The sequence below is a fragment of the Saccharothrix sp. DSM 118769 genome, assembly GCF_052936295.1.
Genome location: NZ_CP193627.1, coordinates 5,717,052 through 5,774,092 on the forward strand (window position 1 = coordinate 5,717,052; position 57,041 = coordinate 5,774,092).

Genomic DNA, 57,041 nt, shown 5'->3' on the forward strand with positions numbered 1-57,041 from the left:
GCCGCACAGCAGGGGCGCGCCGCTGCGCGGCCCCTCCAGCCACTCCACCGCGTCGAACTGCTCGGCCCCGAGCGGCCTGCGCTTGTCCGCGAAGTACTCCGCGGTGTCGCGCTGGTCGGCGCCCATGATGGACACCGCGAACCGCCCGGCGCCGTCGATCGCCCGGTGCATCACCGCCGAGCGGGCCACGCAGCACAGCACCAGCGGCGGGTCCAGCGACACGGACGTGAAGGCGTTGGCCGTCATGCCGTGCACGTGCTCGCCCCCGACCGCCAGCACGGTGACCCCGGTCGCGAACAGGGACATGGCCTCCCGCAGCGAGGTCTGCTCCATCGTGGACGCGGACTGCCGCACGGTCATCCCCCCAGCCCGGCGCGCGCGAGCACCGGTGCCCCGGCGTAGGGCGCGAGCGCCCGGCGCAGGTCCTCGGGCACCCGGGCGGGCACGGTGTCGGTGTTCGGGCCGCGCATGCACGCGATCCGCTGGCGCCCCTTGGCGACCAGGACCTCCTGGCCGTCGGTGATTTTGACGTAGTCGAAGCTGAACTGGACCTGCGTCTGGGTCAGCTCCTCCAGCCGCATCCGCACCGACAGCTCGTCGAAGGCGGTGATCTCGGCGAAGAACTCGCACTCGACCTTGAGGGTGAACAGCTTGAGGTCGTCGCGGACCTCGTCCAGCACGGACGGGGCCTTCTCCTTGAGGAACATCTCCCGGCAGCGGCCCTGCCAGCGCAGGTAGTTCACGTAGTACACGTTGCCGACGAGGTTGGTCTCCTCGAACCCGACGGTGTGGCGGATCTCGTAGTAGCTGGTCACGTCAGTCCTCCTTGCCCACGAGCACCGCGAACACCACCGGCTCGGGCCGGCCGTCCACGGTGGTCACCCAGGTGGCGACCCGCGCGTCGCCGGTCGACAGCACCGCCCAGCCGTCCGGGTGGACCCGGTCGACGGTCAGCGCCTGCGTGGTGGACCCGGTCTTGCGCAGGCACTCCAGCGCGCCCCACACCCGCGTCCCGGCCACGTCCGGGGACTCGCCCGCCTCGGCGGCGAGCAGGTCCCGCACGGCGAGCGGGTCGCCGCCCAGCAGCCCGGCCCAGTCGTCCGCGCCGCGCGGCACGACGGTCTCGACGTCCACGGCGAGCGCACCGCCGGCCGCCGCCGCCGCGAACGTCAGGCCCGCGCCGTGCGAGGCGGACACCGCGGCGCCGTCGACCTCGGGCCTGCCGTCGGGCCGGTAGCGGACCTCCACCGGCCGGTCCAGCGCCCGGCTCAGCGCCAGCGCCGTCTGCGCCCGCCGCCCGGGCACCGCGTCGGTCGGGTCGGGCTCGACGACGACCGCGCGGCTGCCGCCCAGGACGCGCTCCAGGGAGCGCTCCAGGTAGGACCCGAGCATGGTCGGCGTCCACGGTCCCGCGCCGTCGCGCTTGCGCACGGCCCGCAGCACCAGGCCCTCCCAGCGCTCGACGAGCCGCCCCTCCGGGTCGCGCACGTCGAGGTCGTAGGTGTAGCTGTCGCCGTCCTGCGCGCGCTCGCGGGCGTCCAGGACGACGTACTCGGCGAGCTGGTCCCCGGGCGCGGCCAGGTACAGCCGTTCCACGCTCTCCGGCAGCAGCGTCGCGTCCGGCACGCAGCACTGGATGGCGTGCATCATCACGTCCCGCGTGCCGGGGTCGGCGAGCAGCCGGTCCTGCGGCAGGAACGGGGCGAACCAGGAGGCGGTGGGCGCGGTGGCGACCTCGGCCACCGCGTGCCGGGCCGAGGCCCGCCGGTAGCCCTGGAGGCGCTGGAACCGCTTGCCCTGGAACAGCACCGAGCCGTACAGCTCGGTGACCGGGTCGACCGGCACGAGCGGCAGCGCGGCGGCCCCGTCGACCGGCTCGCCGGGGACCTCCGGTCGCGGGAACCGCAGCCGGGCCCGGAAGTGGTCGGCGGAGAACCCGGTGTCCTCGGACCGGATGACCACGTCCACGGTCCCCGCGCCGCGGGCCAGCGCCGCCAGCCGCACGGTCAGCGTGCCGCCGGGCCGCACCACCACCGGCCGCAGGAACCGCACGTCCTCCAGCACCGGCGGCGCGTCGTGCCCGGTCAGCGCGGCGGCGACCTGGGTCATCGCCTCCATGCCGATGACCGCCGGGAACAGCAGGTCGCCCTCCAGCAGGTGGTCGCCCAGGTAGGGGTCGCTGGTGTCGGACAGCTCGGCCTCGGTGACCAGCTCCACGCCCGGGTAGTGCACCACCACGCGGTCCACGAACCGGGTCAGCGGCAGCTCGGCGCGCTCCTGCTCCAGCGTGGGCAGCCCGGCGGCGCGGCCGGAGACGACGAGCACGGGACCGACCTCCGGGTCGGCCAGCACCTCGCGCAGCACGGCGATGCCCGCGTCGGTGGAGATGGGCGTGATGCCGTCGCGCACCAGGGCCTCGACGACGCCCAGCCGCTCCCCCATGCCCGCGCCGGACCAGACCGACCACTCCAGCGCCAGCACGCGCGCCGCCGGGTGCTCCCGCCCGAACCGGACGGTCAGCTCGGTCATCCAGTCGTTGGCCGTGGCGTAGTGCGCCTCGCCGCGCAGGCCGGCGCGGCCGATGATGCTGCCGAAGGTGATCAGCAGCTTGACGCGGTCGGCGTTCACGGCGGACAGCACCGCCTCCAGACCGGTGGTCTTCGGGGCGAGGGTGGCGCGGAAGTCCTCCTCGGACAGGCCGGTCAGCGCGCGGGGCTCGTTGCGGCCCGCGCCGTGCAGCACGGCGGTGACCTCGCCCAGCTCCTCGCGGAACCGCTCGACGGCGGCGGCGACCTGCTCGGCGGAGGTGACGTCGGCGCGCTCGTAGCGGTGCGCGATGCCGGCGGCGGTCATCCGGGCCAGGTTGGCGGCCAGCTCGGCGTCCTGCTCCGGGTCGGCGCGGCCGACCAGGGCCAGGGACGCGCCCGAGTCGCCGGCGATGGCGATGGCGCACTCTGCGGTGATGCCCTTGCCGCCGCCGGTGACCAGCAGGACGTCGCCGGGCTCCAGCGGTGTGCCGCTCGTGCCGGCGGCGGTCGTGCCGGTGCCCGTCGTGCCGGTGCCGGTCGTGCCGGCGGCGGGCACGGCGGTGTGGGGCACGGCGGTGAGCACCGGCACGGTCCGCGTGCCGTCGGCGTCGTAGCGGACCTGGGAGAAGCCGGTCGTCGCGGCCACCTCGGCGACGACCCGGGCCACCGCGTCGGCGTCGCCGGCGGGCCCGGGGGCCAGGTCGACCACCGTCACCGGGAGGTGCGGGGCCTCCAGGTGCAGCGTGCGGGCCAGGCCGGACGCGCCCAGCTCGTGCTGCACGACCGCCAGCCGCCGACCGGAGGCCAGCGCGTCGCGCGCCGCCGTCAGGAACAGGCCCACGTGCGCGTCACCGCCTTCCGGCGGCAGGAGCAGCAGCACGCCGTCGCCGGGCAGCGCGGTCGCCAGCGGCCCGGCCAGCGGGTGCCCCTCGGGCGCGTGCACCGACCAGTCGCCCGGCGCGGCGGGCGCGACGGGGGCGAGCGGGCGTTCGACGTGCCGGACCAGGAACGGGCGCACCCACGGCGCCACGCCGGGCACCTCGCCGGCGGCCTGCTCGTCGTCGTGCGCGGTGGCGGCCAGCTCGTCGATCAGCTCGGCCAGCTCGCCCAGCCGCACGGTGGCGAAGTTCGGCGTGGCCTCCAGCGCCGGGCGGCCCATGCCGCGGGTGACCTCGTTGACGAGCTGGCCGACCGTGATGGAGCTGAGGTGCAGGTCGTCCAGCGGGTGGGTGGACGCGGTGACGGCGTCGAGCGGCAGCTCCACGCGCTCCGCGGCGAGCCGCCGCAGCAGGTCCAGGGTGGACTCGCCACCGCCCGCCGGGGACCCGGACGTCCCGGCGGGCACGGCGGTGCCCCCCGTCTCGGCCGGCTCGGTCGGCAGCAGGGCGGCGTCCAGGGCGGGCGCGGTCTCGCAGGGGCTGGCCAGGAACGTCATCGCGCCGTCCAGCGGCAGGTCGCGGACGACCCGGTCGCCGAACAGGGCGTCGGTGCGAACCGGCACGCCCAGCGCGTGGGCCGCGGCGACGACGGTCAGCAACGGTGTCAGGGAGGCGCTGTCGGTGTCCACGGCCAGCACGGGCTTGCCGGGGGCGATCTGCTCCAGCAGACCGGTCAGGACGCGCCCGGGACCGACCTCGACGACCAGGTCGGCGGTGGCGGCGGCCTGGGCGGCGGCCTCGTGGAACCGGACCGGCAGGGTGATCTGGTCGCGCAGCAGCGCGCGCAGGTCGGTGTCGGCCGCCAGCACCCCGCCGGTGACCGAGGAGTACACGGGGCGGATCAGCCGGCCCAGGTCGAAGTCGAGCAGCCGCTCGGCCATCGCCTCGGCCGCCGGGGCGACCAGCGGCGAGTGGAAGGCGTGCGAGACGGCCACGCGGGTGGCGTGCACGCCGGCGGCGCGGGCCACCGCGCACACCCGGTCCACGGCCTCGGCCGGGCCGGACAGCACGGTCTGCGCGGGACCGTTGTAGCCCGCGACCACGACGTCCTCGCCGGCGGCCAGCTCCAGGGCGCGCTCCGGCCCGGTGGCGAGGCCCGCCATCGCACCACCGCCGCGGCTCGCGTTCGCCATGACGTGCCCGCGCTCGACGGCCAGCCGCAGCACGCGGCCCGCGTCGAGCGCGCCGCCCCAGTGCAGGGCGGTCAGCTCGCCGAGGCTGTGGCCCACGGCCGTGTCGGCCTCCACGCCCAGCTCCCGCAGCACCCGCAGCGCGGCCAGCGAGCCGGCGACGATGCGCGGCTGCGCGACCTCGGTGGCGACCTGGTCGCCGCCGGTGGGCAGGCCCGCGTCGCGGAAGACCTCCTCGGCGGCGGCGAAGCGGCGCCGGACCGCGCCGACCGCGCCGCGCCCGGACCCCTGGCCGGGGAACAGGAACGCCACCCGGGGCGCCTCCGGCCGGTCGTCGAGGAACACGCCGTCGACGGCGTCGAGAACGGTCGCGCCCCGGTCGGCGGCGTCGATCAGCCTGCCGACGCCGCGCTCGGCCTCCTCGGGCGCGCGGGCCACGACGGCGGCCCGCAGCGGCGCGCCGGTCAGCCGCGCGGCCAGCGCCGCCGCCAGGTCGCCCAGCTCGGCGAACGCCAGCTTCGGCAGCAGCGCGGCGACCTCCGCCAGCCGGGCCTTGAGCGTCGCGCGGTCGCCGGCGTCGAACAGCAGCACCTCGGCGTCCTGGCGGCCCGCGACCACCTCGGTGGTGCGCTCGTCGAGCCGGTCGCGGCGGGGCGCGTCGGGCGCGGCCTCCAGCGCGATGTGGGTGTTGATGCCGCCGAAGCCCATCGCGGACACGCCGGCGCGCACCGGGCGGTCCGCCGGCCACAGCTCGGCCTCGCGCGGCACGTACAGCACGGCGTCGTCGGCGGTCAGCTTCGGGTGCGGGTCGTACTGCCCGGTGCCCGGCGGGATGACCTGGTGGTGCACCGCCAGCGCGGCCTTGATCAGCCCGGCGACGCCGGCCGCCGCCTTGGTGTGCCCGAAGTTGCCCTTGACGCTGCTCAGCGCGGCCGGGCGGGCGGCGGGGTCGGCGGCGCGGCGGGCGGAGGACAGCGCCTCGATCTCGGTCTCGTCGCCCAGCGCGGTGCCGGTGCCGTGGCCCTCGAAGTAGGAGACGGTCTCCACGCCGTACCCGGCGCGGCCGTAGGCCCGGTGCAGCGCCAGGCGGTGCCCCTCCGCCTCGGGGCGGGTGATGCCGCCCTTGCCGTCGGAGGACAGGCCCCACCCGGCGATGGTCGCGTACACGCGCAGGCCCCTGGCCAGCGCGTCGTCCTCGCGCAGCAGCACCAGCGCGCCCGCGCCCTCGCCGGGCCAGAACCCGTTGGAGTCCTTGTCGTAGACCTTCATCTCGCGCCGGGCCAGCGCGCCGGTCTTGGCGAAGCCGATGACCTCGAAGGGGTCGATCGACAGGTCGACGCCGCCCGCGATCGCCACGTCCAGGTCGCCCTCGACGAGGGACTTCGCGGCGGTGGCGACCGACAGCAGCGACGAGGAGCACGCGCCGTCCACGGTGTAGCCGCCGCCGTGCAGGTCGAAGTGGTTGCAGATGCGGCCGGCGATGGTGTTGGCCAGGCCGCCCGCCAGCGAGTCCTCGTCGATCGGCGGGAACGGGGCCTTGTACTGGACCTCCAGGTCGCGCAGGAAATCCGCCGTCTCGTCCTCGGGCCAGCCCTTCGCGGTCAGCGCGGCGGCGACCGTGCGCCGGACGTAGGGCCAGCGCAGGCGCATGATGTTGGCGCGGGAGAACTCGCCGGTCAGGCTGTTGCCGAACAGGACGCCGGTGGTGCGCCTCGGCAGCCCCTCGCCGTCCGGGAAGCCCGCGTCGGCCAGCGCGTGCGCGGCGACGTCCAGGGCCAGCCAGTGCGTCGTGTCCGTGGCGCGGAACGTGCTGCCCGCCACCCGGTAGCGCACCCGGTCGAACTCGAAGTCGCGCAGCACCGCCGCCATCGCGGAGTAGAAGCGGTCCGGCGCCTCGGGGTCCGGGGAGTAGTAGTCGGCCCGGTTCATCCGTTCGTCGGGCAGCCTGCGGAAGGCCCGTCGCCCGGCCAGGACGTTCTCCCAGAGCTCCCCGGTGGAACCGGCATCGGGGTAGCGCAACCCGATCCCGACGATTGCGATCCGCTCACTGCTCATGCTTTCACCGTCTCCGTGACCATCGGGTTCCAGTCTGAGGAATGCCGTTGTGCGGAAATGCGTCGAACGCACGAACGGCGGTTCCGGGAATGCGCGCCAACCGATGGTGCCGGACGCGAGGACGGCGTTGCTTCTCCGGATGTGCCCTCTGACCTGCGCTTTTAGAATAACAGCGTGATTTGTTTTTCCGAGTGGCCGCTCACCGGACCCGGCCGCCACCGTGCGGTTGTCCGAAGCGCGCGTGCCGGGTGCGCAATTCCGGAGAAGCATTCCGGCCGCCCGGCCGGGATGCTGTGCGGACCCGACGAGAGGACACCCGTGCCCATCCCCACCGAACCCATCGGCAGCGTGCCCCGCCCCGCCGAGCTGATCCGCGGCCACCGGGAGCACGCGGAGGGGCGCATCGACGACGCCGCGCTCCGGGAGCTGGTCGACGCGGCGCTGGAGGACACGGTGCGCCGCATGGAGGCCACCGGGTCCCCGGTCGTCACCGACGGCGAGCAGGACAAGCCGAGCTTCGTCACCTACCCGCTGGCGGGCCTGCCGAACCTGTCGCCCGACGGCGCGGTGATCCCGTTCGCCGACGGCCACACCCGGCAGCTGCCGGTGCTCACCCGCGGGCCGTTCCGGTACGCCGCGCACGCCGTCGACCAGCTGCGCGCCACCCTGCGGCTGACGGACCTGCCGGTGAAGCAGGCCGTCATCGCCCCGTCGGCGCTGAGCCTGCTCTACCCGGCGGGCGGTCTCGACGGCTACCCGCGCGAGCGGTTCCTCGCCGACCTGGTGGACGAGACGGCGGCCGACGTCGCGGCCTGCCTGGCGGCGGGCGCCGACTCGGTGCAGATGGACTTCACCGAGGGCAGGCTGTCGCTCAAGCTCGACCCGTCCGGCGGGCTGCTGCGGGACTTCACCGCCCTGCACGCCGCCGTGCTGGAGCGGTTCTCCGCCGGGGAGCGCGCCCGGATCGGCGTGCACACCTGCCCCGGCGGCGACCAGGACTCCACGCACAGCGCGGACGTCGACTGCGCCGAGCTGCTGCCGACGCTGTTCGCGGTGCCGGCGGGCCGGTTCTACGTGCAGCTCGCCGGCGAGCCCGACCGGCGGCGGGTGCTGGCCGTGATCCGCGACCACCTGCCCGCCGACGCCGTGGTGTTCGTCGGTGTCGTCGACCCGATCGACCCGCGCGTGGAGACGCCCGAGGAGGTGCGCGACCGCGTGCTGGAGGCGGCCGAGTTCATCCCGCCGGGCCGGCTCGGCACGTGCGACGACTGCGGGTTCGCGCCGTTCGCGGACGACACGTCCACCTCGCGCGACACCGCGTTCGCCAAGATCACCGCCCGGGTGGAGGGCACGCGGCTGGCCGCCGCCGCGCTCGGCGCCTGACCGGCGCGGACGCGCCCCGACCGCACCCGCCGCCGCCGCGCGGACGGCGGCGGCGGGGGTCAGGGCATGCGGAGCTTGCGCAGGAAGGCGGGGAGCAGCCACGGGCGCCGCCCCCACACCACCAGCGACCCGCTCAACGCCGCCCGCGCCCGGCTCCTCCGCCGGAACAGCACCAGGTCGAGCTCGGCCGGCCGGAACCGGAGGTGCACGTCGACGTCCGCGCCCGGCTCCTCCACCCTGGCCACGCCGTCCTCCAGCACCATCACCAGCGGGACGGTGTGGTCGGAGTGGAACCGCACCGCGATCCGCCTCGGGCGCACGGGGCGGCCGTCCAGCAGGCGGCCGTAGCCGTGCCGGGTGAGGTCGACCAGGAACAGGTCGACGAACAGCGCGGCGTGCTCGTCGGGCACGCGCCACGGCCGCCCGGTCGCGCGGGCGACGTCGTGGCCGTGCACCAGCAGCTCGTTCGCCAGGTGCGCGAACACGCCGGCCAGCGACAGCCGGGAACCGCCGAGCCAGCCGTGCACGCGCTCGGGGTCGGCGTCGGCGGTGGTGTCCAGCAGCTCCGCGACCGAGGCGCGCAGCAGCTCCGCCAGCCGGGCCGGGTCGCGCTCGGTGAAGCTCGCCAGCTGCACTGGGTTGACCTCGGTGGCGAGCGTGTCGAGCGTGGCGCCCGCCATGCGCGGGCGGACCTCGGGGATGGGGAAGCTCTTCGCGCCGTCGGCGACGACCGCGGTGTTGTTCCAGGCGATGCCGGTCACGTGCGCCGCCGTCTCGGCGACCGTCCAGTGCTCGGTGGCCCGGGCGCCCGGGTCGGGTGCGGACGCGACCAGGTCGGCGAACCGCTCGCCGGCCTCGCGGACGGCGGCACGGGCCGTCGCCCACCGCTCGGGCGTGACGCGGCTCGCCGCCGGCGTGCCGGGTCCGGGTGAGTTCCCCATCGGTCCGCCTCCCCGCCCGGGTCCCGGGCTCCGACTCTCCGACGTGGGCCAGCGTGCCGGTCCCGCGCCGGCCCGCGCACCTCCCCCGTTGCCCTCCGCGTCAGAGCACCCGCGCCGGCGCACCCGCGTCAGAGCACCCGCGTCGGAGCACCCGCGTCGGAGCACCCGCGTCGGCGGTCGACGCCCACGAGCACGGGAGGAGTAGTGGCTCCGCCGCCCGTCCCCCGACGATCGAACCGGGTGGCGCTCCGCCACCGCGAGCACCTCAGGACACACAGGGGGCGATCTTGACGACGTTCACCGGTCGCCTGCTCCGGCTGCCCGGCCTCGTGCTGCGCGGGTCGTGGGTGGGCGCGGTCGTGCTCGGTCACGCCCTGGCCGTCGGCGCGTCGGCGGTCACCGCCCGCCTGCGGCGCGGCGCGGGCGGCCCGGGCCTGCGCGACGGCGAGCGCTGGGTGCGGACGCTGACCCGGCTCGGCCCCTCCTACACCAAGATCGGCCAGCTGCTGAGCACGCGGCGCGACCTGCTGCCCGAGTCCGTCACCACGCCGCTGGCCCGCCTCACCGACTCGGCCTCCCCGCCGCGCCGACGCCGCGTCGAGCGGGCCGTGCGGCGCGCCTACCGGGACCGGCCGTGGCCGTTCCGGGAGTTCGACTGGGAGCCGGTGGCCTGCGGCAGCATCGCCACCGTCCACGAGGCGGTCACCCTGGACGGCCGGCGCGTCGCGGTCAAGGTGCGCCGCCCCGGCATCGCGGGCGTCATGCGCCGGGACTTCGCGCTGGCCGCCGCCGCGATGACGGCGCTGGGCGCGCTGCCCCGGCTGCGCCGGATGCCGTTCAAGCTCATGCACGCCCAGGTGGGCGGCGCGGTCCTGCGGCAGCTGGACTTCCGGGCCGAGGCCGACGCGCTCGCCGCGCTGCGCGCCAACCTGGCCGGGTTCGACAACGTCCGCATCCCGGAGCCGCTGCCCGAGCTGTGCACCGACGAGACCGTCGTCATGGAGTACCTCCCCGACCTGACCCGCTTCGAGCCCGGCGAGCTGGACGCCGACACGCGCCGCGCCGTCGTGCGCGCGGTGCTGGCCGCCATCTACGAGATGCTGTTCGTCGACGGCGTGGTGCACTGCGACCTGCACCCCGGCAACCTGTACTTCGACCGCCGCGCGCACCTCGTGGTGCTGGACGCGGGTTTCGTGATCCGCCTGCCCGACGCGGTGCGCCGGTCGTTCGCGGACTTCTTCATCAACATGGCGCTCGGCGACGGCTGGATGTGCGGGCAGATCGTCATCGACAGCGCCGCGCACGTCGCCGCGGACAGCGACCTGGAGGGCTTCCGCACCGGGCTGCGGGAGCTGGTCGCGGAGACGTCCGGCGCGCGGTCCGGCGAGTTCGACCTCGCGCGCTTCGCCGGGCGGCTGTTCGACCTCCAGCGCCGGTTCGGCCTGTTCCCCGCACCCGAGTTCGCCTTCCCCCTGCTGTCGCTGCTGGTCATCGAGGGGATGGTCAAGGGGTTCGACTCCGACGTCGACTTCCAGGCGGAGGCGGTACCGGTCCTGCGCCGCCGCAACACCCCACGCGCTGCCGAAACCACTGCTGAAAGGTGAGTCGAGCATGGACGCAACCACCCACGTCCGGGTGCCGCTGATTGCCGAGGACCAGGCCGAGGGCCGCCTCGCCGAGCTGTACGAGGAGATCAAGCAGGCGACCAACCTGCCGTTCGTGCCGGACATGTTCCGCCTCACGTCCACCCGGCCGGACCTGCTGGAGGCCGTCGTGGCCGGGTACAAGGGCATGTACCTCGGCGGCGTGCTGCCCCGGCAGACGCGGGAGCTGATCTCCGCCTGGACCTCGAAGGTGAACGAGTGCCCGTACTGCGTCGGCACGCACAACTTCTTCTACCGCGCGTTCGGCGGGCCGGAGGAGATCGCGCAGGCCGTCGAGTCCGCCACGACCGCCGACGACCTGCCGGTGGACGACCGCACGAAGGTGCTGCTGCGCCTGCTGACCAAGCTCAGCCGCGAGGCGTACAAGGTCACCGACGAGGACTGGCAGGGCGCCCTGGCGGCGGGCTGGACGGCGGAGGAGCTGCTGGAGGCGTTCTTCACCTCCTCGATGTTCAACTTCATCACCCGCATGGTCGACGGCCTCGGCCTGGGCCTGTCGGTGGCGGCGAGCAGGGTGTCCCAGCAGGAAGTGCCCCAGCAGGAAGTGCCCCAGGAGGCCAAGCAGCAGGAGGCCGGGCAGCAGGGCGGCGTGCCCGCCGGGGGCGAGCGGTGAGCCCGTCGCGCGCGGTCCTGATCACCGGGGTCAACTCCTCGGGCGGCCGGTCCTCCGGGACGGGCCGCGCCACGGCGCTGCGCCTGCACCGCGCCGGCCGGCCGGTCTACGCCACCGGGCGCGCCCTCGACGGGCTCAAGGACCTCGCCGAGGAGGGCATCACCACGCTGCGGGTCGACGTCACCGACGAGGAGTCGATGGTCGCCGCGGTCGAGCGGGTCACCGAGGAGCACGGCTCGGTCGGCGTGCTGGTGAACAACGCCGCGTACAGCCTCAACGGCACCATCGGCGAGACCCCGCTGGAGCAGGTGCGGCGGCAGTTCGAGACGAACTTCTTCGGCCTGTCCCGCATGACGCAGCTCGTGCTGCCGGGGATGCGCGAGCAGCGGTCCGGGCGCGTCGTCATGATGTCGTCGATCTTCGGCCTGTTCGCCACCCCCGGCCGGGGCTACTACCAGGCGACGAAGCACGCCCTGGAGGCCATCAGCGACTCGCTGAGGCTGGAGGTGGCGCCGTGGGGCATCAAGGTGGTCGTCATCGAGCCGTCGCCGATCCTGGGCTCCTTCGTGCCCACCACGGTCGGTGACCTGGACCTGGCCACCGACAGCGACCTGTACGCCGACTTCTGGCGGCGGTTCGTCGAGTGGCACGGCGCCTACCGCGAGGTGGAGAACCCCAAGGGCCGGGGCCGGACCTCGATCCGCTCGGGCAAGGTCGCCGAGGTGGTCGAGAAGGCCATCACGGCCCCGAACCCGCGCATCCGCTACCGGATCGGCATCCCGGTGCGGCTGCTGGGCCCGCAGCGGGCGATCTTCGGCGACCGGGCCTGGGAGGCGTTCGTCACCAGGTTCTTCCCGCAGCCGTAACCGCGCGCACGACGGGAGCGGCTCCGGACCACGTCGGTCCGGAGCCGCTCCCGTCGTGCGGGTCAGCCGTCGAGGAGCTGGTCCGCCATCCGCTCGCCGATCATGACGGAGGTCAGGTTGGTGTTGGCGCGCACCGTGTTCGGCATGATCGAGGAGTCGCAGACGTGCAGCGCGTCCAGGCCGTGCACCGCGCCGCGCGGGTCGACCACCGCGTCCGGGTCGGACGCCGGGCCCATGCGCACCGTGCCGGTCGGGTGGTAAGCGCTCTCCAAGCTCGTCTTCACGTACTGGCGGACCATGTCGTCCTTGTCGATCATGGCGTCGCGCAGCACCACGAAACCCTGCCCCAGCTTGAGGATGTCCGGGTGGTGGGCCAGCTGCCACGCGGTGCGCACGCCGTCCACCAGGACGTCCATCTCGCGCTCGTCGTCGAGGAAGTTGAGCGCGATGGAGGGCTGGGCGGACGGGTCGGCCGACGGCAGCGTGATCCGGCCCCGCGAGCCGGGCCGCTGCGACACCACCATCACGCCGAGGATCTCGTCGGTGCCCGAGAGCATCTGGAGCTCCGGGAAGGGACCCAGGTCGAAGTGGTTGACCATGTAGTACTGGAGGTCGTTGAACTCCCCGGTGACCGGCGAGGTGGTGCGCAGGATCTCCTGGAGGAACGCCTCGGTGCGGTCGACGACGCCGGGCCGCGGCACCAGGAACGCGCCGGTGCGCTGGTGGTCCACCAGGTTCGCGCCGACGCCGGGCAGGTCGGCGCGCACGTCGACGCCGAGCCGGCGCAGGTCCTCGGCCGGGCCGACGCCCGAGCGCAGCAGGATCGCGGGCGAGGCGACCGCGCCCGCGGCCAGCACCACCCGGCGGCCCGCCACCAGCTCGTACGCGCCGCCGTCGGTGGCCGCCAGCACGCCGACCGCCCGCGAGCCCTCGAACACCACGCGGTCGACCACCGTGCCGGGCCGGATCTCCAGGTTGGCCCGGTCGCGCACCAGGGCCAGGTAGGTCGTCGCGGTGGTGGCGCGGTGCACGGCGTCGTGGCGGGTCGACGGGATCGACCCGATGCCGGTGGCCTCGGGGTGGTTGTGGTCCTTGACCTCCGGGAAACCCGCGCGCAGGCAGGACTCCACGAACGCGGTCTGCCCCGGCGACAGCTCCTCCGGCCGCCAGCGGCGGACCGGCATCGGCCCGCCGCCGCCGTGGAACTCGCCCTCGCCGAAGTCGACGTCGCGCTCCAGCTTCCGGAAGTACGGCAGCACGTCGGCGTAGGACCAGCCGGGGTTCCCGGCGGCGGCCCACTCGTCGTAGTCGGCGGGCACGCCGCGCAGCCCGACCGTCGCCCCCACCGCGGACGACCCGCCGGTGATCCGGCCGCGCGGGTAGCGGATGCGCCTGCCGTCGTGCACCTCCGCGCGGAAGGTCCAGTCCTGGCCGGTGAACGACATGGTCCGGCCGTAGCGGACCTCCTCCGGCAGCTCCTCGCGCGCGACGTGGTCCGGACCGCCCTCCAGCAGCAGCACGCGCCGCGCGGGGTCCTCGCTCAACCGGACCGCGAGGGCCGCGCCGGCCGATCCGGCACCGACGATGATGTCGTCAAAGTGAGCCGTCATGAGAGTCCTCGGGGTGTGTCGGCACTTCGGGCGCAGGGTCCCACCTCGGGCGCAGGGTCTGCGGCCCCCGTCCGGCCGAGGGTCGCACCGGCGGCGGCCGTGCTGCTACTCGCCGGTTGCCCGTCGTGATCACGCCACCGGGAATGCGCGCGACGGGCTTTTCCCGGTGCCCGCGCACCGCTTCGCACGCTGGGAGTAGGCAGCGGGCGCGCGCCGGTCCGACGATTTCGTCAAGTCCGTGGCGCCGCGCCCACGCGCGGCGGGACGAAGGGAGCGAAAATGGCCGGCCCTTGGCGGGCGCTCAGGCGACGCGTGCTCACTCCCGGCGTGTCGAACACGAAACTCGAAGTACGCGGTTTCCACGAGAAGGACGCGGCGGCGCGCGAACTCCTGGAAACCGTCGGCCGCTCTTTCCTGGAGGGGTACGGGTACGCCGCCGAGGCGCGCACGCCCGGCGAACCCGAGCAGCGGCTGGAACAGGTGCCGCGCCGGTTCCGCGGTTTCGCCTACGAGGGCGCCGCGATGGGCTTCGCGGTGCGCGACGGCCTGCCGTTCGGCCGGGGCGGGCTCACCGCGCGGTTCCTGGCCGGGCGCGCCGCCCGGCACTCCTACATGGCCCACGTCGGCATCGGCTGGGCGATGGCCCGCCTGCCCCGGTTCCGCTGGTCGCGGCTGGAGCTGGGCGACCCGCTGCTGCGCTGGCTCGCGCTGGACGGCTACGGCTTCCACCAGGCGTACTTCCGCACCGAGCGGTACGTGCGGGGCCAGTACCGCGAACCGGACTTCCCGTGGCCCGGCGGCGGGCAGTCCTGGTACGCCGACCACGCGATCGACCAGGGCATCGGCCGGGCGGCGTGGTTCGTGGGCGGCGCGGACCACCGCGTCGTGGCGGACCTCATCGACTCCTTCGCCGAGGAGCGCCGCGCCGACCTCTACAGCGGCGCGGGGCTGGCCGCGACCTACGCGGGCGCCGCCGACGAAGCCGGGTTGCGGGCGTTCCGCGACCGCGCGGGCGACCACCTGCCGCACGTGGCGCAGGGCAGCGCGTTCGCCGCCACCGCGCGGCTGGAGGCGGACCTGGCCGACGAGCACACCGCCGCGGCGACGGCGGTGTTCTGCGGCATGACGCCGGAGGAGGCGCGGGCGCTGTGCGACCGCACGCGCCCGGCGACCGCCGCCGAGGTGCCCGGCGAACCCGGCGTGCCCTCCTACGAGGTGTGGCGCAGGCGGATCACCGCGGCGTTCGTCACCGGGGCCGAGGTGTCGCCGTGACGACCGCCGCGGACCCCGGCGCGCGGGCGCTGCCCGGCCCGCCGCGCAGCGCCACGCCGGGCCTGCTGGCCGGCATGGCGCGCGACCGCCTCGCCGTCATGACCTCGGTGTCGCGCCGGTACGGCGACGCGGTCCGGCTGCGGCTGGGCCCCAAGTCGCTGCACTTCTTCAACCACCCCGACCACGCCAAGCACGTGCTGGCCGACAACGCCGCCAACTACGTCAAGGGCATCGGCCTGGTGCACGCCCGCCGCGCGCTCGGCGACGGGCTGCTCACCAGCGAGGGCGAGGTGTGGAAGGCGCAGCGCAGGACGATCCAGCCGGTGTTCCAGGCCAAGCGGGTCAACGGCAAGGCGGAGGTGATCGCGCAGGAGGCGGCCGGGCTGGTGGAGCGGCTGCGGCGGCGGGCGGGCGGCGGTCCGGTCGACATCAGCGCCGAGATGACCGGCCTGACCCTGGGCGTGCTCGGGCGCACCCTGCTCGACGCCGACCTGGGCGCGTTCGAGTCGATCGGCGAGTCGTTCGAGGCCGTCCAGGACCAGGCGATGTTCGAGATGATGTCGCTGGGCGCGGTGCCCACGTGGCTGCCGCTGCCCCGGCAGCGGCGGTTCCGCAGGGCGCGGGCCGACCTGGACCGCATCGTCGCCCGGCTGACCGCCGAACGCGCCGCGAACCCGACCGCCGAGGGCGACGACGTCCTGTCCCGGCTCGCCGGGGCCGTCCGCCGGGACCCCGACGAGCGGGCGGCGCGGCTGCGGGTGCGCGACGAGGTGGTGACCCTGCTGCTGGCCGGGCACGAGACCACCGCCAGCACGCTGAGCTGGACGTTCCACCTGCTCGACCGGCACCCCGCCGTGTGGGAGCGGGTGCACGACGAGGTGGTCGGCGTGCTGGGCGACCGGCTGCCGACGTTCGCCGACGTACACCGGCTGCGGTACACCTCGACGGTGATCCAGGAGGTCATGCGGCTGTACCCGCCGGTGTGGCTGCTGCCCCGGCTGTCCCGGGAGGCCGACCTGGTCGGCGGCTACCGGGTGCCCGCCGGGGCCGACGTGGTGATCTGCCCGTACACCCTGCACCGGCACCCCGCGTTCTGGGACGAACCGGACCGGTTCGACCCCGACCGGTTCGAGCCGGGCCGGGCGAGCGGGCGGCCCCGGTACGCCTACATCCCGTTCGGGGCCGGACCGCGCGTGTGCGTGGGCAGCGGGCTCGGGATGCTGGAGGCGACGATCGTGACCGCCGCCGTCGTGCGCGAGCTGCGGTTGACCACCGTGCCCGGCCACGAGGTGCGGCCCGAGCCGATGCTGACGCTGCGGGTGCGCGGCGGACTGCCGATGACGGTGCGGCCGGTCGCCTGAGGCGTCCCCGCGAGAAGCCCTGGAGGAGCCGGTCCGATGCGAGCAACCCTGGTGCAGGCAGGTCTGCGCGGCCTCTCCACCGTCCAGGTCCGGCGGGTCCGGCCGGTGCGGTTCGGCGCGGCGACCGGTGACGTGGCCCGGGTCTACCGGGAGCTGGAGCGCGACTTCGGCGTGCTCGCGCCGCCCGTCGCGCTGCACGCGCCCGCGCCCGACGTGCTGGCGGCGGCGTGGATGACGTTGCGCGAGACGCTGCTGGTGCCCGGCGTGGTGCCGAGGGCGGTGAAGGAGGCCGTCTCCACGGCGGTCTCCGAGGGCAACGCGTGCCCGTTCTGCGTCACGATGCACTCGTCGGTGCTGCACGACCTGGTGGGCCGGCGGGGCGGGGCGGCGCGGGAGGGGGTGGGGCGGGCCTCAGGGCGAGGCGGGGCGGCGCAGGGCGGCGTGGCACAGGGCGGCGTGGCACAGGGCGAGGTGGCACAGGGTGGGGTGGGGCTGGCGGCGGAACGGGCGGCGGGGTGGGCCACCGCCAACGCGAGCCCGGACACCGCCGCGGCCCACCCGGTACCGTTCCCGCCGGAGCAGGCCCCGGAGGTGGTCGGCACAGCGGTCGTCCTGCACTACCTCAACCGCATGGTGAACCTGTTCCTGGGCGAACTGCCGCTGCCGCCGCGCGCGCCCGCCGCGTCGCTGGCCGTCGTGCGCCGGGTGCTGGTCCACCTGATCACGGCGGCCGAGCGGCGGGGCCCGGAACCCGGCACGTCGCTCGACCTGCTGCCCGACGCGCCGCTGCCGGACGACCTGCGCTGGGCCGCCGGCAACCCGGCCGTCGCCGGCGCGTTCGCCCGGGCCGCCGCCGCCGTGGAGCGCGCGGGTCTGCGCTCGGTGCCGGACGAGGTGCACGAGCTGGTGGCGGCGCACCTGGCGCGGTGGGACGGCCGGCCGGTCGGCGTGAGCCGCGCGTGGGTGGAGGACGCGGTCGGCGCGCTGCCCGCCGGGCAGCGCGCCACCGGCCGCCTGGCGCTGCTCACCGCGATGGCGTCCTACCAGGTCGACCAGGGCGTGGTCGACGGCTTCCGGGCGGTCTCGCCCGAGGACCGGGCGCTGATCGACGTCACGTCGTGGGCGAGCATGGCCGCGGCGCGGCGGATCGGGAGCTGGATGCGGTGCGGCCCGGAGGCCGCCCCCTGACGCGTCAGGGTCGGCGGACGTCCGCCCTGACGTGCTCCCGGGCCCAGGTGTCGAGGTCGGTGACCGGGATGCCGAGGGCCCTCGCGTACTCCGGGCGACCCGGCTGGCCGACCGCGTTCATCCACTCGTGCGCGGCGCCCATCGCCGGCATCCCGGCGGCGAGGGCCTCCTCCTCGGTCATGTCCGGCGCGGTCAGCGGGGTGCCCAGGGCGCGGGACAGGACCTCGGCGATCTCCGTCATCGGGAGGTGGTCGCCCGCCAGTTCCAGCTCGACCCGGTGGAACCGGTCCGGTTCGGCGACGGCCGCGGCGGCGGCCCGGCCGACGTCGCCCACCGTGACGAGGGCGAGCCGGGTGCCCGGCTTCAGCACGCTCACCAGGCCGCCCTCGACGCCGCGCGGGAACAGGAACGCGGCGGACGGCAGGAGGTTCTCCATGAAGAACCCCGGCTTGAGGATCGTCCACCGGGGGAAGCCGGCCGCGCGCACGCTGTCCTGGACGGCGCTCTTGGCGTTCAGGGTGGGACCCATCGACGCCCAGCGGCCCTCGGCCCAGCCGGGGGCCTCGGTGTGCTGACCGGCACCGCTGACGGACGTGTGCACGAACTGCGGCACGCCCGCCGCCCGCGCGCCCTCGACGAGGTTGACGCCCTGGGTCACCTCCCCCGCGAAGTCGAACCCGGTCGCGGTCGCGGCGGGCATCTGCACGGAGAAGACGGCGCGGGCGCCCTCGGCGGCGCGGACCACCGAACCGCGGTCGCGGAGGTCGCCGGTGACGAGTTCGGCGCCGAGCGCCTCCACCGCCCTGGCCCGGTCCGAGGCCGGGTCTCGTACCAGGGCGCGGACGGGCACCCCGGCGGCGAGCAGGGCACGAGCGGTAGCACCGCCCTGCTTGCCGGTGGCGCCGGTGACCAGGACGGGCGCGGGACCTGCGGACATGGTGCTCCTCGGGGTTCGACACGCTAAACGGCGGGGTCCGCCGTTTCGGTGGGCGCTACGATATGGCGGCCCCCGCCACTTGAGCAAGCCCGGAGGTGACGCCGTGCCCGACCGGCAACGCGCCGACGCCGTGCGCAACCACGCGCGCATCCTCGCCGTGGCCGAGGAGGAGGTCGCCGCCCGCGGCGCGACCGCCTCCCTGGAGCAGATCGCCCGCACCGCCGGGGTCGGCTCGGCGACCGTGCGCCGGCACTTCCCCACCCGCCGCGCGCTGCTGGAGGCGGTCTCCCGGAAGCGGGTCGAGGCGCTGGCCGCCCGCGCCCGCGAACTGACCGGCGCGGGCGACAGCCGGGACGCGCTGCTGGGGTGGCTGGGCGAGGTCGTCGCCTACTGCGTCGACGCGCGGGGACTGGCGGCGGCGCTGGCCTACGACGGCGCCGAGGCCGACCCGGTGCACGAGAACAGCTGCTCGGCGGCGCTGGAGGAGGCGGCGGGCCCCCTGCTGGACCGCGCCGCGCGGGACGGCGCGGTGGCGGCGGGCGTCACCGTCGGGGACCTGATCACGCTGGCCGTCGGCGTCGTGCTGGCCACCGAGCACCACGCCGACCCGGCCGCCCGCGCGGACCGGCTGTTCCGACTGGCCGTGACCGGCCTGAGCCCGCAGCGCTGACCGCGACCGCCGGCCCACGGCGCCGACCGCGACCACAGGGCCACAACGCCGACCGGGACCGCCGGTCCACAGTGGACTATCGGTCGGGCCTTCCGCCCGTGACGCGGTCCACCGCGACCACCAGCCCCAGCGCCACCGCGAGACCCGCGACCGCGCCGAGGGCCGCGCCCACCCCGCGACCGGCGCACCAGCCGAGGACCGCGCCGGAGGCGGTGGGGGCCGACAGGGCGGCGACTGCCGCTCGACCGCGCACCCACCACCAGCGGCCGGGGCGCACGCGTCACCCGACCCGGTCGGCCAGGGGCACGGTGCGGCTGTCCAGCTCGGGCAGCGCCAACAGGATCGGCAGGTCCAGCAGGCGGGCCGGCCGGGTGTCGACGTCCACCTCGGTCGACCGGCCCGCCCGCACCCGGACCGACTCGGCGGACCCGACGAACAGCGGGCGGCGCTTCCACGGGCGCGGGTCGAGGTCGCGGACCGCCACCACGGCCACCCGCAGGAACCACTCGCCCTCGGGCACGCCGTCGAGGTGGTACGGCCCCGAGCCGTCGCGGATGTCGCACGCGCTGGGCACGCCCTGCGCGATGGGGTCCTGGAACGCGCCCACGTACACGCGCACCGGCGTGCCCGCGTCCGGCACGCCGACCCAGCCGCACACCGCGCCGCCGTGCGGACCGCGCGCGGGCCCCGGGAACGACGACAGCGACAGGACCCCGGCGCCGGACAGCGCCCGGTAGCGGGCCGGCGAGACGCCGACGCTGCGGGTGAACCGGCTGGTGAACGTGCCCAGGCTGTTGTACCCCACCAGGTAGGAGATCTCGGTGACGCTCGACGACGTCTCCAGCAGCAGCTCCTTGGCCTTGCAGAGCCGGACCGCGGTGAGGAAGCGCCCCGGCGACGTGCCGGTCATGGCGCGGAAAACGCGGGAGAAGTAGAATTTGCTCAATATCGCGGTGTCCGCCATGTCGGCCAGCGACAGCGGTTCGTGGTAGCGGTTCCACATCGTGTCGATCGCGCGCTCTACCGCATCCTGCACAGCAGTGCCTCCATTGCGCTAGTCGAGTGACCACCGGCGGACGAAAGCCTCGGAACCCCCTCTCCCCCGAGTTCCCCCGACGCTGTTGCCCCAGGTCCTCGCCGCGCGACCGGCACGCGTGAAACGCCGTCCGAATGGGTGCCGCGCACCACGGTCACCCGTTCCCGGACGGCCCGCGCATTCCGCGGCAGCCGCGCGACGATTCACCCGTCGTCGCCGTCCGGGCCGCTGGGCCCGGATTCCGTGAATTACCTGTCCTCGACGTTAGCAGTACGGCGGTCCGGTGTGATCGCGCGCGATGCATCACCGCACGATGCAAGACGGTCGCCCTGCGTCGTGCGGAGCCGGTGCGCCCGGACGGCGGAGCGGGCGCTCAGCCGGTCAGCCAGGCCGTGCGCCGCGCCGTCGCCAACCCCCGGGGCGCCTGCACGACGGCCGCGGGCGCGCGGAGGTCGCCGGCGTCCAGCACGAGCAGCTCGCCGCGCCGCTCCGCGACCCGCTCGACCGGGAGGAGCACGTGGCCGGCGGTCGCCCGCGGCAGGCCGGCGACCGTGCCCGCGCCCAACCGCCGCACGTCGGCGCGGCCCGTCGCGGTGTCGTACCGGACGAGTTCCGCGCCCGCGCCGGTGTTCCGCGTCGCGTGCAGGAAGCGGCCGGTGACCGCGGCGGCGTCCGCGCCGGGCACGAGGTCGCGCTCGGCGACGTCCCCGGTGGCCGGGTCGACGACCCACCTGCGGAGCGCCGCGGGCCCCTCGCCCCCGAAGGGCCGCAGCACGGCGTCCACGACCACGCGCCCGTCCTCCTCGCGGGCGTCCACGACGTCGTGGACGTGCCCGGCCGCCACCGGGAACCACCGGACCGACGGCTCGTCACCGGCGAGGCCGAGCAGCCCGAGCCGGGACGGCCTGCCCGCGCGCCGGGCGTAGGGGAACCGCTCCCCCACCAGCGCGGCGGCGCGGCCGTGCGCGACGGGCCCGTCGAAGAGGACCACGTGCGAGTCGGTGAGCGCCGCGGCGACCAGCGGCGCGCCGGGCAGGGGGAAGGGGCGGGCGGACAGCACCGCGCCGCGCGCGTCGGCCACCACGTGCTCGGCGTACCCGAGGCCGGGGTAGGTGGCGATCGAGTGCCACCGGCCGCCGGCGTCGGCCACCGGGCGGGACAGGGCGACCGGACCCCGGCCGTCCGGGCCCTGCCCCGCGCGCAGGGCGGGCGCGAGGGCCGGAACGGGCCCCAGCAGGCCGGTGGCGCCCCGTTCGGCGGTGGCGCGGTAGGCGTGCGCCGCACCTCCGCCCAGCCGCACACCGGAGACCAGGACCGGTCCGGTGAGGACGTCCGGGTGGTCGGGGCGGTGCGCGTGCGCCGGGTGCGGCCCGGCCGCCAGGAACGCGCCGCGCAGCCCCGGCGGCAGCGAGCCGCCCACCCGCAGCGCGGGACCGTCCGCTGTGGACACCGCGGCGGCGGACGACGGGAGAGCCACCGGTTCCCGGACCAAGGGACCCATCGGGGTCACCTCCAGATTCCCACCTCGTAGCATAACACCGTTAGATAAACGATAACGCTGTTGTGCAACACTGTCAAGGTGAGCCCGCGCAAGTTGGACCCCGAGATCCGCACCGCCCTGGTCGACATCGCGGCGCGGCTGCTGGCGGAGCACGGCGCCGAGGCGCTGTCCACCCGCAAGATCGCCGCCGAGGCGGGCACCTCGACCATGGCCGTCTACACCTACTTCGGCGGCATGAGCGGGCTGGTGCGGGAGATGGTGCACGAGGGTTTCGCCCGCCTGGAGCGCCAGTTCGCGCGCGTGCGGCAGACCGACGACCCGGTCGCGGACGTGCTCGTGCTCGGCCACGCCTACCGGCACAACGCGAAGGCCAACTCCCACCTGTACGCGGTGATGTTCGGCGGGCAGTCGCTGGCCGGTTTCTCGCTCACCGAGGACGACCGCCAGTACGGCAGGTACACCCTCGTGGACGTCGTCGGGTGCGTCACCCGCTGCATCGAGGCCGGGCGGTTCCGGCAGGCCGACCCGCTGCTGGTCGCGCACGAGATGTGGATCGCCACGCACGGCCTGGTGAACCTGGAGCTGGGCGGCTACCTGGTCGACCCGGTCGGCGCGGACCGCTGCTACGAGACCCTGCTGGGCAGCCTCGTCGTCGGCGTCGGCGACGACACCGCGACCGCGGCGGCGTCGGTGGCCGCGGCGAAGAGGCGCGTGCGCCGCGAGGTCGTGAGCGGGCCGGACGCGGACGGGCCCCGGCGCTGACCGCGCGCCGGGGCCCGTCCCCCACCCCGCCTCAGAGCGGGATGTTGCCGTGCTTGCGCCGGGGCGGCTCGACGCGCTTGTCCCGCAGCACCGCCAGCCCCCGGGCGACCGCCGCCCGCGTCTCCGCCGGGTCGATCACGTCGTCCACCAGGCCGCGCTCGGCCGCGTAGTGCGGGTGCACCAGTGCCTCCGCGTACTCGGCGACCAGCTCGGCCCGCAGCTCCGCCGGGTCCGCCGCGGCGGCCAGCTCCCGGCGGAACAGCACGTTCACCGCGCCGTCGGCGCCCATCACCGCCACCTCGTTGGTGGGCCAGGCGAAGGACAGGTCCGTGCCGGTCGAGCGGGAGTCCATCACGATGTACGCGCCGCCGTACGCCTTGCGCACGATCACCTGGATGCGCGGCACGGTGGCCTCGCAGTAGGCGTAGAGCAGCTTCGCGCCGTGCCGGATGATGCCGCCGTACTCCTGCTCGGTGCCCGGCAGGAAGCCCGGCACGTCCACCAGGGTCACCAGGGGGATGCCGAAGGCGTCGCAGAAGCGCACGAACCGCGCGGCCTTCTCCGCCGCCGGGATGTCCAGCACCCCGGCCAGCACGCCCGGCTGGTTGCCGACCACGCCGACCGTCTCGCCGTCGACCCGGCCGAACGCGCACACGACGTTGCGCGCCCAGTCCCGGTGCACCTCCAGGAAATCGCCGTCGTCCACCAGCTCCTCGACCACCAGCCGCACGTCGTAGGGCCGGTTCGGCTCCACCGGGACGATCCCGGCCAGGTCCGGCCGCAGGTCCTCGGTCGCGCCGCACGGCCCGGTGGACGGCGCGCGGTCGAGGTTGTTGGAGGGCAGCAGCGACAGCAGGTGGCGCACCTCCTCCAGGCAGCTCTCCTCGTCGTCGCAGACGAACGCGGCCACCCCGGACCGCTCACCGTGCACGGCCGCGCCGCCCAGCTCCTCGTGGGTCACCCGCTCGCCGCTGACCGCGGCCACCACGTCCGGCCCGGTCAGGTACATCTGCGCGGTGTCGCGGACCATGAACGTGAAGTCGGCCAGCGCCGGGGAGTACGCCGCGCCGCCCGCGCACGGGCCGAGCACCACGCTGATCTGCGGCACGACGCCGGACGCGGCGACGACCCGGCGGAAGATGCCCCCGTAGCCGTGCAGGGACATCACGCCCTCCTGGATGCGCGCGCCGCCGCTGTCGTTGAGCGAGACGATCGGCGAGCCGGTGGCGACCGCGAGGTCCATCACCTTGTGGATCTTCGCCGCGTGCGCCTCGCCGAGCGAGCCGCCGAAGACGGTGAAGTCCTGGGCGTAGACGAACACCCGGCGGCCGTCGACCGTGCCGCTGCCCGCGACCACGCCGTCGGTGTGCGGGCGGCCCGACAGCCGCATCCCGGTGCCCAGGTGGCGCCGGTACAGGTCGAGCTCCACGAACGAGCCCTCGTCGAGCAGCAGGTCCAGGCGCTCGCGGGCGGTGCGCTTGCCCAGCGCGTGCTGCCGCCGCACGCCCTCCGGCCGGCCCGCCACGATCCGCGCCCGCAACCCGGCGTGCTCCGCGCGCACCTGCTCCATGGTGCGCGGCGAGGCGGCCCGCGCCTCGTTCCCCGGGGCGCGCGCGGCGGTCCGGCCGTCGCCGTTGGCCGGGCGGGGCACCTCCACGGGCACGAAGTCGGCCGCACCGGTCGCCGTCACGAGCGCACCCCGCCCGGCAGGGCCGCCACCCGGTGGTAGCCGCCGCCGAAGAACAGCAGCGGCCCGCCACCGGGCACGGCGCTCGCGGCCAGGACCTCGCCGACGAAGATGGTGTGGTCACCGCCCTCGTGGGCGTGCGCGAGCCGGCACTCCAGCCAGGCCGTCGAGCCGCCCAGCAGGGGCGCGCCGGTGCGCGGGCCGGGCCGCCAGTCGACGCCGTCGAACTGGGCCGGCCCGCGCGGACGCCGCCGGTCGGCGAAGTACCTGGCCACCGGCTCCTGGTCGGCGGCGAGGATGGACACCGCGAAGTGCCGCGCCCCGGTGATCGCCGCGTGCATGGCGGCCGTGCGCGCCACGCAGCACATCACCAGCGGCGGGTCCAGCGACACCGAGCCGAAGGCGTTCGCGGTCATGCCGTGGGCGTGCTCGCCGCCGGTGGTCAGCACGGTGATGCCGGTGGCGAACTCGCGCATCACCTCCCGCAGGCCCGGCGCGGCCCCGTCCACCCCAGCCCCGTCCGCCCTGGCCCCGTTCACCCCGGCCCCGTCGACCCCGGCCCCGTTCACCCCGGCCCCAGCCCCGTTCCCGGTCACGACGCCCTCCTCGGTCGGCAGCAGTCCTCGACCACGCGTTCCAGCCCGCCGCCGGCGGGCAGCCGGGTCCGCACCGGGGTCCACGCGCGACCGGCGAACAGCGCCGCGCCGTCGACCGGCGCGCCGAGCGCGAACGCGGCGGCGACCGCGGTGAGCAGCGAGGCCGACGACGGGTCGGCGGTGTCGGTGGCGAGCGCCCTGACCGCCGGGGCGATCTCCGCGACCAGGTCGGTGAGCACACGACCGGGTCCCGCTTCGAGCACCAGGTCCGCCCCGGCGACCGCCCGTTCGGCGGCCTGGTGGAACCGGACCGGCGCGAGCACCTGCTCGTGCAGCAGGCCCCGCACGTCGGCGTCCGCCGCCACCGGCCGGGCGGTGACCGTGGAGACGACCTCCCGCGCCACCGGCCCGAACTCCACGCCGGCCAGCACCTCGGCCACGGCGTCGGCGGCGGCCCGGACGCGCGGCGTGTGGAAGGCGTGCGGGACGCCCAGCCGGAACGCGGGCACGCCGTCGTCCTCGGCGGCGGCGCACACCCGGTCGAGCGCGTCGGCCGCCCCGGACAGCACGACCTGGTGGGGGCCGTGGAAGCCGGCGACCACGACGTCCTCCCCGAGGGCCAGGGCGGTCGCCCGCTCGGCCCCGGTGAGCAGCACGGCCATGCCGCCCGCGCCGTCGCCCGCGTCGGCCATCGCCCGGCCCCGGGCGGCGGCGAGCGCGACCGCCCGTTCGGCGTCCAGCGCGCCGGCCCACGCGAAGGCGGTGAACTCGCCCAGGCTGTGCCCGACGGCGACGCGCGCCCGCACCCCGACGGACTCCAGCACCCGCGCGACCGCCAACGACTCGGCCACCACGCGGTCCTGCCCGTTCCCCGGGTCGGCGGCGCGCAGCACCCCGGCCGCCGCGGGGAAGCGGTCGAGCGCGCCGCCGGCCCCTCCGCGCGGGCCCTGGGCGGGGAACAGCAGGGCGATCCGCGGCGGCTCCGCGCGCCGGTCGAGGAACAGCCCTTCGTCGGGCGCGAACACGGCCGTCTCCCCCGCCTCGACCAGCGCGGCGAGGCGGCTCAGCCGCTCCCGGGCCTCCTCCGGCGTCGCGGCCACGACGGCGGCCCGCACCGGGTGGCCGGACAGCTCGGCGGCGAGGGAACCGGCCAGGTCCGCGAGCCGGGCGCGGTCGGCGCCCGCGAGCAGCTCCACCAGCCCGGTCAGCACCCGGCGCAGCGGGGCGTGGTCGGGGGCGTCGACCAGCAGGACCTCGGCCCCGGTCCGCGGCGCGCTCATACCTTGACCACCCCGCTGCCGCTGTGGCCGTGGCCCGCGGGTCCGTGCCCGGTGGGCCGGACCGGGGCGGTGCCGCCCACCGCGTCGGCGACGGACCGCGGCTGCCGGGACTTCCCGCGCAGGTGCGCCACCCACCACCCCAGGCCGCGGACCAGGCACACGATCGCGGTGGCGAAGAACAGCGTGTAGACGACGTTGAAGACCATGAGGACGCCGTAGACGAACGCCACGCCACCGCCGAACGCGAACTGGTTGAGCGGCTTGGTCGGCGTCGTGCCCGGGTCGGTGATCATGTAGTTGGTGAACAGCACGAACGCGACACCGGTCATCACGCCGAGCGCGTTGTAGAGCGACACGTCCCAGATCCAGTGCCGGACGAACGCCTGGATGGCGAACCCGCCCATCCACCCCACGATCAGCGCCACGCGCTTGGTGAGCATCCCGTTGATCACCGTGCCCGCGGTGGCGATGATGATCGGGATCATCACCCGCCAGTAGTAGTTGGCCTCCTCGGTGAACTCGTACGGCGGCGCGATGCTGATCCACGAGCCGAAGACCAGCAGCGCCACCGTGATGCCGAAGTTCGACGGGTTCATGTAGTGCCGCATCCGGCCCGCGATCGGGGCCTGGAGCACGTGCTTGGCCGCCACGCCGCAGAACACGCCGAACAGCACCGGCCACAGCTGGTTGTTGGCGTACAGCAGCATGTTCACCGCGAGGGCGGTGATGTGCGAGGGCAGCAGGAACTCGTACACGCCGCGCGCGCCGTTGCCGGCGAACCTCGGTGCCCGCTTGGCGGACCAGGCGCTCACCACCTCCAGCGCCAGCTCGGTGGCGTACCCGGTGAGCACCGCGACGATCGGCCACAGCCACGGCTGCTCGAACCCCAGCAGGGTGTAGCCGAAGACGTTGAACACGCTGATGGAGAGGGCGAAGTTGCGCAGCGCGACGTAGCGGGGGTCGAGCTTGGGCTTCGTCGGCGCGGGGATCGTGGGCGACGCGGGGGGCGGTGCGCCCGCCCCCGCCTGCTCGGTGTCGGCGGTGGCGGTCATCGGCCCGGGACCTCCTGTGCGGTGCTGGTCAGGACGAGGGTGCGGTCACCCTGCTGGAGCTGCGCGGTCTGCTCGTGCGGGCGGCCGTCGAGGTCGCGCCAGCTCACCCGCGCGGACACCGGCCCGGTGTAGTCCCCGAAGCCGAAGTGGACGTCGAAGCTGCGCTTGCCGCCGTGGCCGCTGCCGCCGTCGAGCCGCGAGACCTGCTTGCGCCCGTCGGGGGTGGAGACCTCGACGGTCGCGCCGTACACCGGCGTGCCCGGACCGGACAGGCCCGACTCCGCGCCCCGCACCGGCCGGTACAGGTGCAGCGTCAGGTGGCCGCCGCGGTCGGGCGACTCGTTGGCGTAGAACGACGGCGGGCCCCACTGCCGGGCGATGGCCAGGTCGAGCGCGCCGGTGCGGTTGGTGTCGCCGGTCGCGACGCCCCGGCTCGGGTGGTGCACGCCCAGGCCCAGCTCGCCGGTGATGTTGACGAACTGGTCGTGGTCGCGGCCCCGGGCGAAGAACGCGGGGGCCTCGTGGCCGGAGATGTCGTCACCCGGCTGCATGTTCGGCCACATCGCCGGGTTGGACACCAGCATGTCGTTGGACATGGCCAGCTCCTGCAACCACGGCCAGCGGTCGATGTCGCCCTTGACGAACCCGGTGGTCTGGACGACGTCGAGGTTGCCGGTGTTGGCGAAGTCGCCCATCTTGATGTCCCAGCCCCAGCCGGACCAGGCGGTGCCCAGCTCCTGGGCGCGCTGCGTGAAGTCCGCGACGCCCCGGTCCATCGCCTCGCCCATGCGCTCCGGGGTCTCGGCGTCGTTGACCCACAGGAAGTGGCTCTCCTCCAGGCCCCACGCGGTGGTGATGTTGCTGACGGCCATGTCGAAGCTGCCGTTGCGGTCCACGTCGCCGAAGTCGACGCCCATGCCCTTGAACGAGTCGTTGCCGACGATGAAGGACTTCGGCGTGGTCGGCGTGCGCTCGCCCTTGACCGCGGTGAACATGATCCCGTCCTCGGTGGAGGTGTTGTGCAGCATGAAGTCGTGGCCGAAGTCGTTGGCGACGTAGACCTCGGGCCGCCCGTCGCCGGTCATGTCGGCGTTGCTCAGGCCCAGCGTCCAGCCGTTCGCGGCCAGGTGCGGGATGGCGTCGACCTCCTGCGAGTAGCTCGCGGTCGGGTCGGCGCCCGCCGTGCCGGCCTCCCAGCGCAGCACGTGGCTGCCGCCGCCGTTGAGGGCGCGCGAGAGGGAGTCGTTCATCTCCACGTTGTTCTGGCCCAGCGGGTCCAGCACGTCGGAGTCCGGGAAGTAGTTGCCGATGATGATGTCCGGCCGGCCGTTGCCCGCGAGGTCGCCGACGGTGACGGCGTTGGTGTGCCACTTCGGGCCGTGGTACTCGCCGTCCACGGTCACCTGCGGCACCAGCTCCTGCGGCTTGTAGGACTCGGGGGCGACCTCGTCGGCGTCGGCCTTGGCCAGGTGCAGGACGGGGGTGCGGCCCCAGTAGGTGACCAGGAGGTCCGTGCGGCCGTCCACGTTGTAGTCGCCGGGCGTGCAGCCCGTGGGCGCCATCGCGCGCCCGGCGGGCAGCGGCGCGGGGTCGAGGAGGAACGGGTCGAACCGGTCCTCCTGCGGCGCGTTGGGCGCGTAGGTGACGATCACCTCGTCGGTGCGCGGGTCGACGATGCACAGCGAGCTGGCGCGCCCGCTGCCGGTGAGGTCGTTGAGCGCGATGCCCGCGCCGACCGAGGACACCCAGCTGCGGATGCGGAAGTAGGCCGGGTTGACCTCCCGGATGCTCTTCATCTCCCGGTCCTCGTAACCCGGCGGCATCGCGATGGGCATTTCCCGGAACCGGTACTGCGCCGCGATCCCGTCGCCCTCGGGCACCGCGACGGCGTTCTGCGACACCGCGAACAGGAGGGCCGCGATGAGGAGCGTCACCACTCCCGGCACCAGCCTGCGCGTTCGTCCTGCGAATTCAGCCATGATCTCCCCGCCGACCGCCGTCGGGATTCTCTCCCGCGAGGCTCACTGGATTGGTAGCGACAACGGCGTGACGCGGTCGATCCACCACTCGGGCGTCCGCCCGGTTCGACGGCGAGCACAGCCGGCCAACTCGGGAACCAGTATGGGAGCGGCCGTCCCGGCGGTACTTCTCCCGCCTTGCCGAGGGCTTTTCCGGGCGTTTCGCGAAATGTCCCGGAAAAACGGGTGACCGCACGGGAACGGGGCGGGTCCCCCGCGTGGAGGTCCCGCCCCGTTCCCGTTCTCGTGCCGCGTGCCGTGCCGTGCCGTGCCGTGCCGTTGCCGTGTGCCGTTCGCCGTCCGTGCCGCGTGCCGCGTTCCGGTCAGGGCAGCACGTGCAGCCCGGTGCCGTTGAGGACGTACGCGGGGGCGACCTCCGCCGCGTCCGCCTGCACCAGGTCCACGATCGCCTTGCCCGCCGTCTCCGGCGTGAGCAGCGGCGCGTGGTGGCGCAGGAAGTCCTCCACCGCCACGCCCGCGCGGGCCGCGTACGCCTCCACCGCGGGCCGGCCCACCCCGGTCGACGGCGCGAACCGGGACAGCACCGAGGTGAACGTGGTGTCCAGCCCGGCGGCGCGCGCCTCGCCCCGCGCGTACGTGGCGAGGTAGCGCTGGGTGGCCTTGGCGCCCGCGTAGCCGCCGCTGAGCGGCGACCCGTCGGCGTTCAGGGCCGCCCCGCTGCTGAACACGACCACCCGGCCGCCCGGCGGCAGCGGCGTGAGCAGCACCTCGCGCAGCCAGTGGAACGCGATGCGCACGTCGCTCTCCCAGTTGGCGGAGAACGTCTCCCACGTCTGCTGCTGGAGCGGGCGCATGTGCGGCACGGCACCCGCCACCAGGACGATCGTCCCCGGCGCGTGGCGGTCGATGAGGTCGGCGGCCACCCGCGGGTCGCCCGCGTCGGCGACCTCGGTGCGGACGGCGCCCGCGCCGGGGAACCGCGCCGGGGTGCGCGACACGGCGACCACCGGTGTGCCCGCCTGGGCCAGCGCGGTGGCGATCCCGTGACCCAGCCCGCGGCTCGCGCCGACGACGATCGCGGTCCTGCCGGACGAGTCGCTCATGTTCGGGTCCTCCCTGGGGTTGTCCTGCCGTGCGTGCGGAAGGGCTACTGCTGGTACCTGGTGCCGTTCCACCAGTTGTCACCCGGACCGGCCGCGCCCTCGACGTCGTAGCGGTCCTTGAAGCGCCACCAGTCCCACGGGTGCTCCAGCCGGTCCTCCTGGCGCCCGAGGTGCGTGATGTCCAGGTAGTTGTAGAAGTTCTTGAAGATGTCACCGCCCCGGTCGAAGATCGAGTAGGTGAAGTAGACGTCGTCGCCCTCGCGGTAGAAGGCGCTCACGCCGGGCGACTCGCCCTGGTCGGTCGAGACCTCGTAGTCGTAGTTGAAGTCGCTGCCGTAGGACGAGTACCAGGGCATCGTCCAGCCCATCCGGGCCTTGAAGGGCTGGAAGTCCGCCAGCGGCGCGCGGGAGACCATGGCGAACGTGGTGTCCCGCGCCCACATGTGCGCCAGCTCCCCGACGCTGTCGGCCTGCATCGAGCACCCGATGCAGCCCTCCTCGGCGCCCGGGCTGAACATGTAGTGCCGGACGACGAGCTGACGCCGCCCCTCGAACAGCTCGGGCAGCGTGAGGGTGCCCCGCGGCCCTTCGAAGAGGTAGTTCTTCTCGACCTTCACCATCGGCAGGTTCTGCCGCTCGACCGCGATCATGTCGCGCGCCTTGGTGACTTCCTTCTCCTTCTCCAGGAGGGCTTTGCGGGCTTCCAGCCACTCCGCCCTGGACACGACTCGGTTCATCGGTTCTCCGTTTCCCTCGGCCGGGCGCCACTTCCAGGTTCCCCCCGCCACCGGGGCACCGCTTCTCCGAGGTTGGCGTCCTGCGGGGAACGGTTTTCAGGCGGCGTCGCCGCGCTCCGCCGCGTCGCGTCCTTTCAGGACTCGACGTTCCACTTTGCCCACCGGCGTGCGCGGGATGCGCTCGACGAACTCGATCCGGCGGATCTTCTTGTAGGGCGCGACGCGTTCGGCGACGAACGCCATCAGCTCCTCGGGCGTCGCGGGCTCGCGGGTGACGACGAAACCCTTGGGCACCTCGCTCGCCTCCTCGTCCGGCACGCCGACCACGGCCGCGTCGGCGACCTTCGGGTGCGTCATGAGGACGGCCTCCAGCTCGACCGGCGACACCTGCTGGCCCTTGTACTTGATCAGCTCCTTGATGCGGTCGACGAGGAACAGCTCGCCGTCCTCGTCCACGTGGCCGAGGTCGCCGGTGCGCAGGAACCCGTCGGGTCCCAGCACCTGCCGGGTGGCCTCCTCGGCGTTGAGGTAGCCCTTCATCACCTGGGGCCCCCGCACGAGGACCTCGCCGTCCCGGTTCGGCCCCAGCTCCTCGCCGGTGTCGACGTCGACGACCTTGCACTCGACGCCGGGCGCGGGGCGGCCGACCGAGGCCGGGACCACCGGCACGCGGTCCTGCATGAACGACACCATGGACTCGGTGAGGCCGTAGCCCTGGGCGATGTCGCAGCCGACGCGCCGCCGCACCAGCTCGGCGATGCCCGGGTCGAGCGCCGCGCCGCCGGACACGATCGAGCGCAGCGACGACAGGTCGTAGCGGTCGACCAGCGGGCTGCGGGCCAGCAGCACCGCCATCGTGGGCACGACGTAGAGGTGCGTGATCCGGTGGTCCTCGACGGCCTTCAGGAACGCCTCGGGGTCGAAGCGCCGCATGGTGACCATCGTGGAGCCCTGGACGAGGCTCGCGTTCATCATCATGGTCAGCCCGAAGGCGTGGTGGAACGGCGGCATCGCCAGCACCCTGGCGCCCGCGCCGCTGGGGGCGACGAGGCTCGTCAGGAGCGCCTTGGCGATCAGGTTGCGGTGGGTCAGCACGACCCCCTTGGGGTGGCCGGTGCTGCCGCTGGAGTGCAGCAGGGCGGCCACGTCCTCGGCCGGGTCGACGTCCGGTTCGGGCGGCTCGTCGTCGACCAGCAGCGCGGAGAACGGCGTCGCGCCGGCCGCCTCGCCGAGCACGACGACCTCGCCGACCGGCGTGCGGCGGGCGAGCGCCAGCGCCTCGTCCACCTCGGCCGGCACGGTCACCAGCAGCCGCGCGCCCGCCTCGGTGAGGCGGGCCGCGAGGTCGTCGGGCGTGTCCAGCGGGTTGAGCACGACCACCGCGCCGCCCGCGAGGACGGCCGCGTGCACCACGATCGGGTACTCGGGCACGTTCGGCGCGAGCACCGCCAGCACGTCGCCCTTGCCGAAGCCGAGCGAGCGCAGCCCGGCGGCGGCGCGGCGCACGGTCGACACCAGCTCGTCGTAGGTGTAGCGGCCGGCGCCGCTGACGTCGACGACCGCGACCGCGTCGCCGTGCCGCCGGGCCCGTTCCAGCACGAACTCGGACAGCGAGGTGTCCGGGACCTCGACGGGCGGACCGCTGACGATCACGGCGCCACGTCCGCGTCGGCGCGCTTGTAGGTGCTCAGGCCGGGCTGGTAGCTGCGCTTCTCGAACTGCCTGAGCGCGACGTTGATCCACTCGTTGCCGCTGAGCCGGGACAGCTCCCACAGCTTGGCCTGGTCGTAGTCGATGGCGGCGGGCAGGTCCAGCGCCGTGGTGCGCTCGTAGACCTGCTTGGCCAGCTCCAGCGTGACCGGGTTCTTGTCGACGATCCTGGCCACCAGCCGGTCGGTCTCGGCGTCCAGCTCGGCGGCGGGCACCGCCTTGTTGACCAGGCCGTGCCGCTCGGCCTCCCGGCCGGTCATCGTGTCCCCGGTGAGGATGTAGTACAGCGCCTGCTTGCGGGCCAGGTTGTGGGTGGCCGCCCAGGTCGCGCCGCCCGCCGGGAAGATGCCGAAGTTGATCTCGGAGAGGCCGAACAGCGCCGCCTCGTCCGCGACCGCGAGGTCGCACAGCCCGGTCACCAGGAACCCGCCGCCGAACGCGAAGCCGTTGACCTTGGCGATGGTCACCGCCGGGAACGCCTTGAGGCGCTTGAACCAGTTCAGCGCCACCAGGTTGGTCCGGTAGAACAGCTGCGGGTCGTCGAACGGCCGCAGGAAGCACTCCTCCAGGTCCATGCCGGAGCTGAAGCTGTTGCCGCTGCCGGTGATGACGACCGCCTTGACGCCGCCGTCCTCCTCGATGCGGTCCAGGGCGGTGTTCATGTCCCGGTGCATCTGCGGGTTCATCGCGTTCTTCTTGTCCGGCCGGTTCAGGTGAACGGTGGCCCGAGGGCCCTCGATCTCCAGGTTGACGGTTTCCAGCGTGATCATCCCTGCCCCACTTTCGGTTGGACGGAGTGCGCGACCGGCGGCACGAGGATCACACGGTCGTCCGGCGCGTGGCTTCTCGTGGCTTGCCCGGCAGGACGGACAATGGCCGTTCCGGACCGTTGTGCGAACGTAACTGCCGCTACTTTGAAACCACCCGGGCAGCGCAGGGCAATTCGGCCGTACGTCGGCAGCCGGGTCCGGTCGGAGCGCCGTCCGGAGCGGCCGGAAAAACCGCCCAACCTGCGCCGACAGGGGCTGTGACCAGCGGAAATACGGAATGCGAATACCCGTTCGGAGCGCCGCCGAGGAAGCTTCAATTACCCGGCTGAACCGGCCGTCCGGTGAGCAAGTCTGAAGTAGCAGCGCCGCCGGACTTCCTGCAACGATTTTGTCGTCCGCCCGTCCGGAGACGGGCTGATCGAATTGGGGCGAGGTTGACCGTGCTGCGCACCGAGCGGGTGGCGTACCCCGACGCCCCGGCTGGGCATTCGGGTCCGACGACCGGCGCAGGCGTTTCCGAAACCCATTCCTGACGTTCTCCCGGGTGCCGCCCGACCGGCACCCGGAGGACACGCGCGAATACCCGGCCGCGGCCCACCGCCGCGGGTCCCCGCACGCCAGGAAGGAGTCGAACCGTGACCTCGACAGCCAGATGGCTGCGCAGGCAGCTGCCCGGCGTCATGGCGCTCGTGCTCGTCGCGGCCACGTTCTCGGTGGCCCGACTGCCCGAGGTGTCGGCGCACGAGAGGCAGGAGCTCGCGTCGCGCTTCGGCTTCGCGCCGGAGACCATCGCCCTCCCGGGCGGCTACACCCAGCGGTCCGTCCGACCGGTGAACCAGCGCTACGCGCACATCGACGCCTGGATCTCCTCGGTCGGCTCGGCCGTGGCGCTCAACGACCTCGACGGCGACGGCCTGTCCAACGACCTGTGCTACGTCGACGTGCGCACCGACCAGGTCGTCGTCACCCCGGCCCCGGAGGCCGGCCGGGAGCGGCGCTACGAGCCGTTCGCCCTGACCACCGGCGCGCTGCCGGTCAACGACGTGATGGCGCCCATGGGGTGCGTGCCCGGCGACTTCAACGAGGACGGCCGGGTGGACCTGCTGGTCTACCTGTGGGGCCGCACGCCGGTCCTGCACCTGGCCAGGGCGAACGCCGACGGCCTCGGCCCGGACGCGTACCGGGCGACCGAGCTGGTGCCGGGCTCCTCCTCCGGCCGCTACGACGGCCCGGAGTGGAACTCCAACTCCGCGACCGTGGCCGACTTCGACGGCGACGGCCACGACGACGTCTACATCGGCAACTACTTCCCCGACGGCCCCGTGCTGGACCCGTCGCGGAGCACCGGCGTGGAGATGAACGCCTCCATGTCCGCCGCGCTCAACGGCGGGGACGACCACCTGCTGCGCTGGACCGGCGGCACGTCGGGCGACGAGCCCGGGGCGCGGTTCGAGGAGGCGCCCGGCGCGATCCCGGCGGACGCCTCGCGCGGGTGGACCCTCGCGTCCAGCTCCAACGACGTCAACGGGGACCTGCTGCCCGAGCTGTACCTGGCGCACGACTTCGGCCCCGACCGCCTGCTCTACAACACCTCCGCGCCCGGCCGCGTGGCCTTCACCGTGGTGGAGGGCTCGCGCGGGCCGATGGAGCCCAGGTCGAAGAACGTCGGCATCGACTCCTTCAAGGGCATGGGCGTCGACTTCGGCGACCTCGACGGCGACGGCGCGTACGACCTGTACGTCAGCAACATCACCACCTCGTTCGGCATCGAGGAGTCGCACTTCGCGTTCCTCAGCACGGAGGACGACCCGGCCGCGATCACCTCCGAGCTGGCCGCCGGCCGGGCGGTCTGGGAGGACGAGAGCGGGCCGCTGCACCTGGCCTGGTCGGGCTGGGGCTGGGACGTCAAGCTCGCCGACTTCGACAACGACGGCGGGCTGGAGGTCGCGCAGGCGACCGGGTTCGTCAAGGGCGACGTCAACCGCTGGCCGCAGCTCCAGGAGCTGGCGACGGCGAACGACGCGCTGCTGGCCAACCCGGTGTGGTGGCCGGTGGTGGGGCCGGGCGACGACGTGGCGGGCCACCAGCGGTTCCACCTGTTCGCCCGCAACGGCCGCGGCTTCTACACCGACGTGTCCCCGTCCCTCGGGCTGGACGTGCCGGTGCCCACGCGCGGCATCGCCACCGGCGACGTGGACGGCGACGGCAGGCTCGACATGGCGATCTCGCGGCAGTGGGAGGACCCGGTGTTCTACCGCAACACCGGCGGCGGGACCGACCGGTTCCTGGGCCTGCGCCTGACGCACGAGGGCGGTGTGGCTCCCGGGTCGTTCCCGGGCGCCGGCTCCCCCGTGATCGGCGCGCAGGTCGAGGTCACCACCGCGTCGGGCCGCACGCTCGTCAACCGGGTCGACGGCGGCAGCGGCCACTCCGGCAAGCGCAGCCACGAGGTGCACTTCGGGCTCGGGTCCGACGACCGCCCCGTGCGGGCGCGCGTCACGTGGCGCGACCGGGACGGCGACGTGCACGAGCAGGAGATGACGCTGGAGCCGGGGTGGCACGACGTGCGGCTCGGCGACCGGGCCGAGGAGGGGTGACCGGCATGGCCGACACGACGACCGCGACCGCACCGCCGCGGCACGACCCCAAGATCGTCACCGCGCTGCGGCGCTTCGCGATCTCCATCAGCGTGCTCAACGTCCTCGGCTACACCGTGCTCGGTTTCGAGCAGCCGTGGCTGTGGCCGTTCATCGCCCTGGCCACCGGCTACGCGGTGGAGCTGGGCCTGGAGGCGGTCTCCGCCCGCCAGGAGGGCCGCGCGCCGCGGTTCGCCGGCCGCGGTGCCCGCGGGCTGGTCGAGTTCCTGTACCCGGCGCACATCACCAGCCTCGCGGTGAACATGCTGACCTACGTCAACGACCAGGTCTGGGTGATGGTCTTCGCCGTCACCGTGGCGGTCGGCGCGAAGTGGGTGCTGCGGGCCCCGGTGCGCGGGCGGATGCGCCACTACATGAACCCGTCGAACTTCGGCATCGCGGTGGTGCTGCTGGTGTTCCCCTGGGCGTCGATCGCCCCGCCGTACCACTTCACCGAGCACGTGGGCACGTTCTGGGACTGGGTGATCCCGCTGGTCATCCTGGTCGCGGGCTCGATGCTGAACGGGATGCTGACCAACCGGCTGTGGCTGATCATGGCGTGGCTGGTGGGGTTCGCGCTCCAGGCGGTGGTGCGCGGCGTGCTGCTGGACGTGTCGATCCCGTCGGGGTTGAGCATGATGACCGGCGTCGCGTTCATCCTGTTCACCAACTACATGGTGACCGACCCGGGCACGTCGCCGTCGCGGCCCGCCTCGCAGGTGGCGTTCGGCGCGGGCGTGGCGGCGGTGTACGGGGTGCTGATGGGCATGAGCATCCCCTACGGCATCTTCTTCGCCACGGCGATCGTCTGCCTGGTCCGCGGCGGCTTCCTGTGGGCGCTGCACTTCGTGGACGCGAACCGGGCCCGGCAGGCCGCACCCGTCGTGTCCACTCAGGACGAACCCGTCCAGGGCGCGCCCGAGGACCGGGTGCCGGCCGCCGCGGACCCCGCGCGCAACGGCGCGACGACGGGCAGCGCGGTCGTGCGCACCTGACCACCCGGCGCACGACGACGGCGAGCCGGTCCGCGGAGGACCGGCTCGCCGTCGTCGTGCGCCGGGGTCAGCTCGCCGTCTCGACCGCGAGCGCGGCGGACTGGACGTCCAGCAGCGCCATGAGCACCGGCGGGTCGAGGGCGCTGCGCGGGCGCAGGCACAGGTCGACCGGGTCGACCGCCGTGCCGGCCCGCACGGTGATCGGCCCGGAGCAGGCGACGTTCGGCGCGTCGCCGTCGGGGTAGGAGCAGTCGGGCACCGCCTCGCGGTCCGGCGGCACGGAGCTGGCCATCAGGTACCACGTGCCGGGCGGCACGTCGGCGAGCAGGTACGGGCCGGGCCGCAGCAGCACCGAGCAGCGGATCGGGACGCCCTGCGGGATCGGGTCGGGGAACAGGCCGAGGAAGGTCAGCCCGGACGGCAGGTCGCGCGGCGCGTCGATCCGGCCGTGCACCGTCGAGGTGTGCGTCCCCTGGCCGCGCCAGGCCGTCGGCACCTTCGCGGCGAACCCGCCGAGCTGGCGGTACTCCGTGGGCGAGACGCCGACGCTGCTGCGGAAGCGCGAGCTGAACGTGCCGACGCTCGTGTACCCGACCCGGTGGCTGATGTCGGTGACGGTGGACGAGGTGCACACGAGCAGCCTCTTCGCCTCCTGGAGCCGGATCGCCGCCAGGAACCGGCCGGGCGAGACGCCGGTGACCCGCTGGAAGACCCGGGAGAAGTGGAACTTGCTGTACATCGCGGTGCGGGCCATGTCGTCGATCGTGAACTGCTCGCCCAGATTGTCGTACATGAATTCGACGACTCGCCCTACCGCGCGTTCTACTACATCTTCCACCACGACCCCCACATCGCAGATCCAATGAATGACGAAATGGGTTGAAACCGGTTGCGCGACTGCGCGCACCACTCCCGACACGACCGGGACCAACTGGGAGACTTTCGCAACGCAGGACTCAGCGTCTCACTCGACGACCTCCGACCCACTCCATCGACCTGCGATTTTTCGCAAGTTACCAGGCTGCCGACAGCCTCGGCAAGCAGCCAAGACGGGCGACAGTGAAGATTTTTCATGATCTTTGGGGCACCTGGAAGCGGTCTTTGCTTTTGTTCACCCCGACTATTTCAGAGGGTGACAGCAGAATCATTTACGTCACCTGTGGACAGCGTAAACTACGCCTTCCGGGTGAGCGTTCGCTAACGCCCTGTCGCCGGTCCCCGACGAGTGTCCCGAGAAGACCCCACAGCACCCGTACCGGGCATTTCCGCGCACCCCCGACGGGCAAACGCCCCAACCCGCTGGGCCGATCGTCCGCCCCGCCGTCCCGGTCCGACCGGTCCCCGCCGGGCACGCCGCACGCTGGAAGAAGGACGGGCGGCGTCAGCGCCATACAGTCGGGCGTGCGGGTGCGGGAACGATCACCGCACCGTCACGCGGGCCGCGCGACCGACCCCGATCGCGGCGTCCGCGCCCGGGGGTCTTCGACGCATCGGGAAGCCGAAGACCCGCCCGGCTCGGGGAGCCGCCCCGCCGGGTCGAGCGCAGCAGGAGGAACCGTGGTCGACTCCCAGGTCCAGACCCATGCCCACCCCACCACCGCCGGATCGCCGTTGACCACGCGCCTGCACCGGCCGGCGCTGTACGCCTTCCTGCTGGTCGTCCTCGCGCACTGGGCGGAGCACATCGCCCAGGCCGTGCAGATCTACGCCCTCGGCTGGCCGGTGCCGCAGGCCAAGGGCGTGCTCGGTCTGTGGATGCCGTGGTTGGTCACCTCGGAGGTGATGCACTACGGCTTCGCGCTGGTCATGCTGGTCTTCCTCTTCGCGCTGCGCAAGGGGTTCGTCGGGCGCTCCAGGACGTGGTGGGGCGTCGCGCTGGGCCTCCAGTTCTGGCACCACGTCGAGCACCTGCTGCTGATCGTCCAGGCGTCGACGGGCACCACCCTGCTGGGCCGGCCCGCGCCGACGAGCGTGATCCAGCTGATCGTGCCGAGGGTGGAGCTGCACCTGTTCTACAACTTCGTGGTGTTCGTGCCGATGGTCGTGGCGATGGTGCTCCACATGCGCCCGACCCGCGAGGAGCGCGCCGCGATGCGGTGCTCCTGCGCGCTGCCGGTCGGCGCGGCGGCCTGAGCCGGTGCACGACCACGCCGCCGTCGGCCTGCCGCTCGGCTTCACCCTGCTGCGGCTGGTCCTGTTCGGATCGGTGACGGCGGTGGCGGCCTGGGCGCTGGTGCGGCCGTTCCTCCCCTCCCCGCCGGGGCTGCCGGCGAGGCGGGTGGTCACCGGGGCCGCCGCGGCCGGCGGGGTCGCGGTGCTGCTGGTGGCGAAGGCGACGTGGCTGCCGGGTCCCGCGGCGGTGGCGCTGATCGCGCTCCTCGTGCTCCCGCCCGTGCTGCGGGGCGAGCACCCCGTGCTGGGGCGGTGCGCGGCGGCGGCCTCCGCGCTCGTGGTCGTCGCGGCCGGCGCGTGGACCGGCGGACCGCCCTCGTCGTCCGCGTACGTCGTGCTGGTGGCGGCGTTCACCGGCGCGGCGTGGCTCGCGCTGTGCCCGCCGGCGGCGGACGTGCGGCCGGCGGGCGCGGCGCTGGGCCTGGTCCTGCTGGCCGGCCTGGGGCACGTCGTGGTCGCCGGCCGGCTCGACGCGCCGACCCCGGGCGACCCGCTGTTGACCCGGGTCGCCCTGCCGGGCGGCGGTCCGGTGGACCTCCTGGTGGTGCCGCACATGCCGGGCTGGAACCTCGTGCACACCGGCGACACCGACCTGTCCGCGGGCAACGCGCCCTCGGCCCTGGTGCCGGTCCGGCCGCGCCCCGCGGCGAGCGGGCGCTGGGCGCTGGTGTGGCTGCCGCCGGGGCGCGGCGAGCTGTGGCTGGAACGCGCGGGCGCGCGGACCACCGTCGTGGTGGACACCGGCGACGGGGCGTGGACCGGACCGGACGTGCGGGGTCCTGAGGGGCCGGACCACGCCTCGGCCGTGCTGGCGGCGAAGCTGGCCGGCGCGCGGGGCGACCTGCCGTGGCCCGCGCTGACCGACGCCGACGCGGCGGCGCTGCGGGCCGGGGTCGCCGCGATCGGCGGGCCGTTCGCCGTGGCGTCCGACGCCTCGCCGCGCGCGGTCGCGGCGGAGCGGGTCGTGCGGGAGGAGGCCGCCCGCCTGGGCCTCCGGGTCGTGCCGGGCGCGCCGGACGTGCTGGTGCTGGCGGGCGAGCCCCGGGGCGGGCACCTCGCGCCCTGGCTGGCGCCACCCGATCTGTCCACACCGGACGGTCAGCGGTACGCGCGGGTCCTCGCGGACGCCTTCCCCGGCGAGCGGCCGACCGCGTCGGGCCTGGCGGCGTGGAGCGCGGGGGAGGGGGCGGGCGCCGGGGCCGGGAACACCGCCCCGGAACGGCGGCTTGTTGGATAACGTTGTTGGGCTACCCTCGTCACAACCCTCCCCCACCTGCGGTTCGGCGACGACGAGGACCCCCGACAGCACCCGACGACGCCGGCCCCTCGGCCCGCTCCGGCCGGGGACAGGAGCGACATGGTTCGACTTCCCGAAGCCCCCTGGCGCGTGGTGGTGGTCGGGGCCGGCCTGGGCGGCACGGCCACCGCCGTCCGGCTCCTCCGGTTCGCCCGGGAGCCCGGCGAGGTCGTGCTCGTGGAGCGGCGCCCGGAGCACCGCAGCGCCGGCGTCGCCTACCACCGCGAGGGCAACCCCTGGCAGCACGTCTTCAACATCCAGGCCGGGCGCATGGCGATGTTCCGCGAGGACGTCGACGACTTCGTGCGCTGGGCCAACACCGAGGCCGACCGCGCGGACTGGCCGCCCGAGTGGCGCGACGCGGTGTTCACCGAGTCCGGGCCCGCGCCCCGCCGGGTCTACGCCGACTACCTCGCCGACCGGTTGGCCGAGGCCGCGCGCGAGGCGTCCGCCGGCGTGGTCCTGGTCGAGCTGGACGGCGAGGTGGTCGACCTCGACGTGGAGGACCACGCGGCCCGCGTGGTCGTCGAGGCCCCCACCGGGCGGACCACCGTCCGCGCCGACCACGTCGTCGTCGCGACCGGCCTGGAGGAGCGCGAACTGCCCTTCGCGGCCGAGGTCGCCGACCACCCCGCGTTCGTGCGCCACCCCTACTCCGGCCACGCCGTCGAACGCATCCTCGCCCTGCCGCCGGACGCGACCGTCGCCGTCGTCGGCACCCTGCTCAGCGCCTACGACTCCGCCGCCCTGCTGCTGCGGCGCGGCCACACCGGACCCATCCGGATGATCTCCCGCTCCGGCCTCACGCTGCGCACCTACCCCGACGACCACCGCCACCGCGTCCTGCCGCTGCCCGCGCCCCGGTTGGGCGGCGACGCCTACGAGGGCCGCGACAACCTCGTCCGGCTCGTCGAGCGGGAGTGGGCCAGGGCCCGCGCCACCATCGCGCGCGAGCACCCCGACGTGCCGCCGGCCGTGGTGACCGAGCGGATCTCCAAGGCGTGGGAGCCGCACCTGTCCCCCGTCCTGGCCCGCATCCCCACCGACGACCTGCGCGCGCTCCTCGACCGCTACGGCAGCCTGCTGGCGACGCTGCGGGTGAGCGCCGTCGCCTACACCACCGAGGTCGTCCACGCCGCGCTGGGCGACCAGGTCCGGCTCGTCACCGGCCGGGTCGACCGGATCGCGCCCACCGGCTCCGGGAGGCTGGCGCTGACCGTGGACTCCGCCGGGACCGCCCACGAGCTCGAAGCGGACCTGGTGATCGCGAACTTCGGCCGCGAGCCCGACTACGCCCGCGTCGGCTCGGCGCTGTGGCGCAACCTGCTGCGCAAGGGCGTCGCCGTGCCGCACGCCCGCACCGGTCGCGGCGTGGAGGTCGACGCCTCCGGGACCCTGCTCGGCCCGGACGGCGCGCCGTCCGGGCCGGTCTCCGCCGTGGGCGGGCCGCGCGAGGGCGACGAGATCGTCCGCCACGGCCGGATGGGGGCGTTCTCGTTCAACCTGGCCGCCATCAAGAACCACTCGGTGGGCGTCGCCGCGACCGTGCTGCGCCGGGTCGAGTCCTGCTACGAGGAGCACGCCTCCCCGGGCGACGGTGAGGAGGAGGCGTTCGACCGCGCGGTCGTGCTGGAGGTGCGCCGGATGGCGGCCCGCCGCCGCGACGAGCGCGAGCGGACGGCGCTGCTGCTGGAGGACGGCCTCGCCGACCTGGCCCGGGAGGTCGCCCGCGCCGGGCGCCCCGCCCCGCCGGACCGGGCGCTGCGGCACGCCGTGAGCGCGACGGCCGAGGCCAGGCTCAACGACCTGTCCGTGACGCCGCGCGACCTGCGCCGGCTGCTCGGGCTGGACGAACCGGTGCGCTGACGACGGGGTCGCCCGGCTCCGATCCGTGGTGGACGGTCACGCACCGCACTCGTGAAGATGCGGCGACCGCCGCCCGGTTGCCATCCTCGGAGCACGAGCCGAGCGCCACCAGGTGAGAGGACTTCCGTGACCCTTCACGAGATCCCCGGGATCGTGCTGGTCGACCCGGGCACGACGAGCGCGCGCGGCACCTGCGACCGCTCCGGGCGGCCGGTCCCCGGCTCGGTCCTGGTCGTCGAGTCCCTCGGCCCCGAGCTGTACGACGCGATCGTCGCCTCCGCCGCGGTGGTCTGCGCGCGCGGCGGCCGGACGGGTCACATGCAGTCGCTGTGCCGGTCCCGGGGCATCCCCGTGCTGCGCGTCGCCCCCGAGGCGCTGGACCGGCTGACCGGCGAGGTCACCGTCCGCCTGGACCGGGCGTCGGTCGTCCTGGCCGGCACCGTGCCCGCGCCCCGGTCGCCGGAGAGCCCGGTCGGCGCCCTCGACGAGGTCGACTCGATCTGCGTGGTGATCGCCGACGCCACCGACGTGCGCTCCACGAACGCCGTCGCGCGGCGCACCGAGCGCGTGGACCGCTTCTTCATCCGCGAGGAGTTCGCCTGCCTGGCCGCCGACCTGAGCCCGATCGACGCCCTGCGCGCCGGGGTCGTGGCGGCGGAGCGCTACGGCGCGGGCATCGCCGAGCAGCTGTGCTCGATGGTGGGCGAACTGCTCCCCCACCAGGGCCTGGTGATGCGGCTGCTCGACCTGCGCTCCGACGACGCCGCCCAGATCACCACCGGCGTCGAGGTGGACGACGAGCCCAACCCCGAGATGGGCCTGCACGGCGCGCGCTGGCTGCTGGAGGAGCGCCTCTACCCCCACGCGTTCCGCGCGCTGCGCGCCCACCTGCGCCGGCACCTGGGCGCGGAGGCGGCCCGGATCAGCTTCGCGGTGCCGTTCATCAACGACCTGGCCGAGTTCCTGCGCCTGCGCCGCCACCTCGGCCTGACCGACGACACCCCGCTGGGCGTCTTCGTCGAGACCCCCGCGGCCGTGCACTCGGCGGCCGACTTCTGCGCCGCGGGCGCCAGCGAGCTGTTCATCGGCACCAAGGACCTGATCCAGTTCTACCTCGCCGCGGACCGGGGCAACCACCTGGTCGCCTCGGCCTACCAGACCCGCCACCCGGCCGTGCTCGCGGCGCTCGGCCAGGCCGTCGAGGCGGGCCGCCGCACCGGCGTGCCGGTGCACGTGTTCGCACTGGGCGCCGACGTGGACCACTACGTCCGCCACCTGCCCACCCGCAGGCTCATGATGTGCACCGCGGAACTCCAGCGCGCCGCGCACCGACTGGTCGACCCCGTGCCGACCCGCTGACCGGCCCGCCACCGGGCGTCCGCTACTGGACGTCCGTCACGGGGGTCCGTCACGGGGGTCCGCCGGCCCCCTGGTCCATGCCGCCGCGCCCCTCGGGCACGGACTCGTCGGCGCCCTCCGCGGGCGTCCCGTCGTCCGCCGTCGTGCTGTCGTGCTCGTCGCCGAAGTCGGGCTCCAGCTCGCTCTCGGCCGTGACCGGGTCGAGGTCGGCCGGTCGTGGCCGCTCGCCGGGATCGTCGCTCACGTCGGCTCCTCCCTGACGGCACCGCGGGACGACCGGGTACCCGTCGCCCGCGCCGGGAAACGGCGGCGGCTACCGGTCCGCCCACGTGCCCACGGCGTCGAGCAGGCGGGCGATCAGGTCGTCGGGCACGGGCGCGGGTTCGAGCACGCCGCGGTAGAGCAGGGGGCCGATCAGCAGGGCCGGCGCGTCGTCGAGCCCGTCCGCGCGCAGCTCGCCGGCGTCCACCGCCGCCTCCAGCGCCGCGCGCAGCCGACCGCCGACAGCCGCGGCGAGCCGGTCCCGGCGGTCGGTCACCTCCGGGTCCCACACCGCGCCGTGCAGCAGCGAGGTCGTCACGGCGAGCACGTCGGGCAGCGCCAGCTCGTCCGCCAGCACGCGGAGCTGCCGCTCCAGCCACGGCCTGACCGGCACCTCCGGGTCGAGGAAGAACGGCATCCGGACGCCCGCCATCGCGTCGGTCAGCAACTGCTCCGGGCGCGGCCAGTGGCGGTAGACGGTGGCCCGGCCCACCCCGGCGAGGGCGGCGACGCGCTGGTGGGTGACCGCCGCCGGTCCCCCGTCGCGCAGGAGTTCCCGGGCGGCGACCAGGATCGCCTCGCGGCTGCGGGTGACGCGCGGGTCCTCGGTGTCGGCCATGCCGGCATCTTATGAGACAAGTTGACTCACGAGTGCGTGCGATGCCAGACTCCAACTATGAGACAAAATGACTCACAACCTTCCCGCCTCGTCGTCCTCGGCGCCACCGGCGGCACCGGGCGGGCCGTCGTCGAGGTCGCCCTGCGCGCCGGGCACCGCGTCACCGCCGTCACCCGCCGCGCCGACGCCCTGCCGCCCGCTCCCGGGTTGACCGTCGCGGTGGTCCCCGACCTCTCTCACCCCGACCTCTCCCACCCCGGACCGGCCCACCCCCGACCGGCCCGCGGCGACCGCCTCGCCGAGGCCGTCGCGGGCCACGACGCGGTCGTCAGCGCCCTGGGCACCTCCGCGCGCGGACCGGTCACGGTGTGCACCGACGGCGTCCGCGCCGCGCTGCGCGCCATGACCGCGACCGGCGTGCGCCGCCTGGTGGTGGTCAGCGCCCACGGCGCGGCCGAGAGCCGCGACCGCTCCCCCTACTTGCTGGCGCTGTGGGCGTCGGTCGCGCACAAGATGCGCGACAAGGAGTCGATGGAGGCGCTCGTGCGGGCCTCGGACACCAACTGGACCATCGTCCGACCGCCCGCGCTGCGGGACACCCCGCCGACCGGCCGCTACCGCACCGGCACCGACCTGCGCATCCGGCTGACCACGTCCGTGTCCCGCGCCGACCTCGCCGACTTCCTGGTGCGCGAGGCCGTCACGCCCGCGCACCTCCACGCCGCGCCGCGGATCGCCGCGTGAGCGCCGCCGTCCCGGTCGACCTGCGCGGCCGCACCGCCCTCGTCACCGGCGGGACCGGCGGGATGGGCCGGGTCATCACCACCGAGCTGGCCAGGGCGGGCGCGCACGTCGTCACCACCGGTCGCGACCGGGAGCGCGGCGAGGCCCTGGCGCGGCACGTCGCGGAGGAGACCGGCGCCGACCGCGTCGAGGTCCTGACCGGCGACCTCGCCTCCCGCGCGGACGTGCGCCGGCTCGCCGCGGAGTTCGCCGCCCGCCACGACGCCCTGCACCTGCTCGTGAACAACGCGGGCGCGCACTACCGGGAGCGCAGGCTCACCTCGGACGGCGTGGAGGCGCACCTCGCGGTCAACCACCTCGCGGGCTTCACCCTCACCCACCTCCTGGCGGACCGCCTGCTCGCCGCCGGGACCGCCCGCGTGGTCAACGTCGTCTCGGCCGCCATGTCGGACGCCCGCGCCGTGCCGCTGCCCGGCCGCCCCCGCCCCGTCACGCTCGACCTCACCACCGCCACCGACGCCCGCGACCTCAACCCCGCCGACGGCTACGCCCCGTTCGCCGCCTACGCCCGCGCCAAGCTGCTAACCACGACGTGCGGGTACGAGTTCGCCGACCGGTGGCGCGACGCGGGCGTCACGGTCAACTCCGTGCACCCCGGCATCGTCAGCACCGGCCTGGTCGACGACCTCGTGCCCGCCGCCCTCGCCCCGTTCCGGTCGCTGATCCACCGCCGGCTGCTCACCCCGGAACAGGGCGCGGGGGCCGCCCTGCGCCTGGCCGTCGACCCCGCCCTCGCCGGTACCACCGGCCGCTACTACGTCCGCGACCGCGAGGCGCGCTCCCCCGACGCCTCGTACGACCCCGCCACCCGCGCCGCCGCCTGGCGGCTCAGCCTGGCGTGGGCCACCGCGACGGGCTGACCCGTTCTCGCCGGTGCCGGTTCTCGTCGGCGCCCGTTCTCGTCGGCGCCGGTTCTTGTCGGTGCCCCCCGATACCGTGCTCACAAGATCACGCGAGGGGGGAGCGAACCCATGTCCGGCACCACGTACCTGGAGTTGTCCGAGGCGGGCGGCGGCGCGCACAAGTTCTACGAGGTGCGGGTCGACGGCACCGAGGTCACCATCACCTACGGGCGCATCGGGGAGCCGGGGCAGGTCAGGAACGCGTCCTTCGGCGACCACGCCAAGGCCCTCAAGGCCGCCGAGAAGAAGATCGGCGAGAAGGTGCGCAAGGGCTACGCCCCCGCCGTCAGGGGCGTGCGCCAACGCCGGTCGGTGAGCCGGCGGCAGATCGTCAGCACCCGCTCGACCGCCCACCAGGCGCCGGTGCTGTGGCGGTTCGCCTCCGGCGCCCCGGCGTTCGGCATCTTCATCGGCGAGGACCACGCCTGGGTCGGCAACGAGAAGGGCGACGTCTACACCCTCACCCACGACGGCCGGGTCACCGGGCGGTTCGGGCTGCCCGACGCCGTCAAGTGCATCGTGGCCGACGACTTCTGGATCTACGCGGGGTGCGACGACGGCCAGGTGTACGACCTGGGCGCCAAGGTGCCGCGGGTGGCCTACGAGATCGCCGACGACGTCGACATCTACTGGCTCGACATCCACGACGGCGTGCTCGGCGTGTCCGACCGGCAGGGCCGGGTGACCGTGGTGGACCACGAGGACGAGTTCCAGTGGTCGTGCCCGGCCACCGGCGACAGCGCCTGGATGGTCCGCTGCTCGCCGGAGGGCGTCTTCCACGGCCACTCCCGGGGCGTCACCCACTACACCGGCCGCGGCCACCGGGCGTGGCACGCCGACACCGTCGGGGAGGTGCTGTTCGGCTGGCAGGAGCGCACCGAGGTGTTCGCGGGCACCAGCCGGGGCCGGGTGCACCGGTTCGCCAAGTCGGACGGCCGCGAGACCGCCGTCTACCGCTGCGACGCACCGGTGTTCTCCTGCGCCACCTCCCCCGACGGCGAGTTCGTCTTCGCGGGCGACAACCAGTCCTCGGTGTACTGCTTCGCCGCGGATGGGACCCGGCTGTGGAAGCTCGCCACCGGCTGCGGCTCCGCGTTCTCCATGCAGTACCGCGACGAGCGGCTCTACCTGGTGACCACGGACGGCTCGCTGGCCTGCCTGGACGCGAGCACGTCCGCCGTGCGCGCCGCCGAGCAGGGGGAACTGCCGCAGCGCCGGGACATCAAGGCCGGCGCCATCGACCGCGTCGAGGCGACCGCCGAGGTCGAGGTCGTCTCGCACGCCGCCCCGGGCGAGGGCGTCGTCGTCGAGTGCGTGCGGGAGGGCGGCCGGGTCAGGGTGCACGTCGTCTCCGAGGGCTACGACCGCACGTGGGGCGTGCAGTTCCCCAAGAACATCCGCGTGCCGGGGGCCCGCTACCTGGTCACCGAGGTCGTCACCTCGACCGGCGGCTCGTTCTACCGCACGCGCGGCGAGATCAAGCGCCTGCGCTGACCCCCGGACCGGGCCGTGCGGCCGGTCCGCGGGACGACGGCGCGGGTGCGCCGGGCGTGCCCCTCGCAAGGGCCACGCCCGGCACCGGGCACACCTACCGGGTGCTGAACAGCCTGACCCGCAGGGACGTGCCGGACTGCGAGAGCACGCGCAGCCCCACCCCCACCGCCGGCAGCTTCACGCCCGTGGTGGGCGTCTCCGGGTACCAGTGCTGCTTGGTGTCGTCGAACACCGGCTTCGCCGGCTGCCCGCGCACGTACGACGCCTTGCCGTTGACGTGCAGGGTGAACGAGTCGGACTTCTGCAACCCGAACGGCGCGTCGTACCCGCCGACGGTGGGCGCCCACGCCGACCCGTCGAGGTGGTAGATGGGCGCGGGGTTGGCGTCGACCGGCAGGATCAGGCCCTCACCGGGGTGCTCGCTGGTGTTGTTGTCCAGGTGGCTGGTGTCCCACAGCGACACCAGCAGGCCGTCCTGGTACGGGAAGTGCTCCACCCACCTCGGCCGGTCCGGGAAGCTGTAGCGGTACGGGCCGGTGCGGTTGTACCCGCCGTAGGACTCGTAGGTGCGGTGGGACGCGACGTAGAACTGGTCGAACGCCTTCGTCTCGGTACCGGCCGTGCTGCGGAAGCCCTTGAGCGCCCAGCCGGTCCCGGTCTCCGCGCCGTCCTCCAGCACCGGCGCGCCGTCCGCCGTGACCGCGACGGCGTCGGCGAAGAACCCCTGCAACGCCAGGCCGCCGTCCGTGCGGTAGGCGAAGCGGATCTTCGTGCTCGTGCCCGCGTAGGCGTCCAGCGGCACCCGGACGTCCACCCAGCGGTTGCCCGAGGAGCCGCTGATGGCGGGCGCGTCGCCGGAGTCGCGGAGGAACGGGCGGCCGTCGACCGTGCCGTCCAGCTGGGTCCAGCTGCCGTCCGGGTTCGCCGCCTCCACGTAGACGTAGTCGAAGTCCTCCTCGACGTCGAAGCGCGCCTTGAGGGTCAGCTCCGCGCCGGCCCTGCCGGTGAGGTCCACCGCCCGGGTCATCGTGTTGTCCAGGTCGTTGCCCCGGTCGCTCCACCACATCCGCGTCCCGGCGAACGGGTCGCCGTAGCGGAACGTCTTCGCCACGTCGGGCAGCACGACCACCAGGCCCTGCGCCTTGGCGGTGTTGTACTCGTGCGGCCCGAGGTCGACCATGCGCTCCTGGCCCGCGACCGCCACCTCGTAGTCCAGCCACCCCAGTTGCAGCTTGTCCCACGCGGACAGCTCGTTGGCCCGCGTGCCCGGCGGCTCGCCCGGCTCGCCGACCCGCGTCTGCCCCATCAGCGACCACCAGTTGACGCCGTTCGTGCCGCCGCCGCTGGTGTCGTAGTGGTCGGGCAGGCCGAGGTCGTGGCCGTACTCGTGCGCGAACACGCTGACGCCGCCGTTCTCCGGCTGCATCGTGTAGTCGCCGACCCACAGGCCCGTGTCGCCGATCGGCGCGCCGCCCAGCTTGTTGCCGGCGGGACCGGTGTTGTAGTTCTTGAACGCGTAGCCCCGGTGGCTCCAGATGGCGTCCTCGCCCTGCCACGGGTCGCGGTCGGCCTGGTCGCCGCCCGCGTGCACGACCTGGAAGTGGTCGAGGTAGCCGTCGGGCTCGTTGAACTCGCCGTCGCCGTCGTGGTCGTAGCGGTCCCACTCGTCGAACGCGGCCAGCTCGGCCCGGACCTGCTCGGTCGTGCGGCCCGCGGCCAGCTGGTCGGCGACCCACCTCGTGACCGCGTCGCGGACCAGCTCGTAGCTGTTGTCGCACACGCTGCCCGAGCACGGGTAGCCGTTGGACCGGCCGTAGCGGGCCTCGTTGTAGCGGACGCGCACCCAGTCGGTGACCGTGCCGGACACGCTGTAGCGGCCGGAGGACTGCCGGTCGTAGTAGTTCGCGACCGAGTTGGCGTCCGGCGCGGTGGAGAAGTACAGGTCCTGGAAGTGGTCCCGGTCGAAGTCCGGTTGCCAGATGGTCGTGTTGTCCACGGCCCGGTTCGGCTGCGGGATCTCGTTGTGCCGGGGGCCGTCGAACCGCTGGGGCCCCGGCGTGTTCGGCGCGGTGTCCCGGTCGGGGTAGTCCGGGTGGCGCTCGTCGCCGAACTCGGCGAGCACGACGAAGATCCTGTCGACCTTCTCCCGCTCCAGCTCGACGTACTGGTCGACCTCGGTCCGCGCGCCCACCCGGTCCTTGCGGCCGAGCTTGACGACGGTGCTGGCGCCGCGCTTCTCCGCGGTCGCCTCGCCGGTCAGCACCTTGGCCAGCGCCTCCTGCCGCAACGCCCGCCGCTTGTCCTCCAACGGGTTCGGCAGCTCGTCGGTCTGCTGCGGCACCGCCTCGGCGGCCCCGGGGGCGGTGGTCCCCGGGGCCGCCGCGGCGACGGTGGGCGCGGTCGCGGCGCCCCCGGCGATCAGCGCGGCCGCGGCCGCGCCGGCTAAGAGTCTTCGCACGAGGTCTTCCCCTCACTGGTGGGTCGAGACGTTCGTGCGGGACGTTACGTAGCCGCCCGCCCGAGCGGCACAGCCGGAAGTCGGGGGCGAACAGACCAGTGCGGTACGCCGGTCACCGGCTCGGCGGGGTCACCGGGCCGGCGGGATCACCGGCTCGGCGGGGTCACCAGGCCAGCGGCAGGCCCGCGATGAACGTGCCCAGCCGCTCGGCGATGAGCTGGTGGTCACGGGCGGACGGGTGCCAGTGGCAGCCCAGGTTGTCCAGGCCGGAGTTGTCCTGGTACCAGTACCGGACCCGGTCGTCGCCCCGGCTGTTGCGCTCGGCCACGACCTGCCGGGCGCTGTCGACGAAGGCGGTGCTGCCCTGGGTGGCGATGACCACGATGGTGGTGCCGGCGCCGTAGCGGGCGCGCAGCTTGTCCAGGAAGCCGTGGTAGGCGGCCCGGTAGTCGGCGACCAGCGCCTCGGGCGTCGCCCAGGGCTCGCCGGGGTTGAGGGCGGTGGAGAAGTCGTTGATGCCCAGGCCGACGACGACCAGCTGCGGGTTCCAGGTCGCGGGCTTGCGCCACACGTCGCCGTCCACGGCGAGCAGGGCCCGGTCGTAGTAGGTGCGGTAGCTGGTGCCGGGTTCGCCGCCGTTGTAGTTGCGCACCACGCCGCGCCCGGAGAAGGCGTTGACCTGGTAGTCCGCGCCCAGCCGGCGGGCGGTCAGCGCGCTGAACGCCACGTCGGCGTTGGTGGTGCGGTTGACCTGGTCGCCGGTGCAGTCGCGGGTGGTGGACAGGTTGCCGTAGCCGGCGGTGTGGGAGTCACCGATGAACTCGACCTGCCTGCCGCGGGCGGCGGGCTTGGCCAGGACCGCGCCGCCGGGTGCCGCGACGAGGCCGCCGAACGCGCTGGTCGCCCACGGGCTCTCGTTGCGCTTGACCAGGCGGACGGTGTGCTCGGCGTCGGTCAGGCCGGTGACCCAGTGCGTGCCGGCGGCCGGGTTCACCAGGGTGGCGGCGGTGCGGCCGTCGACCTGGACGTCGTAGTCGGCGGCGGGGTCGTCGAGGACGACGCCGATCCCGGTGCCGCGGAACCGGCCCTCGAAGTAGGTGCCGGGCCAGCTGAACCGCACGGCGTCGCCCCCGTCCTGGACCCGGCCGGGGGTGGCGACCTGGTCGAGGACGGCGGTGCCGCCGCCGGGTTGGCCGGTGCAGGCGACGCCGTTGAGGGTGAACCCCGCCGCGACGGGGTTGGCGCCGGTGGCCGAGCCGACGAAGCCGATCGAGGTGGACGCGCCGGTCGCCAGGGCGCCGTTCCAGGCCGCGCTCGCGGCCGTGACGCGGGAGCCCGCCTGGCTCCACGTGGCGCTCCAGCCCTGGACGACCCGCTGCCCGGCGTCGGGGAAGTCGAAGCCGAGCGACCAGCGGGTCACGGCGTCACCCAGGTTGGTGATCCTCACGCTCCCCTGGAACCCGCCGTGCCACTGGCTGGTCACCGCGTAGTCGACGCGGCAACCGGGTGCGGCGGACGCGGGCGGCGACAGGGCCGTGGTGCAGGCGATCACCGCCGCGCCTGCGGCGAGCATCGCGATGGGGCGCTTCATCGGGCCTCCTGGGTCTCGTGCCGGGGCGGGAACCGCCCCATTCCACCTGGGAGCGCTCCCAGGCCCCTGGAACCGTGGGAGCCGAGCACCGCGCCAGTCAACGGGACGGCCCGGGGATTCACCCGGGCGGCGGACAACGACGTCTCAGATGGGGCGCGCCGTCGGGGCAGGTCGGCTCACCGCCCGTCGAGCCTGGGCGCGTCGTCCACGCGCAGGGTGAACAGGTCGGGCCGCGAGTAGTGGCCGACGACGTCGAGGTCGAAGCGGGCGCGGGCCAGGTCGCGCAGGTCCAGCTCCGCGGTCAGCACGCCCTCGGTGCCGCGCAGCGGGCCGGCGAGGACGTCGCCGAGCGGGGACACGATGACGCTGCCGCCGTCGATCAGGACCGTGCCCGGGTCGTCGCCCTGCACGGGGCGCACGTCGGCCGGCAGGTCCGAGCGCAGCAGGTACTGGCTCGCGCCGAGCACGAAGCAGCGCCCCTCCAGCGCGACGTGCCGCATGGTGGCCTGCCAGCCGTCGCGGTCGTCCACCGTGGGCGCGCACCACAGGTCGACGCCCTTGGCGTACATCGCGGCGCGGAACAGCGGCATGTAGTTCTCCCAGCAGATCGCCGCACCGAGCCGCGCCGCGCCGGCGGTGACGACGGGCATGGTCGAGCCGTCGCCCTGGCCCCAGATCAGGCGTTCGGCGGCGGTCGGCGCGACCTTGCGGTGCAGGCCCAGGTAGCCGGTGGGGCCGAAGAACAGCGCGACGCAGTACAGCGTGGACCCGTGCCGCTCGATCGCGCCGACCACGGCGTGCACACCGAGGTCGCGGGTCAGCTCGCCCAACGCCCGCGTCTCCGGTCCCGGCGCGGTGATCGCGGAGTCGTGGTAGCGGCGGAACAGCTCGCGCCCCTCCGGCGTCCGGCTGCCGACGGTCACCCCGAAGTCCAGGCCCTTGGGGTAGCCGCCGAGGAACGCCTCCGGCAGCACGACCACGTCCGCGCCCCGACCGGCGGCCTCCCGCACCAGGTCCACGGCCTTCGCCAAGGTGGCGGGTGTGTCGAACAGGCGCGCACCGGCCTGCACGACGGCCGCCGTCACGCGGTTCTCGTCGATGCCCATGGCGTGCACGGTAGGCGGGCGGCCGGTGATCTTCGAGGTGTGCGCGCGACCGCCGCCTGCCGGGCCTGACCCACCGGCCGGGCGACGAACCGCCCGGTGACGGGCGGCCCGACGACGTCGACCGGCTCGTGCTCCGGCACCTGGCGGGCGACACGCAGCCGGCGTTCCAGCGGGTGCCCGAGCTGCCGGCGACGACCCGGACGAGCCGCTCCGCGTCTACGCCGACCCCGCCGGCCACCCGTTCTGCGTCTTCGTCACCTGACCTCGGCGAACAGGCCGCGCGCGGTCGCGGTGAACCCGGTCTGGTCGACGCGGCCGTCGCCGTCGACACCCGTCCCGGCGAACGCGGCCTCGGCGGCGCGCTCCGCGTCGACGACCCGCCCCGCCCGGTACAGCTCCACCAGTTCGCCCTGGTCGACGCGGCCGTCCCCGTCGCGGTCGGCCACGGCGAACAGCCGGTCGGAGACGACCGTCCACAGGTCCGCCACGGTCTCGGCGGACAGCCGCCGCGACCGGTGCGCCCGCTCGAACTCGTCCTTCGTCACGACCCCGTCCCGGTTGACGTCCGCGGCGCCGCAGACGTACTCCCAGACCTGCTCGTAGGCCGTCACGAGGCCGCGGACCTCGGCCGAGTCGGGGCTGCGGCCGAACCCCTCGCCGATGCAGGCGGCCTCCGCCTCGAAGTCGGTCCACCGGAGGCGCCCGCCGCCGTTCACGTCGAAGACCGCGAAAGCGCGGTCCACTTTCCCGGTCGGCACCTGTTCCGCCACGCCACGCCCCGTTCACCGGTCGGTCCCCAGCAACGGCGAAGCGTAACCGCGAGCGGGGCCGCGCAGCATCACCGGACCGGGTTGATCCCATCACCCGGAACGGTGGCGCGCCCGATCCGAGTCCACGGGCACCCGGCCACATCGGACCGGCGCCTGCGGGGATAAACTGCCGTTCGTGCCGAACCTGCGGATCAGCGAGGCAGCCGCGCTGCTGGGCGTGAGCGACGACACCGTGCGCCGGTGGATCGACCAGGGGCGGCTGGCCGCCGTGCAGCTGGACAACGGCCGCAAGGGCGTCGAGGGACGCGAGCTGGCCGCGTTCGCGCAGCGGATCTCCGAGGCCGCCGAACCCGGCACCACGGTCGCCGCGTCCGCCCGCAACCGGATGCGCGGCATCGTCACCCGCGTGGTCAAGGACGGGGTGATGGCGCAGGTCGAGATGCAGGCGGGGCCGTTCCGGGTGGTGTCGCTGATGAGCCGCGAGTCGGCCGACGAACTGGGCCTGGAGGTCGGCACGGTCGCGGTCGCCTCCATCAAGTCCACGCACGTCGTCGTCGAGATCCCGGAGGGCTGACGCCGTGCGCCGAGCGCTCACCACCCCGGCCGCGTGCGCGCTGGCCGCGGCCGTGCTGGCGGCCTGCGGCGGCGAACCCGCCGCGACCGGTCCCGGCGGGCGGATCACCGTGTTCGCCGCCTCGTCCCTGACCGAGACCTTCACGCGGCTGGGCGAGGACTTCGAGGCCGTCAACCCGGGCGCGGAGGTGGTGTTCAACTTCGCGGGCAGCTCCGCGCTGGCCCAGCAGATCGACCAGGGCGCGCCGGCCGACGTGTTCGCCGCCGCGTCCCCGGCCACCATGGAGCAGGTCCGCGAGTCCGGCGCAGTCACCGCCACGCCCACCACGTTCGCGCGCAACACGCTCCGCATCGCCGTGCCGAGGGGCAACCCCGGCGGCGTCACCGGCCTGGCCGACTTCGCCGACCCCGACGCCACGATCGCCCTGTGCGCGGAGCAGGTCCCGTGCGGCGCGGCGGCGAAGGAGGCGTTCGACGCCGCCGGCGTCACACCGCGCCCCGACACGCTGGAGCAGGACGTCAAGGCCGTGCTGACCAAGGTCCGGCTCGGCGAGGTCGACGCCGCCCTGGTCTACGCCACCGACGTGGGGGCCGCCGGCGACGAGGTCGAGGGCATCGGGTTCCCCGAGGCGGAGGAGGCGGTCAACGAGTACCCGATCGCCACGCTCGCCACGGCGCCCAACGCCGCCGGCGCCCGGGCGTTCGTCAACCACGTCCTGTCCGCGGAGGGCCGCGCGGTGCTCGCCGCGGCCGGGTTCGCCGCGCCGTGACCCGCACCCGCGCGCGGGCGGCGCGCGGCGGGCTGCCGCCGGTGCTCGTGCTGCCCGCCCTGCTGGGCCTGGCGTTCCTGCTCGTCCCCTTCGCCGGGCTGCTGCTGCGCGCGCCGTGGCGCACCCTGCCCGCCCAGCTGCTCAGCCCCGAGGTCGGCGAGGCCCTGCGGTTGTCGCTGCTGTGCGCGTCGCTGGCCACGGTGGTCTGCGTCGTGCTGGGCGTGCCGCTGGCCTGGGTGCTGGCCCGCGCCGACCTGCCCGGCCGGGGGTTCCTGCGCGCCCTGGTGACCGTGCCCCTGGTGCTGCCGCCGGTGGTGGGCGGCGTGGCGCTGCTGTTCGTGCTCGGCCGGCGCGGCGTGGTCGGCCAGCACCTCGACGCCTGGTTCGGCGTCTCGCTGCCCTTCACCACCGCGGGCGTGGTGGTGGCCGAGGCGTTCGTCGCCATGCCGTTCCTGGTCATCTCCGTGGAGGGCGCGCTGCGCGCCGCCGACCCGCGCTACGAGGAGGCCGCCGCCACCCTCGGCGCGTCGCGCCGGCACGCGTTCCGCCGCGTCACGCTGCCCTCGATCCTGCCCGGCCTGGTCGCGGGCACGGTGCTGTGCTGGGCGCGGGCGCTGGGCGAGTTCGGCGCGACCATCACCTTCGCGGGCAACTTCCCCGGCGAGACCACCACCATGCCGCTGGCCGTGTACCTGGCCCTGGAGACCGACCCGGACGCCGCGATCGCGCTCAGCGTCGTGCTGCTGCTCGTCTCGGTCGCGGTGCTCGCCTGCCTGCGCGACCGCTGGGTCAGGGGCGCCTCGTGACCCTCGATGCCCACCTGCGGGCCACCCGCGGCGCGTTCGACCTCGACCTGGACCTCACCGTCGCGCCCGGCGAGGTGGTCGCCCTGCTCGGCCCCAACGGGGCGGGCAAGTCCACCGCCCTGCGCGCCCTGGCGGGCCTGCTCCCCCTCACCGGCGGCCACCTGCGCCTCGACGGGCGCGCCTGGGACGAGCCGCCGCGCGCGTTCGTGCCGCCCGAGCACCGCACGACCGGCGTGGTGTTCCAGGACTACCTGCTGTTCGACCACCTCACCGCGCTGGAGAACGTCGCCTTCGGCCCCCGCGCCCGGGGCGCCCGCAAGGCCGACGCCCGCGCCACCGCGCTCGGCTGGCTCGACCGCGTGGGCCTCGCCGACCTCGCCCGGGCCAGGCCCCGCGCCCTGTCCGGTGGCCAGGCCCAGCGCGTCGCCCTCGCCCGGGCCCTGGCCACCGACCCCGACGTGCTCCTGCTCGACGAGCCCCTGGCCGCCCTCGACGCCGCCACCCGGCTGGTCACCCGCGCCGAGCTGGGCCGCCACCTCGACCGGTTCGCGGGCCGCACCGTCCTGGTCACCCACGACCCGGTCGACGCCATGGTGCTGGCGGACCGCCTGGTCGTCCTCGAACACGGCCGGGTCGTGCAGCGGGGCACGCCCGTCGACGTGGCCCGGCACCCCCGGACCCCCTACGTGGCCGACCTGGTCGGGCTCAACCTCTACCGGGGCACCGCCGACGGCACGGCGGTCGACCTCGTCGGCGGCGGGCGCCTCACCCTCGCCCACCCCGCGCGCGGTCAGGTGCTGGTCACCTTCGCCCCGGGCGCCGTCACCCTGCACGCCGCCCGCCCGGCGCACGACCCCGTCAACACCTGGCAGGTCACCGTCGCGGGCGTGGAGCAGCACGCGCACACCAGCCGCGCCCGCCTGGACGGCGCGCCACCGGCGCTCGCCGACGTGAGCACCGCGACCGTCGCCGAACTGCGGCTGCGCCCCGGTGACCGGCTCTGGGCCGCGGTCGAGCCGGGGGAGACCCGCGCCTACCCGGCCTGACCGGGTGGTGCGGCGCCCGGGCGGTCGGGCGCCGCACCCGGCGATCAGTGCGTGACCTGCCAGTGGCTGTTCGCCGTCTGGAGCGTGAAGGACAGGCCGTAGCAGCCGAAGTCGGTGCTGTTGACGCTGCCGGGCGGCGTGACCGAC

At 74.6% G+C, this 57,041-nt stretch carries 48 protein-coding genes and 1 pseudogene (2 of these 49 cut by a window edge); 23 read left to right on the forward strand and 26 right to left on the reverse strand.

Features of this window, described 5'->3' with window-relative positions:
* The 3 genes in view from ACRAKJ_RS24355 to ACRAKJ_RS24365 are tightly spaced (at most 1 nt apart) and all read right to left on the reverse strand, a layout consistent with a single transcriptional unit that may run on beyond the window.
* Positions 1–360 carry the 5' portion of a flavin reductase gene (locus ACRAKJ_RS24355; protein WP_438924214.1) on the reverse strand. It extends 144 nt beyond the left edge of the window, so the window shows 360 of its 504 coding nt (coding positions 1–360); its start codon is at positions 358–360; its stop codon lies off the left edge, out of view.
* Entirely contained in the window at positions 357–815 is a 459-nt protein-coding gene (locus ACRAKJ_RS24360; RefSeq protein WP_438924213.1) for a thioesterase family protein, read from the reverse strand. Before ACRAKJ_RS24360 ends, ACRAKJ_RS24355 begins: the two co-directional genes overlap by 4 nt.
* Position 816: 1 nt before the next feature.
* On the reverse strand, positions 817–6,651 hold the full coding sequence (locus tag ACRAKJ_RS24365; RefSeq protein ID WP_438924212.1) for an SDR family NAD(P)-dependent oxidoreductase: 5,835 nt from the start codon (positions 6,649–6,651) through the stop codon (positions 817–819).
* Positions 6,652–6,969: 318 nt separating this feature from the next.
* Here ACRAKJ_RS24365 and ACRAKJ_RS24370 point away from each other — a divergent pair, with 318 nt between their 5' ends.
* A complete protein-coding gene (locus ACRAKJ_RS24370; protein ID WP_438924211.1) occupies positions 6,970–8,034 on the forward strand; it encodes a cobalamin-independent methionine synthase II family protein in 1,065 nt (354 codons plus the stop codon).
* 59 nt (positions 8,035–8,093) lie between these two features.
* Here the strand turns inward: ACRAKJ_RS24370 and ACRAKJ_RS24375 are convergent, their stop codons facing one another.
* Positions 8,094–8,975, reverse strand: coding sequence for a maleylpyruvate isomerase family mycothiol-dependent enzyme (locus tag ACRAKJ_RS24375; RefSeq protein WP_438924210.1), 882 nt, complete (start codon positions 8,973–8,975; stop codon positions 8,094–8,096).
* Positions 8,976–9,262: 287 nt separating this feature from the next.
* Between ACRAKJ_RS24375 and ACRAKJ_RS24380 the strand changes: the two genes are divergently transcribed.
* Genes ACRAKJ_RS24380 through ACRAKJ_RS24390 form a run of 3 tightly spaced genes read left to right on the forward strand, consistent with a single transcriptional unit; the run spans position 9,263 to position 12,118 of the window.
* The gene (locus ACRAKJ_RS24380; RefSeq protein WP_438924209.1) at positions 9,263–10,579 is read left to right on the forward strand and encodes an AarF/UbiB family protein; all 1,317 of its coding nucleotides are present in this window, start codon (positions 9,263–9,265) and stop codon (positions 10,577–10,579) included.
* Positions 10,580–10,586: 7 nt separating this feature from the next.
* Positions 10,587–11,252 (forward strand): carboxymuconolactone decarboxylase family protein, encoded by a 666-nt coding sequence (locus ACRAKJ_RS24385; RefSeq protein ID WP_438924208.1) that lies wholly within the window; start codon positions 10,587–10,589, stop codon positions 11,250–11,252.
* A complete protein-coding gene (locus ACRAKJ_RS24390) occupies positions 11,249–12,118 on the forward strand; it encodes an SDR family NAD(P)-dependent oxidoreductase (protein ID WP_447008673.1) in 870 nt (289 codons plus the stop codon). Before ACRAKJ_RS24385 ends, ACRAKJ_RS24390 begins: the two co-directional genes overlap by 4 nt.
* Positions 12,119–12,180: 62 nt before the next feature.
* Here the strand turns inward: ACRAKJ_RS24390 and ACRAKJ_RS24395 are convergent, their stop codons facing one another.
* A complete protein-coding gene (locus ACRAKJ_RS24395) occupies positions 12,181–13,728 on the reverse strand; it encodes a GMC family oxidoreductase (RefSeq protein ID WP_447008674.1) in 1,548 nt (515 codons plus the stop codon).
* Between the two features lie 279 nt (positions 13,729–14,007).
* Here ACRAKJ_RS24395 and ACRAKJ_RS24400 point away from each other — a divergent pair, with 279 nt between their 5' ends.
* Genes ACRAKJ_RS24400 through ACRAKJ_RS24410 form a run of 3 tightly spaced genes read left to right on the forward strand, consistent with a single transcriptional unit; the run spans position 14,008 to position 17,549 of the window.
* On the forward strand, positions 14,008–15,000 hold the full coding sequence (locus tag ACRAKJ_RS24400) for a DUF1702 family protein (RefSeq protein ID WP_447008675.1): 993 nt from the start codon (positions 14,008–14,010) through the stop codon (positions 14,998–15,000).
* Positions 14,997–16,361, forward strand: coding sequence for a cytochrome P450 (locus ACRAKJ_RS24405; RefSeq protein ID WP_447008676.1), 1,365 nt, complete (start codon positions 14,997–14,999; stop codon positions 16,359–16,361). The genes ACRAKJ_RS24400 and ACRAKJ_RS24405 overlap by 4 nt, the downstream gene beginning before the upstream one ends.
* A gap of 36 nt (positions 16,362–16,397) precedes the next feature.
* The gene (locus ACRAKJ_RS24410; RefSeq protein WP_447008677.1) at positions 16,398–17,549 is read left to right on the forward strand and encodes a carboxymuconolactone decarboxylase family protein; all 1,152 of its coding nucleotides are present in this window, start codon (positions 16,398–16,400) and stop codon (positions 17,547–17,549) included.
* 4 nt (positions 17,550–17,553) lie between these two features.
* Here the strand turns inward: ACRAKJ_RS24410 and ACRAKJ_RS24415 are convergent, their stop codons facing one another.
* A complete protein-coding gene (locus tag ACRAKJ_RS24415) occupies positions 17,554–18,486 on the reverse strand; it encodes an NmrA family NAD(P)-binding protein (protein WP_438925602.1) in 933 nt (310 codons plus the stop codon).
* Between the two features lie 103 nt (positions 18,487–18,589).
* On the opposite strand from ACRAKJ_RS24415, the gene ACRAKJ_RS24420 reads away from it, so the two are divergent.
* The gene (locus tag ACRAKJ_RS24420; protein ID WP_438925603.1) at positions 18,590–19,156 is read left to right on the forward strand and encodes an SbtR family transcriptional regulator; all 567 of its coding nucleotides are present in this window, start codon (positions 18,590–18,592) and stop codon (positions 19,154–19,156) included.
* 76 nt (positions 19,157–19,232) lie between these two features.
* On the opposite strand, the gene ACRAKJ_RS24425 is transcribed toward ACRAKJ_RS24420, so the two are convergent.
* The 3 genes from ACRAKJ_RS24425 to ACRAKJ_RS24435 form a co-directional block, all read right to left on the reverse strand.
* Positions 19,233–19,409 carry a hypothetical protein gene (locus tag ACRAKJ_RS24425; RefSeq protein WP_438925604.1) on the reverse strand — a complete coding sequence of 59 codons (177 nt, stop codon included), beginning with the start codon at positions 19,407–19,409 and terminating at the stop codon, positions 19,233–19,235.
* A gap of 27 nt (positions 19,410–19,436) precedes the next feature.
* On the reverse strand, positions 19,437–20,192 hold the full coding sequence (locus tag ACRAKJ_RS24430) for a helix-turn-helix transcriptional regulator (RefSeq protein WP_438925605.1): 756 nt from the start codon (positions 20,190–20,192) through the stop codon (positions 19,437–19,439).
* 373 nt (positions 20,193–20,565) lie between these two features.
* The gene (locus ACRAKJ_RS24435) at positions 20,566–21,693 is read right to left on the reverse strand and encodes a carotenoid oxygenase family protein (protein ID WP_438925606.1); all 1,128 of its coding nucleotides are present in this window, start codon (positions 21,691–21,693) and stop codon (positions 20,566–20,568) included.
* 78 nt (positions 21,694–21,771) lie between these two features.
* Between ACRAKJ_RS24435 and ACRAKJ_RS24440 the strand changes: the two genes are divergently transcribed.
* Positions 21,772–22,455 carry a WHG domain-containing protein gene (locus tag ACRAKJ_RS24440; protein ID WP_438925607.1) on the forward strand — a complete coding sequence of 228 codons (684 nt, stop codon included), beginning with the start codon at positions 21,772–21,774 and terminating at the stop codon, positions 22,453–22,455.
* 31 nt (positions 22,456–22,486) lie between these two features.
* Here ACRAKJ_RS24440 and ACRAKJ_RS24445 read toward each other — a convergent pair whose 3' ends face one another.
* From ACRAKJ_RS24445 to ACRAKJ_RS24485, 9 genes are all read right to left on the reverse strand, one after another.
* Positions 22,487–24,025 (reverse strand): carboxyl transferase domain-containing protein, encoded by a 1,539-nt coding sequence (locus ACRAKJ_RS24445; RefSeq protein ID WP_438925617.1) that lies wholly within the window; start codon positions 24,023–24,025, stop codon positions 22,487–22,489.
* Between the two features lie 116 nt (positions 24,026–24,141).
* Positions 24,142–24,618 carry a flavin reductase gene (locus ACRAKJ_RS24450; protein ID WP_438925618.1) on the reverse strand — a complete coding sequence of 159 codons (477 nt, stop codon included), beginning with the start codon at positions 24,616–24,618 and terminating at the stop codon, positions 24,142–24,144.
* A gap of 116 nt (positions 24,619–24,734) precedes the next feature.
* Complete coding sequence (locus ACRAKJ_RS24455; protein ID WP_438925608.1) at positions 24,735–26,018, reverse strand: acyltransferase domain-containing protein; 1,284 nt, start codon at positions 26,016–26,018, stop codon at positions 24,735–24,737.
* A complete protein-coding gene (locus ACRAKJ_RS24460; RefSeq protein ID WP_438925609.1) occupies positions 26,015–27,070 on the reverse strand; it encodes an enediyne biosynthesis protein in 1,056 nt (351 codons plus the stop codon). The genes ACRAKJ_RS24455 and ACRAKJ_RS24460 overlap by 4 nt, the downstream gene beginning before the upstream one ends.
* Positions 27,067–29,049 (reverse strand): ASPIC/UnbV domain-containing protein, encoded by a 1,983-nt coding sequence (locus ACRAKJ_RS24465; RefSeq protein WP_438925610.1) that lies wholly within the window; start codon positions 29,047–29,049, stop codon positions 27,067–27,069. Before ACRAKJ_RS24465 ends, ACRAKJ_RS24460 begins: the two co-directional genes overlap by 4 nt.
* 362 nt (positions 29,050–29,411) lie before the next feature.
* Positions 29,412–30,152 carry an SDR family NAD(P)-dependent oxidoreductase gene (locus tag ACRAKJ_RS24470; protein WP_438925611.1) on the reverse strand — a complete coding sequence of 247 codons (741 nt, stop codon included), beginning with the start codon at positions 30,150–30,152 and terminating at the stop codon, positions 29,412–29,414.
* Between the two features lie 44 nt (positions 30,153–30,196).
* The gene (locus ACRAKJ_RS24475; RefSeq protein ID WP_438925612.1) at positions 30,197–30,889 is read right to left on the reverse strand and encodes a DUF899 family protein; all 693 of its coding nucleotides are present in this window, start codon (positions 30,887–30,889) and stop codon (positions 30,197–30,199) included.
* Positions 30,890–30,985: 96 nt separating this feature from the next.
* Positions 30,986–32,542, reverse strand: a complete 1,557-nt coding sequence (locus tag ACRAKJ_RS24480) for an AMP-binding protein (RefSeq protein WP_438925613.1) — start codon at positions 32,540–32,542, stop codon at positions 30,986–30,988.
* Positions 32,539–33,369 (reverse strand): p-hydroxycinnamoyl CoA hydratase/lyase, encoded by an 831-nt coding sequence (locus ACRAKJ_RS24485; protein ID WP_438925614.1) that lies wholly within the window; start codon positions 33,367–33,369, stop codon positions 32,539–32,541. The genes ACRAKJ_RS24480 and ACRAKJ_RS24485 overlap by 4 nt, the downstream gene beginning before the upstream one ends.
* A gap of 635 nt (positions 33,370–34,004) precedes the next feature.
* On the opposite strand from ACRAKJ_RS24485, the gene ACRAKJ_RS24490 reads away from it, so the two are divergent.
* Positions 34,005–35,966 carry a CRTAC1 family protein gene (locus tag ACRAKJ_RS24490; RefSeq protein WP_438925615.1) on the forward strand — a complete coding sequence of 654 codons (1,962 nt, stop codon included), beginning with the start codon at positions 34,005–34,007 and terminating at the stop codon, positions 35,964–35,966.
* A 5-nt stretch (positions 35,967–35,971) separates the two neighbouring features.
* Positions 35,972–37,000, forward strand: a complete 1,029-nt coding sequence (locus ACRAKJ_RS24495; protein WP_438925616.1) for an enediyne biosynthesis protein — start codon at positions 35,972–35,974, stop codon at positions 36,998–37,000.
* Between the two features lie 67 nt (positions 37,001–37,067).
* On the opposite strand, the gene ACRAKJ_RS24500 is transcribed toward ACRAKJ_RS24495, so the two are convergent.
* Complete coding sequence (locus tag ACRAKJ_RS24500) at positions 37,068–37,793, reverse strand: helix-turn-helix transcriptional regulator (protein WP_447008678.1); 726 nt, start codon at positions 37,791–37,793, stop codon at positions 37,068–37,070.
* A gap of 764 nt (positions 37,794–38,557) precedes the next feature.
* Here ACRAKJ_RS24500 and ACRAKJ_RS24505 point away from each other — a divergent pair.
* From ACRAKJ_RS24505 to ACRAKJ_RS24520, 4 genes are all read left to right on the forward strand, one after another.
* Entirely contained in the window at positions 38,558–39,133 is a 576-nt protein-coding gene (locus ACRAKJ_RS24505; RefSeq protein WP_438926975.1) for a hypothetical protein, read from the forward strand.
* 4 nt (positions 39,134–39,137) lie between these two features.
* Positions 39,138–40,409: a DUF6239 family natural product biosynthesis protein gene (locus tag ACRAKJ_RS24510; RefSeq protein ID WP_438926976.1), complete on the forward strand. Its 1,272-nt coding sequence runs from the start codon at positions 39,138–39,140 to the stop codon at positions 40,407–40,409.
* A 120-nt stretch (positions 40,410–40,529) separates the two neighbouring features.
* Positions 40,530–42,335 carry an FAD/NAD(P)-binding protein gene (locus ACRAKJ_RS24515; RefSeq protein WP_447008679.1) on the forward strand — a complete coding sequence of 602 codons (1,806 nt, stop codon included), beginning with the start codon at positions 40,530–40,532 and terminating at the stop codon, positions 42,333–42,335.
* A 126-nt stretch (positions 42,336–42,461) separates the two neighbouring features.
* Positions 42,462–43,694: a putative PEP-binding protein gene (locus tag ACRAKJ_RS24520; protein WP_438924762.1), complete on the forward strand. Its 1,233-nt coding sequence runs from the start codon at positions 42,462–42,464 to the stop codon at positions 43,692–43,694.
* Positions 43,695–43,743: 49 nt separating this feature from the next.
* On the opposite strand, the gene ACRAKJ_RS24525 is transcribed toward ACRAKJ_RS24520, so the two are convergent.
* Complete coding sequence (locus tag ACRAKJ_RS24525) at positions 43,744–43,938, reverse strand: hypothetical protein (RefSeq protein ID WP_438924763.1); 195 nt, start codon at positions 43,936–43,938, stop codon at positions 43,744–43,746.
* A 69-nt stretch (positions 43,939–44,007) separates the two neighbouring features.
* On the reverse strand, positions 44,008–44,574 hold the full coding sequence (locus ACRAKJ_RS24530) for a TetR/AcrR family transcriptional regulator C-terminal ligand-binding domain-containing protein (protein WP_438924764.1): 567 nt from the start codon (positions 44,572–44,574) through the stop codon (positions 44,008–44,010).
* Between the two features lie 57 nt (positions 44,575–44,631).
* Between ACRAKJ_RS24530 and ACRAKJ_RS24535 the strand changes: the two genes are divergently transcribed.
* The 3 genes from ACRAKJ_RS24535 to ACRAKJ_RS24545 all read left to right on the forward strand — a co-directional run bounded on the left by ACRAKJ_RS24535 (position 44,632) and on the right by ACRAKJ_RS24545 (position 47,774).
* Positions 44,632–45,318 (forward strand): NAD(P)H-binding protein, encoded by a 687-nt coding sequence (locus ACRAKJ_RS24535; RefSeq protein WP_438924765.1) that lies wholly within the window; start codon positions 44,632–44,634, stop codon positions 45,316–45,318.
* Entirely contained in the window at positions 45,315–46,238 is a 924-nt protein-coding gene (locus ACRAKJ_RS24540; protein ID WP_438924766.1) for an SDR family NAD(P)-dependent oxidoreductase, read from the forward strand. Before ACRAKJ_RS24535 ends, ACRAKJ_RS24540 begins: the two co-directional genes overlap by 4 nt.
* A gap of 111 nt (positions 46,239–46,349) precedes the next feature.
* Positions 46,350–47,774: a WGR domain-containing protein gene (locus tag ACRAKJ_RS24545; RefSeq protein ID WP_438924767.1), complete on the forward strand. Its 1,425-nt coding sequence runs from the start codon at positions 46,350–46,352 to the stop codon at positions 47,772–47,774.
* 94 nt (positions 47,775–47,868) lie between these two features.
* Here the strand turns inward: ACRAKJ_RS24545 and ACRAKJ_RS24550 are convergent, their stop codons facing one another.
* From ACRAKJ_RS24550 to ACRAKJ_RS24560, 3 genes are all read right to left on the reverse strand, one after another.
* Positions 47,869–50,232, reverse strand: coding sequence for an immune inhibitor A domain-containing protein (locus ACRAKJ_RS24550; protein ID WP_438924768.1), 2,364 nt, complete (start codon positions 50,230–50,232; stop codon positions 47,869–47,871).
* A 163-nt stretch (positions 50,233–50,395) separates the two neighbouring features.
* Positions 50,396–51,823, reverse strand: coding sequence for a cellulose binding domain-containing protein (locus ACRAKJ_RS24555; RefSeq protein WP_438924769.1), 1,428 nt, complete (start codon positions 51,821–51,823; stop codon positions 50,396–50,398).
* Positions 51,824–51,999: 176 nt separating this feature from the next.
* A complete protein-coding gene (locus tag ACRAKJ_RS24560) occupies positions 52,000–52,929 on the reverse strand; it encodes a carbon-nitrogen hydrolase family protein (RefSeq protein ID WP_438924770.1) in 930 nt (309 codons plus the stop codon).
* A gap of 199 nt (positions 52,930–53,128) precedes the next feature.
* On the opposite strand from ACRAKJ_RS24560, the pseudogene ACRAKJ_RS24565 reads away from it, so the two are divergent.
* A pseudogene (locus ACRAKJ_RS24565) lies at positions 53,129–53,191 on the forward strand (VOC family protein); the annotation flags it as partial.
* Here ACRAKJ_RS24565 and ACRAKJ_RS24570 read toward each other — a convergent pair.
* The gene (locus ACRAKJ_RS24570; RefSeq protein WP_438924771.1) at positions 53,184–53,699 is read right to left on the reverse strand and encodes an EF-hand domain-containing protein; all 516 of its coding nucleotides are present in this window, start codon (positions 53,697–53,699) and stop codon (positions 53,184–53,186) included. The pseudogene ACRAKJ_RS24565 and the gene ACRAKJ_RS24570 overlap by 8 nt on opposite strands.
* Positions 53,700–53,874: 175 nt before the next feature.
* Here ACRAKJ_RS24570 and ACRAKJ_RS24575 point away from each other — a divergent pair, with 175 nt between their 5' ends.
* The 4 genes from ACRAKJ_RS24575 to ACRAKJ_RS24590 are packed head-to-tail and all read left to right on the forward strand — an operon-like array spanning position 53,875 to position 56,894.
* The gene (locus tag ACRAKJ_RS24575) at positions 53,875–54,273 is read left to right on the forward strand and encodes a TOBE domain-containing protein (protein ID WP_438924772.1); all 399 of its coding nucleotides are present in this window, start codon (positions 53,875–53,877) and stop codon (positions 54,271–54,273) included.
* A 4-nt stretch (positions 54,274–54,277) separates the two neighbouring features.
* Entirely contained in the window at positions 54,278–55,042 is a 765-nt protein-coding gene (gene modA / locus ACRAKJ_RS24580; RefSeq protein WP_438924773.1) for a molybdate ABC transporter substrate-binding protein, read from the forward strand.
* A complete protein-coding gene (gene modB / locus ACRAKJ_RS24585) occupies positions 55,039–55,848 on the forward strand; it encodes a molybdate ABC transporter permease subunit (RefSeq protein WP_438924774.1) in 810 nt (269 codons plus the stop codon). Before modA ends, modB begins: the two co-directional genes overlap by 4 nt.
* Positions 55,845–56,894 (forward strand): ATP-binding cassette domain-containing protein, encoded by a 1,050-nt coding sequence (locus ACRAKJ_RS24590; protein WP_438924775.1) that lies wholly within the window; start codon positions 55,845–55,847, stop codon positions 56,892–56,894. The genes modB and ACRAKJ_RS24590 overlap by 4 nt, the downstream gene beginning before the upstream one ends.
* A gap of 44 nt (positions 56,895–56,938) precedes the next feature.
* On the opposite strand, the gene ACRAKJ_RS24595 is transcribed toward ACRAKJ_RS24590, so the two are convergent.
* Positions 56,939–57,041, reverse strand: partial view of a carbohydrate-binding protein gene (locus tag ACRAKJ_RS24595; RefSeq protein ID WP_438924776.1) — the 3' end only. 866 nt of this gene lie beyond the right edge of the window; only the last 103 of its 969 coding nucleotides appear in the window; its start codon lies off the right edge, out of view — the gene reads right to left on this strand; its stop codon occupies positions 56,939–56,941.

What these genes read in the sequence shown, in the direction of transcription:
- ACRAKJ_RS24365 (WP_438924212.1), bottom strand. Translation starts at nt 6,651, where the DNA reads ATGAGCAGTGAGCGGATCGCAATCGTCGGGATCGGGTTGCGCTACCCC.
- ACRAKJ_RS24375 (WP_438924210.1), bottom strand. Translation starts at nt 8,975, where the DNA reads ATGGGGAACTCACCCGGACCCGGCACGCCGGCGGCGAGCCGCGTCACG.
- ACRAKJ_RS24385 (WP_438924208.1), top strand. Translation starts at nt 10,587, where the DNA reads ATGGACGCAACCACCCACGTCCGGGTGCCGCTGATTGCCGAGGACCAG.
- ACRAKJ_RS24395 (WP_447008674.1), bottom strand. Translation starts at nt 13,728, where the DNA reads ATGACGGCTCACTTTGACGACATCATCGTCGGTGCCGGATCGGCCGGC.
- ACRAKJ_RS24400 (WP_447008675.1), top strand. Translation starts at nt 14,008, where the DNA reads ATGGCCGGCCCTTGGCGGGCGCTCAGGCGACGCGTGCTCACTCCCGGC.
- ACRAKJ_RS24410 (WP_447008677.1), top strand. Translation starts at nt 16,398, where the DNA reads ATGCGAGCAACCCTGGTGCAGGCAGGTCTGCGCGGCCTCTCCACCGTC.
- ACRAKJ_RS24415 (WP_438925602.1), bottom strand. Translation starts at nt 18,486, where the DNA reads ATGTCCGCAGGTCCCGCGCCCGTCCTGGTCACCGGCGCCACCGGCAAG.
- ACRAKJ_RS24435 (WP_438925606.1), bottom strand. Translation starts at nt 21,693, where the DNA reads ATGGGTCCCTTGGTCCGGGAACCGGTGGCTCTCCCGTCGTCCGCCGCC.
- ACRAKJ_RS24445 (WP_438925617.1), bottom strand. Translation starts at nt 24,025, where the DNA reads ATGGAGCAGGTGCGCGCGGAGCACGCCGGGTTGCGGGCGCGGATCGTG.
- ACRAKJ_RS24450 (WP_438925618.1), bottom strand. Translation starts at nt 24,618, where the DNA reads ATGCGCGAGTTCGCCACCGGCATCACCGTGCTGACCACCGGCGGCGAG.
- ACRAKJ_RS24455 (WP_438925608.1), bottom strand. Translation starts at nt 26,018, where the DNA reads ATGAGCGCGCCGCGGACCGGGGCCGAGGTCCTGCTGGTCGACGCCCCC.
- ACRAKJ_RS24460 (WP_438925609.1), bottom strand. Translation starts at nt 27,070, where the DNA reads ATGACCGCCACCGCCGACACCGAGCAGGCGGGGGCGGGCGCACCGCCC.
- ACRAKJ_RS24465 (WP_438925610.1), bottom strand. Translation starts at nt 29,049, where the DNA reads ATGGCTGAATTCGCAGGACGAACGCGCAGGCTGGTGCCGGGAGTGGTG.
- ACRAKJ_RS24470 (WP_438925611.1), bottom strand. Translation starts at nt 30,152, where the DNA reads ATGAGCGACTCGTCCGGCAGGACCGCGATCGTCGTCGGCGCGAGCCGC.
- ACRAKJ_RS24475 (WP_438925612.1), bottom strand. Translation starts at nt 30,889, where the DNA reads ATGAACCGAGTCGTGTCCAGGGCGGAGTGGCTGGAAGCCCGCAAAGCC.
- ACRAKJ_RS24485 (WP_438925614.1), bottom strand. Translation starts at nt 33,369, where the DNA reads ATGATCACGCTGGAAACCGTCAACCTGGAGATCGAGGGCCCTCGGGCC.
- ACRAKJ_RS24495 (WP_438925616.1), top strand. Translation starts at nt 35,972, where the DNA reads ATGGCCGACACGACGACCGCGACCGCACCGCCGCGGCACGACCCCAAG.
- ACRAKJ_RS24500 (WP_447008678.1), bottom strand. Translation starts at nt 37,793, where the DNA reads ATGTACGACAATCTGGGCGAGCAGTTCACGATCGACGACATGGCCCGC.
- ACRAKJ_RS24515 (WP_447008679.1), top strand. Translation starts at nt 40,530, where the DNA reads ATGGTTCGACTTCCCGAAGCCCCCTGGCGCGTGGTGGTGGTCGGGGCC.
- ACRAKJ_RS24530 (WP_438924764.1), bottom strand. Translation starts at nt 44,574, where the DNA reads ATGGCCGACACCGAGGACCCGCGCGTCACCCGCAGCCGCGAGGCGATC.
- ACRAKJ_RS24535 (WP_438924765.1), top strand. Translation starts at nt 44,632, where the DNA reads ATGAGACAAAATGACTCACAACCTTCCCGCCTCGTCGTCCTCGGCGCC.
- ACRAKJ_RS24545 (WP_438924767.1), top strand. Translation starts at nt 46,350, where the DNA reads ATGTCCGGCACCACGTACCTGGAGTTGTCCGAGGCGGGCGGCGGCGCG.
- ACRAKJ_RS24555 (WP_438924769.1), bottom strand. Translation starts at nt 51,823, where the DNA reads ATGAAGCGCCCCATCGCGATGCTCGCCGCAGGCGCGGCGGTGATCGCC.
- ACRAKJ_RS24560 (WP_438924770.1), bottom strand. Translation starts at nt 52,929, where the DNA reads ATGGGCATCGACGAGAACCGCGTGACGGCGGCCGTCGTGCAGGCCGGT.